General features: G+C 47.8%; 55 protein-coding genes, 1 tRNA gene, 1 rRNA gene and 1 other RNA gene (1 of these 58 running past the window's edge). 20 read left to right on the top strand and 38 right to left on the bottom strand.

Annotation, left to right across the window (positions count from 1 at the left end; all coding sequences use genetic code 11):
• The 8 genes in view from hisG to hisIE are tightly spaced (at most 8 nt apart) and all read left to right on the top strand, a layout consistent with a single transcriptional unit that may run on beyond the window.
• Window positions 1–621, top strand: partial view of an ATP phosphoribosyltransferase gene (gene hisG, locus BFR57_RS01555; protein WP_071462323.1) — the 3' portion only. It extends 273 nt beyond the left edge of the window; 621 of the gene's 894 nt are visible here — the last part of the coding sequence; its start codon lies off the left edge, out of view; it ends in the stop codon at window positions 619–621.
• Between the two features lie 8 nt (window positions 622–629).
• Window positions 630–1,952 (top strand): histidinol dehydrogenase, encoded by a 1,323-nt coding sequence (gene hisD, locus BFR57_RS01550; protein ID WP_071462762.1) that lies wholly within the window; start codon window positions 630–632, stop codon window positions 1,950–1,952.
• Complete coding sequence (gene hisC, locus BFR57_RS01545; protein WP_071462322.1) at window positions 1,949–3,016, top strand: histidinol-phosphate transaminase; 1,068 nt, start codon at window positions 1,949–1,951, stop codon at window positions 3,014–3,016. The genes hisD and hisC overlap by 4 nt, the downstream gene beginning before the upstream one ends.
• Entirely contained in the window at window positions 3,013–4,089 is a 1,077-nt protein-coding gene (hisB, locus tag BFR57_RS01540) for a bifunctional histidinol-phosphatase/imidazoleglycerol-phosphate dehydratase HisB (protein ID WP_071462321.1), read from the top strand. Before hisC ends, hisB begins: the two co-directional genes overlap by 4 nt.
• Window positions 4,086–4,676: an imidazole glycerol phosphate synthase subunit HisH gene (gene hisH / locus BFR57_RS01535; protein WP_071462320.1), complete on the top strand. Its 591-nt coding sequence runs from the start codon at window positions 4,086–4,088 to the stop codon at window positions 4,674–4,676. Before hisB ends, hisH begins: the two co-directional genes overlap by 4 nt.
• Entirely contained in the window at window positions 4,673–5,422 is a 750-nt protein-coding gene (hisA, locus tag BFR57_RS01530; protein ID WP_071462319.1) for a 1-(5-phosphoribosyl)-5-[(5-phosphoribosylamino)methylideneamino]imidazole-4-carboxamide isomerase, read from the top strand. Before hisH ends, hisA begins: the two co-directional genes overlap by 4 nt.
• Window positions 5,392–6,183, top strand: a complete 792-nt coding sequence (gene hisF, locus BFR57_RS01525; protein WP_071462318.1) for an imidazole glycerol phosphate synthase subunit HisF — start codon at window positions 5,392–5,394, stop codon at window positions 6,181–6,183. Before hisA ends, hisF begins: the two co-directional genes overlap by 31 nt.
• 1 nt (window position 6,184) lies before the next feature.
• Window positions 6,185–6,793, top strand: a complete 609-nt coding sequence (hisIE, locus tag BFR57_RS01520) for a bifunctional phosphoribosyl-AMP cyclohydrolase/phosphoribosyl-ATP diphosphatase HisIE (RefSeq protein ID WP_071462317.1) — start codon at window positions 6,185–6,187, stop codon at window positions 6,791–6,793.
• Here the strand turns inward: hisIE and BFR57_RS01515 are convergent.
• The 16 genes from BFR57_RS01515 to BFR57_RS01440 all read right to left on the bottom strand — a co-directional run bounded on the left by BFR57_RS01515 (window position 6,790) and on the right by BFR57_RS01440 (window position 21,310).
• On the bottom strand, window positions 6,790–8,169 hold the full coding sequence (locus BFR57_RS01515; RefSeq protein WP_071462316.1) for an MATE family efflux transporter: 1,380 nt from the start codon (window positions 8,167–8,169) through the stop codon (window positions 6,790–6,792). The two genes, hisIE and BFR57_RS01515, sit on opposite strands and share 4 nt — an antisense overlap.
• Before the next feature lie 13 nt (window positions 8,170–8,182).
• Window positions 8,183–8,965 carry an alpha/beta hydrolase gene (locus BFR57_RS01510; protein ID WP_171903920.1) on the bottom strand — a complete coding sequence of 261 codons (783 nt, stop codon included), beginning with the start codon at window positions 8,963–8,965 and terminating at the stop codon, window positions 8,183–8,185.
• A gap of 11 nt (window positions 8,966–8,976) precedes the next feature.
• Complete coding sequence (locus tag BFR57_RS01505) at window positions 8,977–9,375, bottom strand: MAPEG family protein (RefSeq protein ID WP_171903919.1); 399 nt, start codon at window positions 9,373–9,375, stop codon at window positions 8,977–8,979.
• An 87-nt stretch (window positions 9,376–9,462) separates the two neighbouring features.
• A complete protein-coding gene (gene adk / locus BFR57_RS01500) occupies window positions 9,463–10,107 on the bottom strand; it encodes an adenylate kinase (RefSeq protein ID WP_071462314.1) in 645 nt (214 codons plus the stop codon).
• A gap of 117 nt (window positions 10,108–10,224) precedes the next feature.
• Entirely contained in the window at window positions 10,225–12,141 is a 1,917-nt protein-coding gene (htpG, locus tag BFR57_RS01495) for a molecular chaperone HtpG (RefSeq protein WP_071462313.1), read from the bottom strand.
• A 68-nt stretch (window positions 12,142–12,209) separates the two neighbouring features.
• Complete coding sequence (gene recR, locus BFR57_RS01490; protein ID WP_071462312.1) at window positions 12,210–12,818, bottom strand: recombination mediator RecR; 609 nt, start codon at window positions 12,816–12,818, stop codon at window positions 12,210–12,212.
• Window positions 12,819–12,827: 9 nt separating this feature from the next.
• The gene (locus BFR57_RS01485; RefSeq protein ID WP_071462311.1) at window positions 12,828–13,154 is read right to left on the bottom strand and encodes a YbaB/EbfC family nucleoid-associated protein; all 327 of its coding nucleotides are present in this window, start codon (window positions 13,152–13,154) and stop codon (window positions 12,828–12,830) included.
• Between the two features lie 24 nt (window positions 13,155–13,178).
• Window positions 13,179–15,080 (bottom strand): DNA polymerase III subunit gamma/tau, encoded by a 1,902-nt coding sequence (gene dnaX / locus BFR57_RS01480; RefSeq protein WP_071462310.1) that lies wholly within the window; start codon window positions 15,078–15,080, stop codon window positions 13,179–13,181.
• 18 nt (window positions 15,081–15,098) lie between these two features.
• Complete coding sequence (locus BFR57_RS01475; protein WP_071462309.1) at window positions 15,099–15,629, bottom strand: adenine phosphoribosyltransferase; 531 nt, start codon at window positions 15,627–15,629, stop codon at window positions 15,099–15,101.
• Between the two features lie 8 nt (window positions 15,630–15,637).
• Window positions 15,638–16,015 (bottom strand): response regulator, encoded by a 378-nt coding sequence (locus BFR57_RS01470; protein WP_071462308.1) that lies wholly within the window; start codon window positions 16,013–16,015, stop codon window positions 15,638–15,640.
• A gap of 284 nt (window positions 16,016–16,299) precedes the next feature.
• Window positions 16,300–17,580, bottom strand: coding sequence for a hypothetical protein (locus BFR57_RS01465; RefSeq protein WP_171903918.1), 1,281 nt, complete (start codon window positions 17,578–17,580; stop codon window positions 16,300–16,302).
• A 15-nt stretch (window positions 17,581–17,595) separates the two neighbouring features.
• Window positions 17,596–18,210, bottom strand: coding sequence for an energy transducer TonB (locus BFR57_RS01460; protein ID WP_071462306.1), 615 nt, complete (start codon window positions 18,208–18,210; stop codon window positions 17,596–17,598).
• A gap of 1 nt (window position 18,211) precedes the next feature.
• Window positions 18,212–18,613, bottom strand: a complete 402-nt coding sequence (locus tag BFR57_RS01455) for a biopolymer transporter ExbD (protein ID WP_006956494.1) — start codon at window positions 18,611–18,613, stop codon at window positions 18,212–18,214.
• A 12-nt stretch (window positions 18,614–18,625) separates the two neighbouring features.
• On the bottom strand, window positions 18,626–19,150 hold the full coding sequence (locus BFR57_RS01450; protein ID WP_071462305.1) for a MotA/TolQ/ExbB proton channel family protein: 525 nt from the start codon (window positions 19,148–19,150) through the stop codon (window positions 18,626–18,628).
• Window positions 19,151–19,154: 4 nt separating this feature from the next.
• Window positions 19,155–20,525: a MotA/TolQ/ExbB proton channel family protein gene (locus tag BFR57_RS01445; protein WP_071462304.1), complete on the bottom strand. Its 1,371-nt coding sequence runs from the start codon at window positions 20,523–20,525 to the stop codon at window positions 19,155–19,157.
• Complete coding sequence (locus BFR57_RS01440; protein WP_071462303.1) at window positions 20,522–21,310, bottom strand: DUF3450 domain-containing protein; 789 nt, start codon at window positions 21,308–21,310, stop codon at window positions 20,522–20,524. Before BFR57_RS01440 ends, BFR57_RS01445 begins: the two co-directional genes overlap by 4 nt.
• A 472-nt stretch (window positions 21,311–21,782) precedes the next feature.
• On the opposite strand from BFR57_RS01440, the gene priC reads away from it, so the two are divergent.
• Together priC and BFR57_RS01430 are read left to right on the top strand one after the other, a co-directional pair.
• The gene (gene priC / locus BFR57_RS01435) at window positions 21,783–22,295 is read left to right on the top strand and encodes a primosomal replication protein PriC (protein WP_071462302.1); all 513 of its coding nucleotides are present in this window, start codon (window positions 21,783–21,785) and stop codon (window positions 22,293–22,295) included.
• Window positions 22,296–22,297: 2 nt separating this feature from the next.
• Window positions 22,298–23,203, top strand: coding sequence for a histone deacetylase (locus BFR57_RS01430; RefSeq protein ID WP_071462301.1), 906 nt, complete (start codon window positions 22,298–22,300; stop codon window positions 23,201–23,203).
• A 22-nt stretch (window positions 23,204–23,225) separates the two neighbouring features.
• Here BFR57_RS01430 and ffs read toward each other — a convergent pair.
• From ffs to BFR57_RS01415, 3 genes are all read right to left on the bottom strand, one after another.
• Window positions 23,226–23,322: signal recognition particle sRNA small type (ffs, locus tag BFR57_RS01425), an RNA gene on the bottom strand.
• A gap of 73 nt (window positions 23,323–23,395) precedes the next feature.
• Window positions 23,396–24,145 (bottom strand): enoyl-CoA hydratase-related protein, encoded by a 750-nt coding sequence (locus BFR57_RS01420; RefSeq protein WP_071462300.1) that lies wholly within the window; start codon window positions 24,143–24,145, stop codon window positions 23,396–23,398.
• Between the two features lie 89 nt (window positions 24,146–24,234).
• Entirely contained in the window at window positions 24,235–25,323 is a 1,089-nt protein-coding gene (locus BFR57_RS01415; protein ID WP_071462760.1) for a ketoacyl-ACP synthase III, read from the bottom strand.
• Between the two features lie 144 nt (window positions 25,324–25,467).
• Here BFR57_RS01415 and BFR57_RS01410 point away from each other — a divergent pair, with 144 nt between their 5' ends.
• From BFR57_RS01410 to BFR57_RS01395, 4 genes are read left to right on the top strand one after another with little or no spacing between them, the layout of a single operon-like run.
• Window positions 25,468–26,028, top strand: coding sequence for a YajG family lipoprotein (locus BFR57_RS01410; RefSeq protein ID WP_071462299.1), 561 nt, complete (start codon window positions 25,468–25,470; stop codon window positions 26,026–26,028).
• A 1-nt stretch (window position 26,029) separates the two neighbouring features.
• Entirely contained in the window at window positions 26,030–26,617 is a 588-nt protein-coding gene (locus BFR57_RS01405; protein ID WP_071462298.1) for a peptidylprolyl isomerase, read from the top strand.
• On the top strand, window positions 26,614–27,936 hold the full coding sequence (locus BFR57_RS01400) for an MFS transporter (protein WP_071462297.1): 1,323 nt from the start codon (window positions 26,614–26,616) through the stop codon (window positions 27,934–27,936). Before BFR57_RS01405 ends, BFR57_RS01400 begins: the two co-directional genes overlap by 4 nt.
• The gene (locus tag BFR57_RS01395) at window positions 27,929–28,819 is read left to right on the top strand and encodes a ketopantoate reductase family protein (RefSeq protein WP_071462296.1); all 891 of its coding nucleotides are present in this window, start codon (window positions 27,929–27,931) and stop codon (window positions 28,817–28,819) included. The genes BFR57_RS01400 and BFR57_RS01395 overlap by 8 nt, the downstream gene beginning before the upstream one ends.
• On the opposite strand, the gene ribBA is transcribed toward BFR57_RS01395, so the two are convergent.
• Genes ribBA through glyA form a run of 4 tightly spaced genes read right to left on the bottom strand, consistent with a single transcriptional unit; the run spans window position 28,797 to window position 32,764 of the window.
• Entirely contained in the window at window positions 28,797–29,915 is a 1,119-nt protein-coding gene (ribBA, locus tag BFR57_RS01390; RefSeq protein ID WP_071462295.1) for a bifunctional 3,4-dihydroxy-2-butanone-4-phosphate synthase/GTP cyclohydrolase II, read from the bottom strand. The two genes, BFR57_RS01395 and ribBA, sit on opposite strands and share 23 nt — an antisense overlap.
• A gap of 8 nt (window positions 29,916–29,923) precedes the next feature.
• Entirely contained in the window at window positions 29,924–31,045 is a 1,122-nt protein-coding gene (gene ribD / locus BFR57_RS01385; RefSeq protein WP_071462294.1) for a bifunctional diaminohydroxyphosphoribosylaminopyrimidine deaminase/5-amino-6-(5-phosphoribosylamino)uracil reductase RibD, read from the bottom strand.
• The gene (nrdR, locus tag BFR57_RS01380; RefSeq protein ID WP_006956480.1) at window positions 31,038–31,487 is read right to left on the bottom strand and encodes a transcriptional regulator NrdR; all 450 of its coding nucleotides are present in this window, start codon (window positions 31,485–31,487) and stop codon (window positions 31,038–31,040) included. The genes ribD and nrdR overlap by 8 nt, the downstream gene beginning before the upstream one ends.
• A 20-nt stretch (window positions 31,488–31,507) precedes the next feature.
• Window positions 31,508–32,764 carry a serine hydroxymethyltransferase gene (gene glyA, locus BFR57_RS01375; RefSeq protein ID WP_071462293.1) on the bottom strand — a complete coding sequence of 419 codons (1,257 nt, stop codon included), beginning with the start codon at window positions 32,762–32,764 and terminating at the stop codon, window positions 31,508–31,510.
• A gap of 183 nt (window positions 32,765–32,947) precedes the next feature.
• Between glyA and ettA the strand changes: the two genes are divergently transcribed.
• Window positions 32,948–34,612 carry an energy-dependent translational throttle protein EttA gene (gene ettA / locus BFR57_RS01370; protein ID WP_006956478.1) on the top strand — a complete coding sequence of 555 codons (1,665 nt, stop codon included), beginning with the start codon at window positions 32,948–32,950 and terminating at the stop codon, window positions 34,610–34,612.
• Here the strand turns inward: ettA and BFR57_RS01365 are convergent.
• From BFR57_RS01365 to radA, 4 genes are read right to left on the bottom strand one after another with little or no spacing between them, the layout of a single operon-like run.
• Entirely contained in the window at window positions 34,609–35,355 is a 747-nt protein-coding gene (locus BFR57_RS01365) for an ABC transporter ATP-binding protein (protein WP_071462292.1), read from the bottom strand. The genes ettA and BFR57_RS01365 overlap by 4 nt on opposite strands.
• Window positions 35,348–36,319 (bottom strand): iron ABC transporter permease, encoded by a 972-nt coding sequence (locus BFR57_RS01360; protein WP_071462291.1) that lies wholly within the window; start codon window positions 36,317–36,319, stop codon window positions 35,348–35,350. Before BFR57_RS01360 ends, BFR57_RS01365 begins: the two co-directional genes overlap by 8 nt.
• Entirely contained in the window at window positions 36,316–37,083 is a 768-nt protein-coding gene (locus tag BFR57_RS01355) for an ABC transporter substrate-binding protein (protein WP_071462290.1), read from the bottom strand. Before BFR57_RS01355 ends, BFR57_RS01360 begins: the two co-directional genes overlap by 4 nt.
• Complete coding sequence (gene radA / locus BFR57_RS01350) at window positions 37,073–38,437, bottom strand: DNA repair protein RadA (RefSeq protein WP_071462289.1); 1,365 nt, start codon at window positions 38,435–38,437, stop codon at window positions 37,073–37,075. Before radA ends, BFR57_RS01355 begins: the two co-directional genes overlap by 11 nt.
• Window positions 38,438–38,500: 63 nt before the next feature.
• Here radA and BFR57_RS01345 point away from each other — a divergent pair, with 63 nt between their 5' ends.
• Window positions 38,501–40,972, top strand: coding sequence for a PilZ domain-containing protein (locus tag BFR57_RS01345; RefSeq protein ID WP_071462288.1), 2,472 nt, complete (start codon window positions 38,501–38,503; stop codon window positions 40,970–40,972).
• Window positions 40,973–40,974: 2 nt separating this feature from the next.
• Here the strand turns inward: BFR57_RS01345 and serB are convergent, their stop codons facing one another.
• Window positions 40,975–41,616 carry a phosphoserine phosphatase SerB gene (gene serB / locus BFR57_RS01340; protein ID WP_071462287.1) on the bottom strand — a complete coding sequence of 214 codons (642 nt, stop codon included), beginning with the start codon at window positions 41,614–41,616 and terminating at the stop codon, window positions 40,975–40,977.
• A gap of 36 nt (window positions 41,617–41,652) precedes the next feature.
• Between serB and BFR57_RS01335 the strand changes: the two genes are divergently transcribed.
• Entirely contained in the window at window positions 41,653–42,300 is a 648-nt protein-coding gene (locus BFR57_RS01335; RefSeq protein WP_071462286.1) for a hypothetical protein, read from the top strand.
• Here BFR57_RS01335 and BFR57_RS01330 read toward each other — a convergent pair.
• Both BFR57_RS01330 and prfC read right to left on the bottom strand, forming a co-directional pair.
• A complete protein-coding gene (locus BFR57_RS01330) occupies window positions 42,293–43,066 on the bottom strand; it encodes a TatD family hydrolase (protein ID WP_071462285.1) in 774 nt (257 codons plus the stop codon). The two genes, BFR57_RS01335 and BFR57_RS01330, sit on opposite strands and share 8 nt — an antisense overlap.
• A 5-nt stretch (window positions 43,067–43,071) precedes the next feature.
• On the bottom strand, window positions 43,072–44,670 hold the full coding sequence (gene prfC / locus BFR57_RS01325; protein WP_071462284.1) for a peptide chain release factor 3: 1,599 nt from the start codon (window positions 44,668–44,670) through the stop codon (window positions 43,072–43,074).
• A gap of 184 nt (window positions 44,671–44,854) precedes the next feature.
• Here prfC and BFR57_RS01320 point away from each other — a divergent pair, with 184 nt between their 5' ends.
• Window positions 44,855–46,546, top strand: coding sequence for a methyl-accepting chemotaxis protein (locus BFR57_RS01320; protein ID WP_071462759.1), 1,692 nt, complete (start codon window positions 44,855–44,857; stop codon window positions 46,544–46,546).
• Here the strand turns inward: BFR57_RS01320 and BFR57_RS01315 are convergent.
• The 7 genes from BFR57_RS01315 to BFR57_RS01285 all read right to left on the bottom strand — a co-directional run bounded on the left by BFR57_RS01315 (window position 46,543) and on the right by BFR57_RS01285 (window position 51,664).
• A complete protein-coding gene (locus BFR57_RS01315; RefSeq protein ID WP_071462283.1) occupies window positions 46,543–47,742 on the bottom strand; it encodes a phosphopentomutase in 1,200 nt (399 codons plus the stop codon). The two genes, BFR57_RS01320 and BFR57_RS01315, sit on opposite strands and share 4 nt — an antisense overlap.
• A 5-nt stretch (window positions 47,743–47,747) precedes the next feature.
• Window positions 47,748–49,070, bottom strand: coding sequence for a thymidine phosphorylase (gene deoA / locus BFR57_RS01310; protein WP_071462282.1), 1,323 nt, complete (start codon window positions 49,068–49,070; stop codon window positions 47,748–47,750).
• 9 nt (window positions 49,071–49,079) lie between these two features.
• Window positions 49,080–49,808 (bottom strand): deoxyribose-phosphate aldolase, encoded by a 729-nt coding sequence (gene deoC, locus BFR57_RS01305; RefSeq protein ID WP_071462281.1) that lies wholly within the window; start codon window positions 49,806–49,808, stop codon window positions 49,080–49,082.
• Window positions 49,809–49,817: 9 nt separating this feature from the next.
• Window positions 49,818–50,258, bottom strand: a complete 441-nt coding sequence (gene rimI, locus BFR57_RS01300) for a ribosomal protein S18-alanine N-acetyltransferase (RefSeq protein ID WP_071462280.1) — start codon at window positions 50,256–50,258, stop codon at window positions 49,818–49,820.
• Window positions 50,246–50,575, bottom strand: coding sequence for a hypothetical protein (locus BFR57_RS01295; RefSeq protein WP_143441030.1), 330 nt, complete (start codon window positions 50,573–50,575; stop codon window positions 50,246–50,248). Before BFR57_RS01295 ends, rimI begins: the two co-directional genes overlap by 13 nt.
• A gap of 76 nt (window positions 50,576–50,651) precedes the next feature.
• Window positions 50,652–50,728: transfer RNA gene (locus BFR57_RS01290), tRNA-Trp, on the bottom strand.
• 78 nt (window positions 50,729–50,806) lie between these two features.
• A complete protein-coding gene (locus tag BFR57_RS01285) occupies window positions 50,807–51,664 on the bottom strand; it encodes an HDOD domain-containing protein (RefSeq protein ID WP_071462278.1) in 858 nt (285 codons plus the stop codon).
• Between the two features lie 69 nt (window positions 51,665–51,733).
• On the opposite strand from BFR57_RS01285, the gene BFR57_RS01280 reads away from it, so the two are divergent.
• Both BFR57_RS01280 and BFR57_RS01275 read left to right on the top strand, forming a co-directional pair.
• A complete protein-coding gene (locus tag BFR57_RS01280) occupies window positions 51,734–53,491 on the top strand; it encodes an autotransporter assembly complex family protein (protein WP_083404986.1) in 1,758 nt (585 codons plus the stop codon).
• A complete protein-coding gene (locus tag BFR57_RS01275) occupies window positions 53,488–57,042 on the top strand; it encodes a translocation/assembly module TamB domain-containing protein (RefSeq protein ID WP_071462277.1) in 3,555 nt (1,184 codons plus the stop codon). Before BFR57_RS01280 ends, BFR57_RS01275 begins: the two co-directional genes overlap by 4 nt.
• A gap of 394 nt (window positions 57,043–57,436) precedes the next feature.
• Here BFR57_RS01275 and rrf read toward each other — a convergent pair.
• Window positions 57,437–57,552: ribosomal RNA gene (rrf, locus tag BFR57_RS01270) — 5S ribosomal RNA — on the bottom strand.
• Window positions 57,553–57,671: the final 119 nt, after the last annotated feature.

Genomic DNA, 57,671 nt, shown 5'->3' with positions numbered 1-57,671 from the left:
AAGGCACTGCGTAGTCTTGATTTTGGTGGTTGCCGCCTGTCCATTGCGGTGCCACGCGAAAGCGACTACAACGCTATCGACGATCTGCAAGGTAAGCGTATCGCGAGTACTTACCCGTACCTACTGCAACGCTACCTAAAAAATAACGGCATCAAAGCAAAGAATGTCGTGCTAACCGGCTCAGTTGAAGTCGCGCCACGCGCTGGGCTTGCCGATGCCATTTGTGATTTAGTATCGACCGGCGCCACACTAGAAGCTAACGGTCTCGTTGAGAAGGAAGTCATCTTTCGTTCACAGGCGCAGTTGATTCAAAACGCCAATCCATTATCCGCTGAAAAGCAGGCCATGATGGACCAGCTACTACCGCGTATTGACGGCGTGCAAATGGCGAAAGAAAGCAAGTACATTATGCTACACGCGCCCAAAAACCGCCTGGATGAAGTGAATGCATTACTTCCTGGCGCGGAAACGCCTACCGTCTTGCCATTAAGCCACACTGATGAGCAAGTCGCTGTGCACGTCGTGAGTACAGAAAAGCTGTTCTGGGAAACAATGGAAGATTTAAAGGACCTCGGCTGCAGCTCAATACTCGTATTACCAATTGAAAAAATGATGGGATAAACGGTATGTTGACGCGACAAAACATTGCCATCACGCAATGGTCACAGCTTAGTAACGCAGAGCGACAAGCCACGCTTGCTCGCCCAGAACAAAGCCGCTCACTTGAGCTTAAAGAAACCGTGCGCTCAATCATTGAGCGCACGAAAACTGAAGGTGACGCAGCGTTACTTGACTACACCCGACAATTCGACTGTGCAGAGATTTCGCAATTGGTGTTAAGCGGTGAACAAAAGCAAGCGTTACTGGCACAGGTTTCCGAACGAGCTAAAGCCGCCATTGATAAAGCCTATGATAATATTCGTGCCTTTCACCTCGCGCAAACACCTGAAGATATTACCCTGAACACCTCACCAGGCGTGCGCTGCACACTAAAATACACGGCGCTTGAGTCGGTCGGTCTTTATATTCCTGGTGGGTCGGCGACCTTGCCTTCTACCGCACTCATGTTAGGCGTACCCGCACAGATTGCCGGCTGTAAAACACGTGTACTGGTTACGCCTCCCAACAAACAAGGTCAGATGTCACCGGAAGTCGTCTACGCCGCAGAAAAATGCGGTATCGATACCTTAGTTATGTGTGGCGGTGCGCAGGCTATCGCAGCGTTGGCGTACGGAACCGAGTCCGTACCTAAAGTTGATAAAGTGTTTGGCCCGGGCAACGCGTTTGTGACAGAAGCAAAGCAACAATTAAGTCAAAACGATAGCGGCATTAGCATTGATATGCCGGCCGGTCCTTCGGAGCTGTTAGTGCTCGCCGATGACTCCGCCAATCCGCGTTTTGTCGCCGCTGATTTATTATCTCAGGCAGAGCACGGCCCCGACTCACAGGTTATTCTAGTCACACCATCAGCTGCGCTTGCCCAAGCGGTGCAAGCTGAGCTTGTTGCGCAATGCAATGCATTACCTCGCGTCGACATCGCGCGGCAAGCGCTTGCTTCAAGTCGGTTAATTGTCACTAAAAGCTTAGCCGAGGCGGTTGCTGTTACACAAAGTTACGCACCCGAGCACCTTGCTGTACAAACCGATGCGGCAGCAGCATTGAGTGAGCAACTAACTACAGCAGGATCGATTTTTGTGGGTCACTATACCCCTGAATCGGGTGGCGACTATGCAACTGGTACAAACCACGTCTTACCGACCTATGGCTACGCTAAAAACTACAGCAGTTTAGGGCTATTAGACTTTTATCGCCGCTACACGTTGCAAGAAGTGACTCGCGATGGTTTAGCTGATCTCGCTGACAGCATTACCACGCTCGCCGAAATTGAAGGCTTAGATGCGCATAAACGTGCCGTGACCATTCGCTTAGAGGCGCAGGAGGACAACGCATGAGCTTAGCTGAACAGTTACAGCGTCCACACTTAAAAACCTTGGTGCCCTACGCGTCAGCACGACGCTCGATGAGCGGCGGTTCAGTATGGCTAAACGCCAACGAGTCACCCTACGCATACGATTACGCGCTGGATTGCTCACAGTTGAACCGGTACCCAGCGTTTCAGTCGCAGCGCCTCAATCAAGCTTACGCGGACTACGCTAATGTTCGCCTTGAACAGGTTTTAAGTTGCCGCGGATCTGACGAAGCAATCGAGCTGCTTATCAAAGCGTTTTGCGAACCTAAACAAGACCGTGTGCTTATTTGTCCACCGACCTACGGTATGTATGCAATTTCTGCGCAAACGCATGGGGCTGACGTGGTCTCGGTACCGTTAACTTCGTCTTATCAACTCGATTTAGACGCTATCAAGGCGCGTAGCGCAGACGCTCGTCTCATTTTCTTGTGTTCTCCTTCCAACCCTGTCGGTAATCGGCTTGCAGAAGAAGATATCGAGGCAGTGCTTAAGTTCGCGACGACCAGTCTCGTGGTCGTAGATGAGGCTTACATCGAGTTTTGTGCCGAGGCGAGTGTCGTTGATTGGTTAGAGAAATATCCTAATTTGGTGGTGTTGCGTACTTTATCAAAAGCGTTTGCGCTCGCGGGGGCACGCTGTGGTTTTGCGCTCGCCAACGACGACGTCATTACCGTATTGCAGAAAGTACTGGCGCCTTATCCGCTGCCGGACTTGACCATTCAAGTTGCTAGTCAGGCGTTATCGCCGGCCGGCATCGAACGCGTTCAAGCCGACGTAACACGCACCACCAAACAGCGCCAGCGCATCCGCGATGAATTAGCGGAGCTGCCAATGGCGTTAGTTGCCGAGAGTGAAACGAACTTTTTATTGTATCGTGTTGCCGATGCCGAAAGCCTCATGCAGACCATGCAGCAGAACGGTATATTAATACGTAATCAATCAGCACAAGTCGGACTCGACAACACAATACGCATCAGCGTCGGTAATGAACGAGAAAACACACTTGTTATTGATGCACTGAAACGCTTTTTTGGAGATATTCAATGAATCAGCAACGTTGGCTATTTATCGATCGTGACGGCACACTGGTGCTTGAACCACCTGTCGACAAACAGTTAGACAGCGTCAGTAAGCTCGAATTTGAGCCGAATGTGATCCCTGCCCTGCTTAAGTTACAGCAGGCGGGTTATCGCCTCGTCATGGTGTCCAACCAAGATGGGCTGGGGACAGACAGTTTTCCACAAGCCGACTTCGACGCGCCTCATGACTTAATGATGGCTGTCTTTGCAAGTCAAGGCGTGCGCTTCGACGACGTACTGATTTGCCCGCATTTTGAGGAAGACAACTGTAGTTGCCGGAAGCCAAAACTCGGCTTAGTGCAGGATTACCTACAAAAAGGCCTTATCGACTTCACCGATAGTTATGTGATTGGCGATCGCGAAACGGACATTAAACTTGCAGAGAGTATGGGTATACGCGGTATTCGATATGACCGTGCCAACCTAGATTGGAACGCTATCGTGCGCGACCTGACCCAGCGCTCGCGTTCTGCTGAGGTGATTCGAACCACCCATGAGACCGATATCCGTATTGCAGTTGACCTCGATAATGCAGCACCGCGTTCATTTTCAACGGGGATTGGCTTCTTTGACCACATGCTAGAGCAGATAGCGACACACGCTGGTATCAGTTTAACCGTAAACGTGACAGGTGATTTACACATTGACGACCACCACACCATTGAAGACACGGCGCTGGCACTAGGTCAGGCACTACGCCAAGCCTTAAGTGATAAACGCGGTATTGGCCGTTTTGGTTTTGCATTACCGATGGATGAGTGTCGTGCTGAGTGTCTTATCGATCTTTCAGGTCGACCTTACCTCAAGTGGCAGGCGGATTTCACGCGCGACAAAGTGGGCGAATTATCAACCGAAATGGTTGAGCACTTCTTCCGCTCGCTCACCGATGCAATGGCGATTAGCTTGCACTTGTCAACAACCGAGGGCAACACGCACCACCAGGTTGAAAGCTTATTTAAAGTCTTTGGTCGCGCGCTGCGTCAAGCCGTGGCGAAAACGGGCGACCAACAGTTACCTTCAAGTAAAGGAATGCTCGCGTGAAAATTGTAATTGTCGATACCGAGTGTGCGAATCTCACCTCGGTAAAGTTTGCCATTGAGCGCCTAGGCTATCAGCCTGTGATTACTGACGATGAGGCGACCATCGGCGCCGCTGATCGCGTCATTTTGCCGGGTGTGGGAACAGCAGCTGCAGCGATGCGCAATCTACAACGTAAACAGTTAATTGAGCCCATTAAAGCGCTCACCCAACCTACATTGGGTATTTGTCTTGGTATGCAACTGATGACAGCACACTCTGAGGAAGGTGACGTGGAGTGCTTAGGCTTAATCCCTGCGCAAACTAAACGTATGCAGGTCGGTGATAGACCTTTGCCGCATATGGGCTGGAATAACGTCTGTGCAACCAACACCAATCCGTTGCTCGATAATGACACCGAGCCTTATTGTTATTTTGTTCACAGTTATGCCGTTGCAAAAGATGACTACACCATCGCCACCTGCGATTACGGTGATACCTTCGCGGCCATGATCCGCAAAGATAATTTTATCGGTGCTCAATTTCATCCAGAGCGCTCAGGTGCGGTCGGTCGTGCCATGCTTAAACGTTTCTTGGAGAACGCGTTATGATGATTCCTGCATTAGACTTAATTGGAGGCCGGGTTGTGCGCCTCTATCAAGGTGACTTTAATCAACAAACCACCTTCGACATTGATGCAGTTGAGCAGGCGCAAAGCTACCAAGCTGCGGGGGCAGAATGGCTGCACTTGGTCGATTTAGATGGTGCGAAGAACCCACAAAATCGCCAACTCGAAACATTGCGTACAATTTGTACAGCGACCACTTTAAACTGTCAGGCGGGTGGCGGTATTCGCAGCACCGAAGATATCGAAGAAATTCTTGCCTGCGGTATTAAACGAGTAGTCATTGGTTCAAAGGCCGTTACCGATCCGGAACAGGTTGAGGCTTGGTTTAAACAATTTGGCGCTGAGAAAATCGTACTCGCACTTGATGTCAACATTGACGCGGATGGCATTGCGCGTGTTGCGACTCATGGTTGGCAGTCATCCAGTGAAGTGACTTTAGACGACATACTCAAACGTTTCTCCGCATTAGGTTGCGCGCATGTATTGTGCACAGACATCAGCCGTGACGGCACCATGCAAGGCAGTAATGTGGCATTGTACGAAGCGTATAAAAAGCGTTTCCCAGCCATTCAATGGCAGGCATCGGGCGGTGTTAATAGTCTCGAAGATATTCAACGCTTGAAAGCTGCCCAGTGTGACCATGTCATCTTAGGTAAGTCATTACTGACGGGTGCATTTAGTTTAGAGGAGGCGATCCAATGTTGGCAAAACGCATCATCCCCTGCTTAGATGTTCGTGACGGTCAAGTCGTTAAGGGCGTTCAATTTCGTAATCACGAACTGATCGGCGACATCTTGCCCTTAGCAAAACGCTATGCGGAAATAGGCGCTGATGAATTGGTTTTCTACGATATTACGGCATCCTCCGATGGTCGCACAGTCGACAAGAGTTGGGTTGAACGCGTCGCGCGCGAAATCGATATTCCGTTTACCGTCGCAGGTGGTATTCGTACGCTGGCTCATGGTCGTGAGCTCCTTTCCATGGGCGCTGATAAGTTGTCGATTAACTCGCCTGCACTGATGAACCCTGAACTGATCAATGAGATGGTCGATGAGTTTGGTCAGCAATGTGTCGTCATTGGTATTGATAGCTATTTTAATGCGGACAGCGGTGAATACGAGGTGCATCAGTTTACCGGTGACGAGAGCAAATCACGTCGCTCGCAGTGGCAGACCAAAGATTGGGTCAACGAGGTCATCGCGCGCGGTGCCGGTGAGATCGTTCTCAACTGTATGAATCAAGATGGTGTACGAAAAGGCTATGATGTCGAACAACTGGCATCAATACGACGTCACTGTTCAGTGCCGCTGATCGCGTCTGGTGGCGCAGGTGCCATTGACCATTTTACCAATGTATTTAAACAAGCCGATGTTGATGGCGCCTTAGCCGCTTCGGTGTTTCACAAGAATATCATCGCCATGGCGGAGCTGAAGCAACAACTGATTGACGAAGGCATCGCGATTCGTCCAATCGAACAAGGAGTTTTGTAACATGCTAATTACTGAAAGCACGGTAGACCAACTTGCTTGGGAGAAAATGAATCAGCTTGTTCCCTGTATTGTACAGCATGTCCTAACCGGCGAAGTACTTATGCAAGGTTACATGAACCGCGATGCATTGCTACAAACCTTGCAGACCAAAGCGGTGACCTTTTACAGTCGTAGCAAACAGCGACTTTGGCAAAAAGGTGAGCAGTCGGGTCATGTTTTACAGTTCACTGGCGCCTATCGCGACTGTGACAATGATTCGATTCTTGTCCAAGCGATACCGCAAGGACCGACTTGCCACTTAGGTACACGTTCATGTTTTGCCGAAGCGCCTGCACCCTTTTTAGTGCAGTTAAACAATATTATTAAGGCGCGTCGCGGCGCCTCACCTGACGAAAGCTACACCGCAAAGCTATTAAGCCAACCCATTAAGCGTATCGCTCAGAAGGTGGGTGAGGAAGGTGTTGAGGTTGCGCTTGCCGCCACCGTGCAGGATAAAGATGAATTACTTAATGAAAGTGCCGATTTACTTTATCACCTGCTGGTGACTTTAGAGGCGAGTGATTTGAGCCTCGAACAAGTGCTTGAGGTGTTACAACAACGCCACCGTTAAGTGGCGTTGTTCACTGTTTGCTCGAACTGCTTGCGCTCGTAGTGCTTAGATACGTAGCGCAGGCGGATGGTAAGCATGACCGCGGCAACTGTTAAGCCACTGATAAAGCCAATCCAAAAGCCCGCGGCCCCCATGCGAGGCACCCACCAGTCGGTGCGTCCAAGAATGTAACCGACTGTTAAACCAAACGGCCAATACGAGATAAATGCCATAATCATCGGCCATTTGGTGTCTTTATATCCCCGTAAGGTTCCCATAGCAACGGCTTGAAACGTGTCTGACATCGTAAAAATTGCCGCCAGCCCCATCAAGGTTGCGGCAAGATTAATGATCGCCGTATCAGGTGTGTACAAGCTTGCCAGCCAAGCACCACCTAAATACATGATCACACCGTTAACCGCGGCGAAGACCATGCCGAATACCATCGCAATTTTAAAACTCAACATGGCATTTTTAGGTTCGCCAGCACCTAAAGCAAAACCCACCCGCAGTGTCACAGCCATCGAGATACTCAATGGCACCATGTATACCAACGAACTGATGTTCAATGCAATTTGGTGAGCAGATACCACCGTTGGACCTAGCGGAGCGATCAATAACGCCACCGCGGCAAATAAGCTCACCTCGAAAAATAGCGACATCGCTATTGGAAAGCCTATTTTTATAATATACGCCACGTCATCGAACTTAGGTGGATACCAGCGTCTGAGTAGGTGAAGCTTCTTATAACGACGACTGGTGAATACATAGATCGCCATCGAAATAGCCATCCCCCAAAACACCAAAGCCGATGCTAAACCACATCCTGCACCACCGAGTTCGGGCGCGCCAAAGTGACCGTAAATGAAGATATAGTTTGCCGGAATATTAATGAGTAACCCAATAAAGCCAATCACTAAGGATGGCATGGTATTGGATAACCCCTCACAGAAGTTTCTTAAAATCACATAAATGACAAAACCGGGCACACCCCACGCAATGTAATTAACGTAATCTAGCGTCACTTGCCGAAAGCGATCCTCGACCTCCATCCAATCAAGAATGTAGGGCGAAAACTGCAAGACCACCAAAGCTAACACGCCAAAAATAGCGCACGCATACAACCCTTGCTGCAGCATGTTCGCCATGCGACGATACTTTTTTGAGCCATCAAAGTGCGAAACGATAGGCGCCAATGCGAGTGCAATACCAAACATCAACAAGGTGACCGGTACAAAAATACTGCCACCCACCGAAACGGCTGCCAAATCCACCGCATCTTTACGCCCTGCCATCACTGTATCGACTACGCTCATGAGCATCTGCGTCAGTTGCGCGACTAATATCGGGCCGGTCAGTTTAGCGAGCTTTCTAATTTCGTGCGTGTGTTTGGCCATGACTTACAACTTCCTAAATAAAGTCAAGAATAAGTGGGTTAACCTCAGCCGGATGCGTAAGAGGTCCCATGTGTCCAGCTTGGACGGGTTTTACAGTCACTGATGTCAGCGCCGTGGATAATGCTTTCACCACCGCTCGCGCACTGCGACGTGTGTATTCACCTTGTAAAATCAGTACAGGCGCTTCAACCTGCTGATAATCTTTAAGCGTTAATTCATCATTGAGTAGCGCGTCGAAATCCAGCGCAACTTTTGCCGCTTGCGCAACCATGCTTTGTTGAACACGCTCTGGCAGAGCATCGAAATAACCGGGCTGATTCCAGTAGTCAATAAAGGTACGCGTACATTCTACCTGATCTTTCCCGTGCATCGCATCACTCACCTGCCGAATCTCTTGCATCCCTGGAGAGTCTTCTTCCAATACATGAAAACTGACGGGCTCATACACAACCACACGCTTAATATTAAAATGTTTTTGCTGCGCCATTTTTAGCGCGACCGCACCACCGTAAGAATGACCAATCAAAATTAGAGATTGCTCACCGAGGGTCGGAGTGAGTGCTTCTTCGATGCGCGTAATTTCCTGTTGCAAACGAAAATGAGGTGCGGACTCCACTTCAGGTGCACGTCCGTAGCCTAATAGATCAATGCCCACAACGTTATAATCGCTGCTCAACGTCTGTTGCAGCATTTTCCATTGCGCATTAGAGCTTTGCGAACTGTGAAGTAGTACACAGGTGCCTTTGACGTCGCCCTGTGAGGGCAGGTAAGAAATCCCAGGTGCTAACTCCTGCACGTCAATGCCTCCTATAGCTGACCAACAAAGATGCCAATTAAAATGCCTGCTTGCAGCAACAACACACTGAATGTGCCTAGCACACCTACTGAACGAGGCCAAGACACGCCTGCATTTGAAGATAAACCTACAGCATGAGCCATTCGGGCAATAGTTAACGCCCCCCCTAAGCCATAGACCCAAGCACTGCCAACCCCATTGAACTCGATAAGCGCTAGCATTAGCAACATCAGCGGAACGTATTCAATAAAGTTACCGTGTGCACGAACAGCGCGCTGTAATTCTTCAACTTTATTGGTTCCGATACCTACACGGTGGCGCCAACGCAGTTGAATAATGCGAACTGAGAGTACAACGTAGATCAATGCCAGAATGCCAGCAAATAGACTCGTTATGGTGAGGGTGGCCATGATGTTCTCCGATAAAGTAGTAGCGTATAAAATTAAAAAGGCTCACCAGTGGGGTGAGCCTCTATCAAAGCCTTTCAGTGCAACTGATTACTTAAGTAGCGCACCGAGCTCCTTGCTAACAGCTTCGACTGGCTGAGTTCCATCAATACGATGATACTCGGTGTCGGTTTCTTTTGCGAGTGATTGATAATATTCAACCAACGGTTCAGTCTGCTCATGGTAAACTGCCAGACGCTTACGTACCGTCTGCTCCTGGTCATCAGGACGAATCACTAGGTCTTCACCGGTTTCGTCGTCTTTACCCTCTTCTTTAGGCGGGTTGTGCTTAATATGATAAACACGACCTGAGCCAGGGTGTACACGACGACCACTCATCCGTTCGACAATAACATCATCTGGCACTGCGAATTCTAATACGTGATCAACTTCGATACCGTTTTCACGCATAGCGTCAGCTTGTGGAATCGTGCGAGGGAAACCATCAAGCAAAAAACCGTTTTGGCAATCAGGTTCAGCAATCCGCTCTTTTACCAATTCGATAATAATTTCATCCGAGACTAGTTGCCCCGCATCCATTACTTGTTTTGCTTTCTTTCCAAGCTCTGAACCGGATTTGATTGCTGCTCTGAGCATATCACCCGTTGAAATCTGTGGGATACCAAAGGTATTCATCAAAAATTGAGCTTGAGTGCCCTTTCCCGCACCCGGAGCGCCGAGCAAAATAATGCGCATAAACAGCCTCGTTTATATTTGTATTCAAGTGTCTGAGGGGAACTTTACCCCGATGAGGGCGTTTTTACAAGAACAGAGGCGCACAGCAAGCGGTTGTTGCTGTGCGCTATAGCGTGATTATGCGTTAAGCATCAATTTATTAAGACGAGCTACAAAAGATGCTGGATCCTTAAGGTTTCCGCGCTCTGCGAGCGTGGCTTGATCAAGCAGTACTTGAGCCCACTCGGCAAATTCTGCATCGCTTTTGCTTTGCATTTTTACGACTAAAGGATGATCCGGGTTAACCTCGAAAATATATTTTGTTTCAGGTACTTTCTGACCCGCCGCTTCCATCAGCTTAGCCATCTGCGTGCTCATATCATTATCATCGGTAATGATACACGCAGGCGAATTAGTCAAACGGTGCGTTACACGTACTTTTTTGACGCGTTCACCGAGTGCTTTCTCAAAGCGTTCTAACTGTTCTTTAAACGCTTCTTCTGACTTTTCTTGCTCGGCCTTGTCATTTTCATCATCTAAGTCGCCTAAGTCTAAATCGCCGCGCGTTACCGACTGCAACGACTTCTCTTTAAACTCGGTGAGGTGACTCATCAACCACTCATCGATACGCTCAGACAGTAACAACACCTCAATACCTTTCTTGCGGAAGATCTCAAGTGCTGGGTTGTTCTTAGCGGCCTCAAAGCTATCGGCGACGATATAGAAAATCTTGTCTTGGCCTTCTTTCATGCGTTCAACGTAATCGTCTAAACTGACGTTTTGAGTTTGCTCATCAGTATGTGTCGAAGCAAAACGCAATAGCTCAGCGATACGTTCTCGATTACCACTGTCTTCCGCAGGACCTTCTTTTAGTACATTCCCGAAGGTGTCCCAAAAGCCTTGATACTGTTCAGCATCGTCTTTCGCCAATTTCTTGAGCATTTGCAGTACTTTCTTAGTACTACCATTACGCATCGAACGGGTAATCTTGTTATCTTGTAAGATCTCACGAGAGACGTTCAATGGGAGGTCATTAGTATCAATAAGACCCTTAACAAAGCGTAAGTAGGTCGGCATTAATTGCTCAGCGTCATCCATAATAAAGACGCGCTTCACATAGAGTTTAACACCCTGCTGTTGCTCACGATTCCAAAGGTCCCAAGGAGCACGTTTCGGAATATAAAGAAGGCTAGTGTACTCGTGTGTACCCTCGACCTTGTTATGGCTCCATAACAGCGGATCGTCGAAGTCATGCGCTACTGTCTTATAAAACTCTTTATATTCTTCGTCGCTGATGTCCGCTTTATCGCGCGTCCATAAGGCTTGACCCGAGTTCACAGTTTCCCATTGAGCCTCTTGGGCAGGCGTAATAATTTCGCCGTCATCATTTTTTTGCTCTTCAACAGCTTCTTTCCACATTTGGACGGGGATACTCAAATGTTCTGAGTATTTATTGATCACCCCACGAATACGGAAGTCATCCAAGAATTCATCCGCATCTTCCTTCAAATGCAAAATAATATCTGTTCCGCGCTGCGACTTCTTGGTGTCTGCGACTTCAAATTCACCTTCGCCCTTAGAGTGCCATTCGACACCATTTTCGGGTGACTCATAGGCAGAGCGCGTGCGCACAGTGACTTCATCAGCGACGATAAATGCTGAGTAAAAACCAACGCCGAACTGACCGATTAACTTACTATCTTTAGCCTCATCACCCGATAGCTGACCAAAGAACTCGGCCGTACCCGATTTAGCAATGGTGCCTAAGTTAGTCATCACTTCGTCACGCGTCATGCCGATACCGTTGTCGCTTATTGTTAGCGTACGGTTGTCTTTATCGATCGCGATACGCACACGAAGCTCGCCATCATCGCCGTACAGCGAGTTGTCGCTAAGTGCTTTGAAACGCAACTTATCGGCCGCGTCAGACGCATTCGATACCAGCTCACGTAAGAAGATTTCTTTATTTGAATATAGAGAATGGATCATTAGGTTAAGCAGTTGCTTAACTTCTGTCTGAAATCCATGTTTTTCGGTTTGAGCGGCTTCCGCCATAATTGTGTTCTCCTACTTCAACCACCTTTTCATGTCAGAAATGGGGACGATGTAGGCGATTTCAAGCGCTAACCAAACTTTTTACGCCCAGTAAATGCATGTCCGAGGGTGGCCTGATCAACATAGCCTAATTCACCGCCAACGGGCACACCATGGGCTATTCGAGAAGTGTTTACATTCAATGATTCGGCAATATCAGCGATATAGTGAGCCGTTGCATCGCCTTCTACGGTGGGGTTAGTCGCTAAGATGATTTCTTCGATCGCAGCACTTTTAAGCTGTGCTTCAAGTTCATCTAAACCAATGTCCTCTGGACCTATGCCATCAAGGGGTGACAGGTGTCCCATTAAAACAAAGTAACGACCTTTAAATTGCGATGTTTGTTCAATAGCCAATACGTCAGCCGGTGTTTCTACTACACATAACGTACCTTGCTCACTGCGCGCGGGGTTCGCGCAAATACGACATAAAGGTTCTTCGGTTAGTGTGCGGCATTGTTGGCAGTGACCTACACGCTCCACTGCATTATGTAAGGAATCAGCCAAACGTTGCGCACCGTCTCGATCACGTTCCAATAAATGGAATGCCATACGCTGAGCCGTTTTTTTACCCACACCTGGAAGACGTTTCAAGTCGTCGACCAAGCGATCAATGGCAGGACTGATTCCTTCACTCATAAAGTAAGCCTAGAACGGCATTTTAAAACCGGGCGGCAATCCCATACCACCGGTAATTTCTGACATGCGTTCTTTGCTCGTCTCTTCCACGCGACGGACTGCATCATTAGTCGCCGCCGCAATCAGATCCTCGAGCATCTCTTTATCGTCATCCATCAAACTCTCATCGATTTCAACGCGTTTGATGTTATGGTTACCCAACATGGTCACTTTCACTAATCCCGCGCCTGACTCGCCGGTCACTTCCATATCAGCGATTTCTTGCTGGGCTTGCTGCATGCGCTCTTGCATTTGCTGCGCCTGCTTCATCATATTTCCCATACCACCTTTAAACATGGTCAAATCCTCTGTTGCTAAATTTTATCGTGCGCTGATCGACGTTTCGTCAGCCACCGCCTCAAATGTATCTAATAATTGATTAAAGCCCACATCGCCTTGCAACCACTGCTTGGCTTGCTCTAATCGATATTGATCGATCGCTTGCTGTATCAACAACGGCGTTGTCATCTGTTGCGATCCAATCTTAAAGTGGTATTCCCCTTGCGCCGATAAAACATCACTTAATGCTTCACGCGCAAGTGTCATAGTCTTTTCATTCAGTAAGCTCTGTTGTTCTTCGGTTACCCAGATGCACCATTGCTGGTGACCCACCTTCTCTAATACTGAATTTAACAGAAGCTGCCGGGTTAAGCCCTGAACATCCGTTGCATCAACTAACGCAGCCCAGTTATCTACATCGGCTGCACATCGTGTTGATGAATTAAACTGCTGCTGTATCTGAGCTAAGTTCACAGGGGCTGAATGGGTCAACTCAGCCGCATCACTCGTTACCTGCTTAGTTGTTAAATGAGGCTGGTCTACCGATGTTTCAACGTCTATTTCAGAATTTTTTTTTTCCGACGCTTGGCTAGCTGACAAGTCTTGACGCATGTTTAATAGAGACGTCAAACCTTCGTCCGATGTCGCTGGCGCTCGCTGTTGTTCAGCTTGCGCTTCTATATCTTGTTGCTGCGCAATCAGCTCTGACGCGTCACCGACGTGTTCATCGGCTTCTTCATAAGTGTGCGATTCAAGTTCTGGAGAATTATCGTCAGTATCTGCATCGAACACTTCTTCTGACGCCATGGCCCCAAGGTTTGATTCAGGCGGCTGTTCGATGGTCTGATCTTCAGTACCTGGGCCAGCAAAAGTAAAAGATAACAGCCTAAGTAACGTCATCTCAACCGCACTCTGGGGATCAACTGCGTAAGGTGCTTCCTTCTTGCCTTCAACAATAATTCGGTAGTACAACTGCAATACTTCAGCCGGTAACTTACGCAACAGCCCTTTCGTTATCTGAGTTTGCTCTTCTGACGCCATCATAGCAGGGATCTGCTGTATTAATGCTAAGCGATGAATAACGCGCTGTAGCTCATTTAGAATCATTAATGGGTCAGGCACGAGTGCTTTGAGTTCATCAAACTTTTGAAAAACAGAGCCGTTATCTGCGTTAGCTAATGCATCAAGTAGTGGGTGCACATGAGCATCAGCAAGATGCCCGAGCATACGTTGTACCGACTCAGTCTTAACTTCGCCCTGCCCCTGCGCAATAGCTTGATCAGTTAAGCTTAATGCATCCCGCATACTGCCCTTGGCGGACTGCGCTAATAATGCCAGCGCCTGCGTATCATGGGCCACGCGTTCTTGTTCTAACACGTAGTCGAGCTGTCCAACGATTTGTTCACGATCAAGCGCTCTTAAATTAAACTGTAGGCAGCGAGACACGACAGTGATAGGGAGCTTTTGCGGATCCGTTGTCGCGAGTAGGAATTTAACGTGCTCTGGCGGCTCTTCTAGCGTCTTAAGTAACGCGTTAAAGCTGTGGCGAGACAGCATATGCACTTCGTCTATTAAATACACTTTATAGCGACCACGGGTTGGCCGATATTGTACATTATCAAGCAATTCACGTGTGTCTTCGACCTTAGTTCGCGATGCGGCATCGACTTCAATCAGATCGACAAACCGGCCTTGCTCAATTTCCTGACAGCTTTGGCATTCGCCACAAGGACGAGCGCCCACACCCTGCTCGCAATTCAGTGCTTTAGCAAGAATGCGAGCGATGGTGGTTTTACCTACACCACGCGTACCCGTAAATAAATAAGCATGATGCAAGCGCTGTTGTTCAAGCGCATGAAATAACGGCTCCAAAACATGCTGTTGACCGACGACTTGGTCAAACTGCATGGGTCGCCATTTTCGGGCAAGCACTTGATAAGCCATTAACAGCCTCTTAATTAATTAAAAACGACACAAGGTATAGCACGTTATGCCAAGTTCTCGCAATTTTTGTTCGCCTGGAAGATCGTCTAAAGTGATTACAAAAGCCGCTTCTATCAATTCGGCTTTCGTTCTCGACAAAAGCTTCGCCGCGGCTGCAACGGTTCCACCTGTGGCGAGCAAATCATCCATCAATACAACACGTTGAGGTTCTTTAAATGCGCATTCTTGCAACTCAAGCGCATCCTCACCGTACTCTAATGCGTAGCTCTCTTTGACCACTGGACCGGGCAACTTTCCCGGCTTACGCAGCAACGTTAACCCGCACCCTAATCGTTGAGCGAGCGCTGCACCAAAAATAAATCCTCGCGCTTCGACTGCTGCAACTTGATCAATGCCCAGAGCTTCATAGCGCTGGGCGAAGGCTTCGATAGTCGCTTGAAAAGCCCTAGCTGATTGTAATAACGGAGATATATCGCGGAAAATAATTCCAGGCTTAGGATAATCTGGAATAGCCCGAATGCTGTTTCGGATAGTGGTTATCAAATCCATAGGTGTCCCTAGGCAACTGAGCGCTTTGTATAATAGCTAACGACATCACCCAAGAATTTAGCATCCAAAGGTTTACTCAAACAGCGCGTAGCGCCGTGCTTAAGTGCGATAGGCTCCACATCCGTAACGTCTTGTGTAGTGACAAACAGTATCGGCGTGTGGTGATAATGTTCAAGCTGGCGTAGGTTCTTGAGTAACGTCAGACCATCCATGAGTGGCATTTTGTGATCAATGATCATTAGGTCAAAGCTGCTCTCTTTGGCTTGTTTGAGACCATCTAACCCATCATTCGCAAACACCAGTGCGATATCCAAGTGAGACAGACTACTTGCAATATCAGCTCGTGTGTTGGCGTTGTCGTCGACCACGAGCGTTGAAATTGTCATAACATTAAAATCCTTGTGCAGAGCGCACGTTTCGGTTACGCACCGATCAATTGAACAAAGCGTAAAACAAGTGGCAGACATCCCGCGAACACGAAGAGTAAAACAGCAATAAGTAGAAATTTACCGCTAGAAGGATCTTTGTAATTGTTACTACCCATGAAAATTCCTCCGTAAAAAGTCGGAGCAGATCATACTCGAAATCCACCCGTTATAAAAGTATGGGGCGGTGTAAATTATAGGCAAAAAAAAGCCCCGCTTGTGCGGGGCTTTTGCGAACTGCAACTTTACAGATCGACGCCTTTGCGTTTCGCAGTAGACTGAATATAACCTTTCCAGCTACGTGCGCTGCGGCGCTGATTGTCAAATTTTGCCGCTTCGTTCACATACGTCAGTGCTTGACGGTAATCACCACCGTAGAAGAACGCTTCTGCAAGTGACATATAGATACGACCTTTGTCATCGCCGCGCGCCAAATCAAGCGCACCTTTAAGCGGTGTAGTCGCAGCTACATACTGCTCGTTCTGAACCAGCAAGTTACCTTGCTTACGCAAGTACTCGCCTTTATCTTCACGATCGTCCGTAAGCTCTGCCGCTTTACCGTACCATTTTGCTGCCTCAGCAAACTCTTTAGCACGGTGGAAGCTATTTGCTGCCGTAGAGTAGTTCTTAGACGTTCCTTCTACATCGCCCGACTGGATGTGTTTTAACATCGTCGTCGCAGCTTTGTAAGGAATGCCCTCATTATCATAGAGTTGAACCAACAACTTAAATTGGTTTTCCTCTTTCAAATAACCCGCTAAGTAAGCAATTTCCATTGTCTGCAATGCCTTAGGAAGGTTTTCCTTGAGCATGTACATTTGGGCTAATTGCGGCCACCAAGGGATTGTTTCTGGCAATACGTCTAAGCCTTCTTCAATCGTAGCGATGGCTTGATCGTACATCTTACGCTCGAAGTAAGAGGCCATAAGTAGCGTGTAATAATCCTTCTTAGGCTCATCCGCATACTTAAGTGCCGCTTCCGCATAAGGTACAATTTTAGCGAATTCTTTCTGCTGATAATAAGCGTTAGCTACATAGAACAACGCTTGCGGATCCATCTCACCAGTGAATTCGAACCATTTCTGTAGGTACGTGACTGATTGAGCATACTTCTCTTCTTGAAGGCTCAATTGTCCCACCAGTTTGAGGACAGCCGCTTGGTCGCTCCAACCGAGCACATCTTGATCTGCCGCGTTTTTCAACATTGGCAGTGCTTCGTCGGTACGTTCTGCTTGCGCATACAACGTACCTAAGAAACGGCTCAAGTAAGCTCGATCGTAGCCTTCAGCGTCTGGCAGTTCTTCCTCAAGAAGAACGATTGCCTCTTGCAACTGCTCTTGCTCGTACAACTCGAACGCATCCATAATCGCTCGACCAACACGCTGTGACGCGACTTGGTTTTTTCGAGCTTTCTTTTGCGCTTCAACGGTTTCTTTACTTGGCAGATCAAGACCGAGGTCTTGTGCAGCTACCGGAGCGGTAGCTACAACCAAGCCGAAAGCAAGGGCAGTAACAAATGTCTTCATTACAGTTTTCATTTCTTATTGCCCATCCATGTTGAAGTCGAGCTGAACAGTCATACCTTCTTGACGAACAGGCTTACCGTCTACGACCTTCGGCTTATACTTCCAACGCAATAATGCGCGGCGTGCTTCACGGTCGAACACTCGACGAGGTTCTGAGTCAATTACTTCAACGTCGGTCACACCACCTTGCTCGTCGATAGTGAATCTCAACTGTACCCAACCCTCGGTGCCGTTACGAGCGGCTGAAGGCGGATAGCGAGGCTCAATTCGAACGATTGGCGTAGCGTCACCATCTTGATTCAACAAGTTACCGGGGCCTGACAAACCAGTGTCAGCACCACCTACATCGACGTCGAAGCCCATGTTCATGTTCACACCGCCCGCATCTGACGTATCAGGTTCAGATTGCGGCGTCTCAGGTGGAGCCTGAGGCGGCGGTGGCGGCGGCGGAGGTGTTCTCCGGCGCTCTTGAACGTCGGACTCTGGCGGCGACGTTACGATGTCAATGACCGGAGTGGGAGGCGGAGCTTCGTTACTCTTAGCCCCCCCACCGATTAAGTAAGCCATAAAAGCAAACAGAGCAAACGTAACGGCCGCACCTAGTATTAAAGATACTAAAAAGCGCACCATATTAGTTAGTCTCCGCTGCTATGGATATCTTATCGATACCCGCTTCCTTAACCTGGTCCATGACTTCTACAACACGACCATGCTCAGCTTTCTTGTCTGCCTGAATAACCACTAAGTCAGTAGGTTGCTCAGCAAGCATACGCTCAAGGTTTGCTGCCACGCGTTCTACGTCAACTTGACGCTTATCCATCCAGACTTCACCCGTATCGCGAATCGCGATGAAGATGTTAGCTGAAGGCTCCTTGTTGGCCTGGTTTGCTTCAGGTTTATTAACCTGAATACCAGCCTCTTTAACGAAAGAGGTTGTTACGATGAAGAAGATCAACATGATGAATACGATGTCCAGCATCGGCGTCATGTCAATCGCTGCATCTTCCTCTTCACGAATACGATTTCTTGCCATAGTAATACTCTCTTAGTGATGTGGCAGACTGTCGACCAAGTTCTGCTTAGCGCGACGAACACGACTCTCGAGTCGGGTCGCAAAGAACATACCGGATAACGCTGCAACCATACCCGCCATTGTCGGGATTGTTGCCATCGAGATACCCGACGCCATAAGACGAGGGTTACCGGTACCTTGCACTGCCATGATCTCGAATACGGTAATCATACCGGTTACTGTACCGAGTAGTCCCACTAGAGGACAAAGTGCAACGCAAGTCTTAATCAACAGAATACGTGTATTCAATTTATCGTTCGCTTCGGAAATCCATGCTTCGCGGATTCTATGTGCGTACCATGAGGTGGTATCTTTACGAGCATCCCAACGTGCGATGATTTCTTTACGCAGTTTAGGGAAAGAACTCGTTAAGTACCAATAACGCTCAATCATCAGTACCCACATTAGAAAGAGTACCCCCATGACGACGTACAATACGTCGCCACCGGTCGCAATAAAATCCCTGATAGATTCCCATAGTTCCATCAGGTAAAGCATGAACTTACTCCTTCTCCGAGTGAGCCGCTACAATGCCTGCAGCCTGCTCATCCAACAAGTGAACAATTGATTTACTACGTGCAGCCACAATACTGTGAGCCAAAATCAATGGAATTGCCGCGATTAGACCCATAGCCGTTGTTACCAACGCCATTGAGATGTCGCCTGCCATGATTTTCGGGTCACCTGTACCGAACAATGTGATTGATTGGAACGTACCAATCATACCCACAACGGTACCCAAGAGACCAAGTAATGGTGCAATTGCTGCGAAGATTTTCACTACGTTGATGCCGCTTTCGATCTTCGGCGTCTCACGCATGATTGCTTCGTCAAGTTTCAACTCAAGGTTTTCAGCGTCAGCATCTTTGTTCTCATGGTAAACCTTCAATACGCGACCCAATGGGTTTTTGTCTGAAGGGTTATCTACGTTCTTAAGCTGAGAACGCATTTTGCCACCGATAACCGTCAAGGTTACAAGTTTGAACAATGAGATGATTAAACCAATGATGAGTACGACAGTAATGACATAACCTACTGTTCCACCTTGGTGATAACGCTCCATCAAGGTTGCTTTCTGAGTCAATAGACCCAAGATTTGACCTTTCGATGGATCCAAGTAAACGCCTGCATAGCCACTTTCAGTGCTAGTGAAGGTATCAGCTTGGCTTGTTACATAACCGTCTGGTTGACGACCTAGCGGCTGAATCTGTTCAGTCGAGTCGTTGTAAGTCAGGTACTGGTCATCCGAAATTAGGTTAAATACACCGATACGAGTAACAGTACGCTGCTCAGAACCACCTGCTAAGCTGAATACTTCCGCGTCAAATTGAACAACTTTACCTGATTGAACCATTTCGGTTAACAATGCAGTCCAAAGGTCTTCTAATTCAGACAAAGTAGGAAGCTCTTTAGCTTCTGACAGGCTCTGAAGAACATCTTCACGGCCTGGGTATTGCGCACTTACGATTGAAGTCGCGATACGACCGATTGTTTCGGTAGCAGCACCACGTACAACACCAAACATCTCACCCAACGTACCTTTAGCATTCTCAAGCTCTTGCTCTTTGTTTGCCAAAGTAATTTCGTTTTCTGAGAATTGGTTTTGTAAACGCTTACCGCGTGCTTGCTCGTCTTTAAGCTGTTGCTTAGCCTTGTTCAACAAAGCTTGCTTGTCAGCTCGCGCAGACATGAACTCTTGCTCACGCTCTTCGCTGATTTGACGAGAAGAAATACGATTTTTCTCAACCAATTGAAGCAATTCGTCTAAGCTCTTTGCTTCTGGCTGGTTGTCTTGTGCTTGAGCAGCGAGAGTCGTACCTGCAGAAAGGGTGACTGCTGCTGCAATCATTAAAGAACTGACTAATTTTTTCATTCTGCACTCTCCGCTGCGAATACTGGAAGTTTCACCAGATCGTAAGCAGTTTGCTTACGTGACATACGAATCGCTGTGGTCAGAGGATTCACGAACTCGTCTTCCAACTTAGTCCACTCATTAGTGTCTTTGTTGTATAACCACGCATTTTTCAAGTCCAAAGACTGTGCTGCGAAGACAACGCGACCCATGTGGAAAAAGTCTACGGCAACTTCTTCACCGTCGACGTTCAGGTTACCCTGATAAGCGTTAAGCATTTGTCCGTAGTCCATCTCTGCTTGATAAGCTTCGATGATTTGACGGAACTGCTCAGACGTAGAAACGTTCGCGTTACCCATGATATCGCGAAGACGCTCAACACGTTCTAAACGCTTTTCTTTGTGAATTGGAATATCGAGCTGAACGAACTCTTCCAGCGCGTCGATCATTTCGTACATCAAAGGAACCACGCCTTGCTTGGTTTCTTCAATGGTGTCGATCTGACGCTGAAGTGAATCGATGTTCGACTGCTGGTCAGCAACCAAACGAGCCACGTGGTCGTTGTAGACCTTGAGGTTCTCGTATTCAGCAACAACAGAGCGATACTCAATCAACAAATCTTGGCTTTGCTCATACAGAGAATTGATTTTCTTCTGTGATTGCTCTTGCGCATTCAAGATTTGCTGCTCTTCTTTCTGTAGCTTAGCTACATCAACTTGCTGTGCAGCAGCAACGCTGGTGCCAGCAACCGCCATTGCGCCCATCAGGGCTGCGGCGAGTTTGGTTCTCTTGATTACTTTGGTCATAGTTCCCAACCAATTTGAATTAACTTCCGCTCCAACGTTTTACAACGTGAAACACCAGTTTTATTGAGTGACGAAAAGATTAAATTCTATCCGCGTACGCACCCACAAAAAGCACGTACATTCACAGGAATACTCCCACGATGACCATACGCTGTCAACCTGCTGAAACAGCGTTAACTGCGTTATGATAGCCGTGCGACGTTAATCCATGTTACCAACGGAAATCATTTCCAGCCGCTACGAGCGGTAACTTCCTGTCAATCAAGTGTCCAGTACGGTTCTCCAGATTTACGGAGTTTTACGTAGCTGAACCCTATCTCGCATAGTATCACTTTTTGATCGACGAACAACACTCCGTTACAAATTTCAACGTTATTTAAACAACTTAAAGTGTGAGGTCTGTCGATTGTTAAAAAGCAACCTCTACTTAATTTAGGTAGAATACTGAAAAACCGCAACTTTACGGCAAACCATGAACACTACATATTTGCAACAATTTCAACGTGCACTAACACTGTTACGTCAGCGTGCACGTGAATTCGATCAGCAAAAGCAGACTAAAAGCTTTGCAGAGCAATGGTTTGCAGACAACCTTTTCGCTACCCGCTCGCACTTTGCCGAAGCCTATATTGATGAGACTGAACAGCTGGTTAATAAGTTACTAACAATTACCGATAACGAGAGAAAGTATTATTTAGCGCAAAAAGTGAGTGAACAGGTACTGTCACTCAGCGCTCTACTACAAAACAGCCATCCGCCGGATGCTCAATTCGACCAACGCGCTCATCTAGAAGCGCAACATGGTCAATTACATAGAACCCTCGCGAAGTATCGAGAGTATGAGGTGCGTTTAAAGAACAAGGTAGAAGTCTTCCAAAATGCAGGGGATTTATCTCAAGCGCAAGCTTACCAAAAACGGCTCAGCCGCTGTCAGACAGCCATTAGCCAAGTTGAAAAGCAAATTCAAATCATGGACGAGGGCTAACAATGGTTCCTTTTATTTATGATCCCATTTATAGCGACCTCGATTTACCTGAGCGTCATCGCTATCCCATTCATAAATACAAAATGCTTCATCAGTGGGCATTGAGCCACGGTGCAAGTTCGGAACAGTTTGTGCGTCCTAATCCACTCACATGGTCTCAGGTGAAGACGGTTCACAGTGCTGATTATGTCCGCAAGTTAAAAAGCAACGCGTTTGATAAAAAGGAATGGCGCAAGGTGGGCTTTCCCTGGTCAACGCAACTACTGACCCGCACCCTGACATCAGCTGGAGGTACGTTCGAGACGGTCAAGACAGCACTGGATAAACGCATTGCCATTCATTTCTCGGGTGGCTATCACCACGCACACCATGATTGGGGCAGCGGCTTCTGTTTGATCAATGACCTCGCGATTAGTGCGATTTTGGCCACACAAGCACAACCCAATTTAAAGATTCTGATATTCGACACCGACGTTCACCAGGGTGACGGTACAGCGACGCTTTTAAGAAACCACGAGCGTATTTTCACGTGCTCTATTCATGGTGAACGAAACTTCCCTTTTACTAAAGTGGACTCTGACCTCGATGTCGCCTTACCCAAGGGGACCACCGATGGCGCGTACCTCGATGCCGTGAAACATACATTGCACAAGGTAGCCAAAGACTTTAAACCCGACTTAATTTTATATGACGCAGGGGTGGATATATATCGTCGCGACGATCTCGGACATCTTGATGTATCTATCGAGGGCATTTTTTCGCGTGACTATTTTGTGCTGGACTACGCGAAGCAAAATAACATTAATTTAGCTGCGGTAATCGGGGGTGGTTATCAACGCAACCTATCACGCTTAATTCTTGCTCACGCTCAACTGCTGCGTGCAAGTCATCAAGTATGGAGTGATTAGAATAGAAATAGACGGGTGGCGACCCTACCAGCCACACCTCGGCGCCCACATCCCCGACTACGGCTGCTCCCTTCCGGGCCTGACCGGGTTTGCCAGTTAGTGTCGCGAGGGGACCCGCAGGGTCACCATAACTCGTGAAAGCGCATTATCGCGCACTCAGCTAAGGTAAACAAGCCCCAGTGCGCTGACTGCCTAGTTTTTCTTCAGTTTGGCTGCTATTGCTTGCTTAGCAGTATCAGAGCTGAGCGCTTTAGCAAAGTATCCAGCCTCTAGACTAATACGTTCAGATACAGTATCCGACTCTGTTTTGATCAATGTTTTCGAGGTTCTTAAAGCACCGCGGGACTGTTTAACCAGATGTTCGACTACCTCATCAACACGGGTATTAAGTTTGTCCGCCTCCACCACGTCATTTACCAATCCATACTGCTGTGCCTTGTTCGCAGAGAACGAATCACCTAGTAGCAATAATTCGGATGCACGTTGGTGTCCCATGATGCGCGGTAACAATAAACTTGAGCCCGCCTCTGGAAGTAACCCTAACTGCACAAAGGGTAAAGCGAATACTGCATTATCAGCCGCATAGACAAGATCGCAATGCAACAACAAGGTTGTACCAATGCCGATAGCTAATCCATTGACCTTCGCGACCAACGTCACTTTCACTTTATTGAGTAAATGAAGAAACTTAAAAGGAGGAGCCGTTTCATCCAGTGACTCGATGGATAGGAAGTCGTTGAGATCATTACCCGCAGAAAAACTATCACCGCTCCCTTCGAAAACGACCACTTTAACCGTTTCGTCCTCGTCAGCGGCTTTTAGCGCGGCAGTTGCTTCCGAATACATTTGTTGCGTAAAAGCATTCTTCTTAGCAGGCCGATTAAGTCGGATAGTGACTACACTGGCGTTCTTATCAATAATAATGTGCTGTTGTTCTGTCATAAAAAATCTCGTGAAACTGGTTGTACCACTCTCACGAGATTATCAGTTTTTCAGCACAATATCAGTGCTATTTGTACTTTAAAGACGAATTATTTATCTCGCTTTGCCCAAGCCGCGGCCGTCTTCTCGTGCATCGGCACAATCATATCTAAAGCGGTTAAGTCGGTGGGTTCCAATTCATAGATCGGAGGGTTAACCGGTGTAACGCGCTGACCCCAACGGATCAAGCCGGCGCCGCAGGTTAGTCCGCCGCCAAACACTGCCGAGACAATGGTATCACCTGGCTTAACAGTGCCGTTTTCTACCGCTTCACAAAAAGCGATCGGTAAGGTCGCAGAAGATGTATTACCGTAATTCTGAATATTTATCACGGTTTTCTCAGAAGGCACCTTACATAACTTCGCGAGATAATCGATTAAACGTTTATTCGCTTGATGCGGAATAAGCGCATCGACATCTTCGGTACTTAAGCCGGTTTGCTGAAATACTTTCTCAACCGCTGCGTTCATGCCTTTGACCGCACGCTTAAAAATTTCTTGTCCAACAAAATCGAACTGCATAATGCCATCAAAGCCAAAGCGGTCGAAGCTCAAACCAAAATCAAGACTCAGCACGTCACGCGCATCGGCATCACAGCTAATATGACTAGCAAGAAGACCTACTTCCTCATCGCTTGCTTCTAACACCATCGCGCCCGCGCCATCGCCAAAAAGCACGGCGCTCTCACGTTTGGTCCAATCGAGAATGCGTGTCAGACGCTCGGCACCAATCAACAATACTTTTTTATGAGCGCCCGTTTGAATGGCTTGAGTTGCAACGTGCATGGCATAAAGAAAGCTGCTACACGCGGCATTAAGGTCAAACGCTGCTGCATTCGGTGCACCAATGTTCTGTTGCACCGCTGAAGCGACATTAGGAATGATCTCGTCGGCAGTGCAGGTGCCGACAATAATCAGGTCGATATCGTCTGGGTTCAATCCAGCGGCCGCGAGCGCATTCTGTGCAGCCACCGTAGCGAGCTTAGATGTCCCAACGTGACTGACGCGTCGCTCTGAAATTCCAGTTCGCGTGACAATCCACTCATCCGAGGTATCTAAAAACGTTGCCAGGTCATCATTGGTCATGACTGCTGGCGGTAAGCACTTTCCCCATCCTGTAATTTCTGCGTATTTTTTCACGACAAAACCTTTAACTTCATTAACAACGCGTTGCCTTGTCACCGTATCGCTTTGCTAGATATCAGTAAAGCATTTTTGCAAGGCACAATTTTACCGTATGATAGCATGAAACTGTGTTACGTGAATGACTAAAACGAGGAAGCCATGCGTCACCTAATAAAGCTCACAGCACTCTCCGCCGTCGCGCTCTTATCAATAAACAGCTGCTCGACGATTGATTCTGATCTGATTGTCGAGCCACCGACTGTCACGTCACAACTGTCGGGAAGTATCTCGCGCCTTAGTGTGCAAGATAAACGACCTCACAGCTATCTCTATCGCCACATCGACAGTGACACCCAAAAAGCTAATCAATTTTCAGCACCATCACAGCCGCTTACAGAGATCGTCAAGCAAGCGTTTCAACAGTCCGGAGTTGTCAGCGGTCAGGGTGACCTCAATTGGTATGTGTCTATCAATAAAGCAGTGGTCGAGCACACCGAGACAACGTTAAAATATCAACTCGACTATCAATTAAACATTCGCGTCGAAGCGCAAAGAATGAATCGTTCTTATGCACGGACATTCACGGGAACCAGTAAGTCGGAGGGAGTTTCTAACCCCGATGAAGCAACTATCGAACGTGAGTTTAAACGTCTTTTACAACAGGTGCTCAACGATATTGCTAACGATCCCCAGTTACGTTTGACGGAAACGCGAGGTTAAGATGAAAACTATTATCACACTATTAACATCGTTTATTGTCTTCTTCAGCCCTTTTTCGCAAGCTCAAGTGCAGCCCGACAACCCTTTTCCAACGGTTACTTTTGTCACTTCTGAAGGGAACCTGACCGTTGAGCTTAACCGCGAAGCGGCGCCTATTACTGTCGCTAACTTTCTCCGCTACGTTGCTAAAGCGCAATATAACAACACTATCTTCCATCGTTTAGTACCTGGCTTTGTAATCCAAGGCGGCGGCTACGATGCTGAGTTTTCTGACAAACCGAGCTATGAAACGATCGTAAACGAATCGGGCAATGGCCTATTAAACACCTACGGCACCATCGCCATGGCTAGGGAACGTAAGCCTCACACAGCGACTCGTCAGTTCTATTTTAATTTAAACGACAATACCTCCCTCAACCCCGACGACGGTGACTGGGGCTACGCCGTATTTGGACGCGTTACTGAAGGTTTGGACGTACTCGAAAAGTTAGCGGCACTTGAATCCATGCCATTTGACGAAAAAACCGGTTGGCGAGATGTTCCCGCTAATCCGCCCGTGCTTAAACGTATTGAAATTGTGCCGCAATGACAGAGCAGCATACGCTAAGAACCGATCTTAAAGTTTACCGTCAGCCCCGCGTAATAGCGCTATTTTTCTTAGCGCTTTCAAGCGGCTTTCCTTGGGTGATGATTGGCTCAGCGTTGTCGGCTTGGTTACAAGAAGAAGGATTGAGCCGATCAGTTATCGGTTATTTCGGTGCCGTGTTCGCAGTCTACTCAATCAATTTTCTTTGGTCTCCTGTTGTCGACAGCGTTAAACTTCCGCTGTTAAACCGCTGGCTGGGACAGCGTCGTAGTTGGATCTTACTTTGCCAGCTCCTCATAGCCGCGCTCTGTCTGTTCGTATCGACATTAACCATCGCTGATAACTTACATCTAGTCGGTATCGCCGCCCTACTCATTGCCATTAGCTCCGCGACTCAAGATATTGCCATTGATGCCTACCGTATCGAGACATTTTCTGAGTTGGAAGGACGCATGCAAAGTGCCGGAGCAGCCATGGCCACATCAGGTTGGTGGAGCGGTTACGCCGGCCTCGGCGCGGTACCGTTTCTGCTAGTCGATGGCACCCATTGGCATTGGCAGGACGCCTACATCGTGCTCGCAGCGCTTATGCTGTCGTTGGCTCTGGTGACTCTAGTGTTAAAGCCAGCGCGTTACACACAGGTCAAAGCAAATACGATAGCGACCTTGTCCTTATTAAAACGGATCAGCACTGTCGTAATTGAGCCCATTAGTTCTTTCTTCTCACGCAACGGTGCGAAACTGGCAATACAAATTTTGCTGTTTGTGTTTCTTTTTAAAATAGGCGAAGCCTTTTTAGGTCGAATGTCGATTGTATTTTATAAAGAAATAGGCTTCTCGAATGAACAAATTGGTACTTACTCGAAATTAGTCACTTGGTGGATAACCATTATATTCTCGCTGCTGGGTGGACTCGTTACACTCCGCATTGGTCAGTTCAAAGGGTTATTGATTGCCGGCATCGCTATGGCGGGCTCAAATCTTATGTTTGCTTGGATTGCTAACGTCGGGCCGAGTGAAAACCTGTTTCTTGCTGCTGTGCTAGTCGATGGTTTTACTAGCGCCTGGTCGACTGTGGCTTTCGTCGGGTTTATCAGCTTTTTATGTGACCGAACGTTTACCGCGACTCAGTACGCTTTACTCGCATCACTGAGCACCTTTGGTCGAACCACTTTATCCGCTTACAGCGGTGTACTGGTTGATAAGCTCGATGGCAATTGGAGCCTGTTCTTTGTGCTTACCAGTTTAGCTATCCTGCCAAGCTTGTTATTACTCGGCTATCTAAAACGAAGTTATCAGGCGCGTTGGGGTGCAAATGAGTGAACATCCTAAACAGTTACTACTCGTCGGCGCGGGTGCGATAGGTCAGCTTATTGCCCATCAATGGCAACGTGCCAAGTTGCCGCTCGTTACATTGCCTCGCACACCTCGTCCAGGCTCAGATTTTTTTGATTATCATTTTAGGGATTATCAGTCAGCACGCACTGAGCTTTGCCGAATTCCTATCATCAACGATAGCGACTTCAGCTCAATAAAAGCGGTTTTTATAGCCGTTAAGGCCTATGATCTTGAAGATGTATTTCGACGCCTAGATAAATTAGGTCTGCCTAACGACCGCCCTGTTATCTGCGCGCACAACGGTCTTGTTGACTTAACCACATCACGCCCCTGTTATACATGGATTACCACACAGGGCGTGACGCGTAGTAACCGGGTGACCGAACACAAAGGATTGGGTTCAGACTGGATCGATGCGCGCATTCAACATCATCAACAACTGACCGAACAGTTGCATAGTGCCTTTCCAAACCTTCACTTTGATTCAGACATCAAAGCACGACAATGGCAAAAATTTTGCCTTAATTGTGTAATTAATCCATTAACAGCGGTGAATCAGTGCCTCAATGGTGAATTGCTCAAAGAGCAATACCATGAGCAGCAACGTATGCTGGTCTCTGAATTGGTCAGTCTAAGTCAAGCGCTTGGCTATAACTTAAGTACTGCGGATTTGCTCATATTAGTCGAGCAGGTATGCGAGGCGACCGCCGAAAACCAGTCTTCAATGCTGTCGGATATAAAAGCTAACCGAAAAACAGAAGTTGATGCACTGACCGGCTACGCGTTAAAAAAGGCCGCAGAGTTAGGCGTTAATCTACCTACTCATGCGGCTCTATATCATCAATTCAATCAGCTTTATCTTCGATGAAGTCAACAACTTCAAGCCCGAATCCCGACAATGCCGAATAACGCTTCGGTGAACTGAGCAGATGCATTTGGTGAATGCCTAAATCAGCAAGGATTTGCGAACCAACCCCCACATTTCGTGAAGCATTTGACGCCGACGCAGTCGGTTTGTGTTGGCCTTGATCCTGTGCCTCAAATTCTTTCACTTGCGCGATGATATCCTCTGGCGTTTGCTGGCGACCAATAAGTACTAAAACACCATCGTTTTCTGCAATATATTGCATCGCCTTGGCAATCGGCCAGCTGCGTTTCGCTGCGCGCTCAGTTGATAACGTATCATGCAAACTGTCTTGCAAATGCACGCGCACATTAGTTACCTTCTCGGCATCAATCTCACCATGCACCAACGCATGATGAACTTGTTGATCGATTGAGTCTTGATAAGTGATCATATTAAATTTGCCAAAACTGGTCGGCAACTGACACTGGGCTACACGGCGAATGGTTTTCTCGCGCACTGAGCGATACTCGATCAAATCAGCAATAGTACCCACTTTAATGTCGTGTGCTTCGGCAAACTTCTCGAGGTCTGCGCGGCGCGCCATCGTACCATCTTCGTTGAGCACTTCGACAATTACGGCAGCAGGTTCATAGCCTGCAAGGCGCGCGAGGTCACAGCCTGCCTCAGTATGCCCAGCACGATTAAGTACGCCGCCCTGCTTTGCTTTCAACGGAAATATATGGCCCGGCATCACCAAGTCTTCCGGCTGAGCATTACGTGCGACCGCAGCCTTCACGGTTTGCGCGCGGTCGGCCGCGGAAATCCCCGTTGTCACACCTTCTGCTGCCTCGATGGAAACCGTAAATGCTGTCGAGTATGGCGCATTGTTACGATCAACCATCAGCGGTAGGTTAAGTTGCTTACAGCGCTCTTCGCTAAGTGTCAGGCAGATCAGTCCCCGACCATAACGCGCCATGAAATTTATCGCTTCAGGGGTCACGCAGTCTGCTGCAAGAATCAGGTCACCCTCATTCTCGCGGTCCTCGTCATCCATCAGAATGACCATCTTACCTTGCTTGATATCTTCAATAATCTCTTCTGTCGAATGCAATGACATAATAGTTCCTACTTCATTGGCTGGGCGATCACGCGAATATCCTCGCCGACCATTCGGCGCTCAAGCACGTTAAATGAGAGCGCATCATCGAGTTGAGTCAGTTCAGGCAACGCAATCATACTGCGTGCATCACTGCCTAATACTTTGTTAGCTTGATAATAGACCAGTTCATTCACTAACTGAGCGTTGAAAAGAGCGCCCGCTAACTGACCTCCACACTCGGTCCATACCAAGTTGATCTCACGCAATGCAAGTTCCTTTAATGCATCATGTAAGTCTACGCGCCCCTGACTATCTGCTTTAGCAATAATCTCATGGCAATGGCGATGTCGAGAGGCAGGCCCCTCCATGGTGCGAACGACAAATACAGGCGTTTCAACCTCAAATAGTCGCAAATCATCATGAATGCGGTTTTTCCCGTCAATAATCACACGCACAGGCTGCTTAAAAAATAGTGGTTTTTCGACCCCGTCAGGCCACTGTTCAGGGCGTACATTCAGTCTCGGATTATCCACCAGTACAGTATCCGCGCCAGTTAATATTGCATCGGCTTGTGCACGCCATACCTGAACGTCAGCACGCGCCGCAGCACCGGTAATCCATTGACTCACTCCATTACTCAACGCTGTACGCCCATCAAGTGAGCTCGCCAGCTTGACGCGCACATAAGGTAATTGAGTCTGCATACGATGAATAAAACCAGGATTAAGCGCTCGCGCTGCAGTTTCAAATAAACCAACACGAACTTCGATATCAGCATCGTGTAATTTATGAATGCCACGACCTGATACAACGGGATTGGGATCTTGCATCGCGATAACGACACGAGCCACTTCAGCATTAATCAATGCATCAACACAGGGCGGTGTGCGACCTTGGTGACTGCATGGCTCAAGCGTAACATAGGCGGTTGCATGTTTGGCTTGCGCGCTCGCCTGCCGCAACGCAAAGACTTCAGCGTGGGGTTCGCCCGCCTTCTGATGCCATCCTTCGCCAATGATACGGTCGTCCTTAACGATGACACAACCGACAGCAGGATTAGGTCCAGTTGTAAAACGCCCTTTTCGTGCTAATTCTAAGGCGCGATGCATGTAAAGATGGTCGCGTTTATCTTGTGCCAAACTAATCATTGAGCCGAGCGATCTCCTCGCCGAACTCTTTGATATCCTCAAAAGAGCGATAGACCGAAGCAAAGCGAACGTAGGCGACTTTATCGATTTGCTTGAGGTTATCCATCACCAGGTTGCCAATAAAGTTAGAGGTAATCTCTCGCTCGCCGGTTGCACGGATACTGGATTTGATTTTATTGACCGCTTGTTCCATTTTTTCGAGACTGACCGGGCGTTTTTCAAGCGCACGTAACAGCCCACTGCGAAGCTTATCTTCATTAAAAGGTTCACGCCCACCGTCTGTTTTAATTACACGGGGCATTACCAGTTCAGCAGTCTCAAATGTTGTAAAGCGCTCGCGACAATGGCTACATTCTCGGCGCCTGCGCACCGATGCACCGTCCCCTACTAACCGCGAATCGATGACCTTGGTATCTTGTGTTCCGCAGAATGGACAGTGCATAGCGCGCTCCTTTTCAAACGTTATTTATAAACTGGAAACTCGGCACATAACGTTTTGACATCGTTACGAACGCGATCAATCGTCTTTTCGTTATTAATGTCATCTAATACATCGCAAATCCAGTTAGCTACTTGCTCAGCTTCTGCTTCCTTAAAGCCGCGGCGCGTAATTGCAGGCGTACCTAGACGAAGGCCAGAAGTAACGAACGGCGAACGCGGGTCGTTCGGTACCGCATTTTTGTTGACCGTGATGTATGCTCGACCCAATGCGGCATCGGCATCTTTACCCGTGATGTCTTTGTCGATTAAATCAACGAGGAACAAATGGTTCTGCGTGCCATTCGATACGATTTTATAGCCACGTGCTTGCAGAGCCTTAACCATCGCATTAGCATTCTTTAGCACTTGTTCTTGATACGCTTTAAATTCAGGCTCAAGGGCTTCTTTAAACGCCACCGCTTTCGCTGCGATAACGTGCATCAATGGACCACCTTGATTACCTGGGAATACCGCACTGTTTAATTTCTTATGCAGTTTCTCATCATCTTTGCCAGACAAAATCAGACCACTACGCGGACCTGCAAGGGTTTTGTGAGTTGTCGTTGTCACTACGTCGGCGTATGGAATTGGACTTGGGTAAACGCCTGCAGCAACCAAACCGGCTACGTGCGCCATATCAACTAACAAATAAGCGCCCACTTCGTCAGCAATTTGTCTAAAACGCTGCCAGTCAACAATACCCGAGTATGCCGAGAAACCAGCAACGATAACCTTCGGCTGATGCTCTTTAGCTAACTCTTCAACTTGGTTGTAGTCGATTTCACCGGTTTCTTCTGAGATACCATATTGTACGGCATTATAGAGCTTGCCCGAAAAGTTAACTCCCGCACCGTGCGTCAAATGACCACCGTGTGCCAAGCTCATTCCCAGGAAGGTATCGCCGGCTTCCATAAGTGCCATGAATGCAGCGGTATTGGCTTGTGAACCTGAATGCGGTTGTACGTTGGCATATTTAGCACCAAACAATTCTTTAGCGCGAGCAATCGCGAGGTCCTCGACCACATCCACATATTCACAACCACCATAGTAACGCTTATGAGGGTAACCCTCGGCGTATTTATTGGTTAACTGTGAGCCTTGTGCCTCTAGCACACGTGGGCTGGTATAGTTTTCTGAAGCAATCAGCTCAATGTGTTGTTCTTGACGCTCAACTTCCTGACTCATTGCTTGCCATAACTCCGCGTCAAACGCGGCAATTGTCTGATCTTTTTTCTGCATCTCGGACATCCATCAATTTCATTAGCCAAATTATGACGTGCAGTTTACCGCAAAATACCCCAAACTGCCTAGCAAACCGTCACACGCCGTTAAGAAAAAATTCGGCAACAAATTTGGGCATTTACTGCATTTACCAGTAAACTAGGTCCTATTTTCAATCCAACAGTAGGAATGTTCGTCGCTATGGCGCAATATATCTATTCAATGTCGCGGGTGAGCAAAGTTGTTCCACCCAAAAAAACTATCTTAAAAGATATCTCATTGTCGTTTTTCCCAGGCGCTAAGATCGGTGTTTTAGGTCTTAACGGTGCCGGTAAATCGACCTTGCTTCGCATTATGGCAGGTGTTGATACTGAATATGAGGGAGAAGCGCGTCCCTTAGCAGGAATTAACATTGGCTACCTCCCGCAGGAGCCACAGCTCGATGAAGAAAAGACCGTTAAAGAAACTGTGGAAGAAGCCGTCGCTGACGTTAAAGAGGCTTTTACTCGCTTAGATGAAGTCTATGCGGCCTACGCCGATGAGAATGCTGATTTTGATGCGTTGGCAAAAGAACAAGCTCAACTCGAGGCGCTGATTCAGGCGAAAGATGGTCACAACATCGAAAATATCCTTGACCGCGCCGCTGATGCACTGCGTTTGCCACAGTGGGACGCTAAAATCGGTAACCTATCAGGCGGTGAACGTCGCCGTGTTGCTATTTGTCGTCTGTTACTTTCCAAGCCCGACATGTTGCTGCTCGATGAGCCTACCAACCACTTGGATGCAGAGTCAGTCGCATGGCTAGAGCGCTTCTTACATGATTACACAGGCACCGTCGTTGCTATTACCCACGACCGTTATTTCTTAGACAACGTAGCAGGCTGGATCCTTGAGCTTGACCGTGGTTATGGTATTCCATGGGAAGGCAACTACTCTTCTTGGTTGGAGCAAAAAGAGAAGCGTCTTGCACAAGAAGAACGTCAAGAGAAAGCTCGTCAACGCACCATCAAACAAGAACTTGAGTGGGTACGTACTAATCCGAAAGGTCGTCAGGCGAAAAGCAAAGCGCGTATGGCTCGCTTTGAAGAATTACAAAGTAGCGACTATCAAAAACGTAATGAAACCAATGAACTATTTATTCCACCAGGTCCGCGCTTGGGTGATAAGGTCATTGAGGTTAACGGGATTAGCAAAGCCTACGAAGGGCGCCAGCTTATTGATAACTTGAGCTTTAGTGTCCCTAAAGGTGCTATCGTCGGTATCATTGGTCCGAACGGCGCGGGTAAATCCACCTTATTCCGTATGATCAGTGGCCAAGAACAGCCCGACAGTGGTTCAATTGAACTCGGTGACACCGTTGAATTGGCGAGCGTTGATCAGTTCCGCGACAGTATGGATGATAGCAAAACCGTATTCCAAGAAATTACCGATGGTAACGATATCCTGCGTATTGGTAACTTTGAAGTTCAAGGGCGTGCATACGTCGGCCGCTTTAACTTCAAAGGCACCGACCAACAAAAACGTATCGGTGAGCTGTCGGGCGGTGAACGCAACCGGGTACACCTTGCGAAACTACTTAAGGCTGGGGGCAACGTCTTATTGTTAGACGAACCGACCAACGACCTCGACGTTGAAACCTTACGGGCACTTGAAGAAGCCATCCTCGAGTTCCCAGGTTCAGCTTTGGTTATCTCGCACGACCGTTGGTTCTTAGACCGTATCGCCACCCATATTCTTGATTATCGTGATGAAGCTGAAGTGGTCTTCTACGAAGGTAACTACAGCGATTACGAAGCTTATATGAAAGAGAAGTTTGGCGAACAGGCAATGGAGCCACACCGCATTAAATATAAACCGATCGGTTAATCTTTTATTGCTTGCAACGGCGTTGGTATCCAGCCAACGCCGTTATCTCTACAAAACCACTCGGCTTGTACACCAAAACAGTGAGCCAAGTTTTTTTCAGTCAACACCTCAAACGGCTCCCCGCTTTGCACTAGTTCCCCGTTATGCATTAACAGTAACCTGTCACAAAATCGTGCGGCCAACGCCAGATCGTGAATAGCTGCCAACACAAGACCGTGGGTTCGTGCGTGATTACGTAACTGCTGCATAATGGTTAATTGATGCGCCACATCGAGACCACTGACAGGTTCGTCACAAATAAGCAATTGTGGCTCTGATAATGTTGCCCGAGCCAATAACGCTCGCTGTCGTTCACCTCCCGACACTTGTGAAACTCGACGTTCCTTGAGTTCGAGCAATTCATAGGTTTTTAAGTGCTCATTGAGCCGCGGCCGAGCGTATTGAGCTGCTAGATTTACCAGCTCATCGATACGAACATCCCACTCAGGCGTTTCAGTCTGCGGCAGATATCCCAAATATTGTTGTCGCTGACGATGCGACAAGCCCAACCAGTCCTGATGTTTGAATTTAATCTGACCTGTAAGGTGTGGCTCAACAGCAGCGATTCCGCGTAGCAGTGAACTTTTACCCGCGCCATTCGCGCCTATCACTCCGACTAACTGATTGCTGGCTAGCGCTAAGTTTATATGGCGTATGCGTGGGCGAGAAATCCCTGCTAAATATAAGTCGTTAAGCTCAAGCATCACGGGTGCGCTCTCGAACCAACAGTACAATGAGCAATGGCGCACCGACTAAAGCCGCAATCACCCCCACGGGTAACTCGCGCGCGGTGCTCATTAACTGTGCTATGGTGTCAAAACTGAGCAGTAAAAGAATTGCGGTAATGGGAGACAGCCACAACACATATTTCGGATGGTTAAAGCCTATCAATCGAACGGCATGAGGCGCTAACAGTCCAACAAATCCAATAACGCCAGCCGCCACGACAGAGGCGGTCGTTAGTAATGCCACAGCTAACAACATCAAATTGCGATACCGCGCCACATTGAACCCCATTGTCGCAACCGTTTCTTCGGATAAAGTTAGAGCGTATAAGAAGCGTCGACCTAGCCATACCAACGGAAGCGCTAACGCAACTCCCGGTAGCGCCAGCATCACTGAGTGCCAACTTTTATTTGCCAAGCTTCCCATATGCCAAAAAGCCCACTCTTGAAATGCAAACGGATTTGGAGCGAGGTATAGCAACAATCCCATTGCGGCACTACTCATTGTGGCTATCGCAACCCCCGCTAGAATCAATCGCGTAGGCGAAGCTCGCTGCCCGGCAAGCAACATCAGTAATGAGACCCCGAACAAACCACCAACTAACGCCAGTGCAGGTAACCCAAAGGAAAAGGCCGGCAACCAACCAAAGTAAAGACTTGCAATAGTCACTAAAGCAGCACACCCCGATACACCAGTGATGCCTGGTTCAGCCAGTGGATTTCGAAGTAATAGCTGCATTACTGCGCCAGCCAGCCCGAGTGCGATAGCAACCGACCAAGTTAGTACGGTCCTCGGAACTCGGATATCCCAGATGATATCGCTCTCAAGAGCGTTCGGCGCCCACCAATTGAGTGAGCTGCCTCCTACAGTAAGTTGTAAACCACTAAGTAAAATAGCGATACCGAGAAGGATGAGATAACACTGCCGCTGACTCAGGTTCATAACACTCCTTGAATGGCTTTTAAATAATTTTCAGCAAATACTACTGGGCATGACGAAAGCCGTGACGGAATTTGCTGAGTCGGTGTTGTCTTTAGCTCTTGTTGTAATAGCGGATGATAAAGCCATTCATTTGCCAATGCATAATTGGCATTGCTAAAACCTTCCAGCAAATAGCGATCAGGTTCCAGCCTTATCACATTCTCAAGCGTCAAAGAGACGAGATTGTTGCCAAAAGGAGCGGCTAAATTATTCCAGTGCATCGCAGTAATTAATTCGTCAGCCCAGCTCGCCGTTCCCCAACTAAATTGGTTAGGCATCAGTATAATGACATCCTGTGGAGTCTGATGCGCGCGCCTCATTGCTTGCTCTAACTGCTGTTTGTGAGCGCGCGCATGAGGCGCTAACTGAGCATATTGACTCAGTTGATCGACCCATTCATGATATCGCGCCAAACTGCTGGGCTGCGGTAATACCTCGACTTCAGTATACTGACGTAACAGCCGAATCAATTTTGGATTATTGTACTCTGTTGCAAACACGCGATCAGGCTGTAAACGTAAGATGCTCTCTAAACGTCCAAAGTGGGCACGATGTTTCGGAGTAATTAATGCCTCATCCAGCCCCGTAATCCCAACCACCTGCTCGGGTGCCCAGTCAGTTAGCAAATAATCGAGACATTGATTTAAACTGACCCAACGAGAAGAAGCCTCGGCCGAGACCGAGAATATGACAAAAAGGCATACGGCAAGCCCTTTAAATCGCATCGAGCGCTTCCTGCAGGTTCTTAACGGGTGTGACTTGCATTCCCGCGATTGCCTGCTTAGGTGCATTACCATGCGGTACAATCGCGCGCTTGAAGCCATGTTTGGCTGCTTCATTGAGGCGTTCCTGGCCATTCGGCACTGGTCGTATTTCACCAGCTAAACCAACTTCACCCAGGATAATTAACTCGCGAGCTAAAGGCTCACCTTTAAAGCTCGATACGATGGCGAGCATAAGCGCCAAGTCGGCCGACGTCTCAGACACTTTTACCCCACCCACCACGTTAACAAACACATCTTGGTCAGAGACATGCAGTCCGCCGTGACGATGTAATACGGCCAACAGCAAGGCCAGCCGGGTGGCTTCCAAACCAACTGCAACGCGGCGCGGGTTTGCTAGTGCGGAGTAATCTACGAGTGCTTGAATCTCTACTAACAGAGGTCGAGTCCCTTCCCAAATGACCGTCACCACCGAGCCATTACCCTGCTCCTCGCCCCGCTGTAGGAAAATGGCTGACGGATTAGAAACTTCTTTTAACCCACTGCCTGTCATGGCAAAGACCCCTAGCTCATTCACCGCGCCGAAGCGGTTTTTAGTTCCTCGTAACGTACGGTAACGACTATCCGACGACCCGTCTAAAATTACCGAGCAGTCAATACAGTGCTCTAAAACCTTAGGCCCCGCTAGCGAACCATCCTTGGTGACATGCCCGACCATAATGATGGCAACGCCTTTTTGTTTCGCATAGCGCGTGAGAAAAGCGGCGGACTCTCGCACCTGCGATACACTCCCGGGTGCTGAAGCAATGTCATCTAAATGCATCACCTGTATCGAATCGATAACCATCAACTGCGGTTTTTCCTGATCGGCGAGCTGACAAATGGTTTCGACCGAGGTTTCGGCGAGCATACGCAACTTATCCATGGGCAAACCGAGCCGCTTTGCGCGCATCGCAACTTGCTGCAACGACTCTTCGCCTGTCACATATAGCGCTTTCATACTCCCAGCAAGGCGACACAGCGTTTGCAATAATAGGGTACTCTTACCAGCGCCTGGGGAGCCCCCGATTAATATAGCAGAGCCGGGTACCACACCACCGCCAAGTACTCGATCGAATTCTTTAAAGGTTGAGCTAAAACGTGGCACCTCCTCGAGAGAAACTTCGTTTAATGTGGTGACCTTGGCTTGCGTAATCCCCGCGAATCCGCTGCGCGCGGCCGGAGTACTTGCTTTACTCGCTCCTAAACGCACCTCAGATACCGTATTCCACGCCTTACATTCGCTGCATTGCCCTACCCATCGTGGAAAGTCGGCACCGCAATCCGTGCATACATACGCTGTTTTTGTCTTTGCCATGTCACTGCTCTCGTTCTATGATGCTGTCAGTTAAGCTCATCATTATAAATATAATCGAGAAGAATGCCGAACTTACAATTAACACCGCTGATCGACCAACTCAAACTTGTTGCTCTTGATGACGATTTTGAAAAACACTTTAGCTCGCTAACTGCCACTCTTGACGGTCCGAGCAAGTTTAAAGTGCGTTCAGAGGTGCGGCGTTTAACAAGCCCTTGTGCTCGCACACTCGATTTAAGAAAACGTGTCGACGGAGAATGCGTGAGGTTTGAGCACCGTGGGCGGGTTCACTACCTGGACGATGTTGCGCGCGATATCTTTGAGCGTGGACTTAAGGAGTACAACGGTGTTTTTACCCAAGATACTTACGAACGTATCATGCAGGCGGAAAATAACTACCGTGTGATGTATGAGCAACAAAAAGCTGAGCAAATAGGAACAGCCTCATCCTCGGCGAGCAGCGATACAGAGACAGAGTTTGAACAATTTAAACTCGGCTTTTACCCCTACCGCGACGAAGAGCGGATGAATTACACCGTTGAAGTCCAAGTCGAACCTTTTGGTGAGCAACCCTGTCGAGCCGTGACCAATAACATTTCGCAAGGGGGGCTCAGAGTTCGCGTGGATCGCACGCAGATGCCTATATCTAATGGACAGCGCGTAAAAGTTTACTTTACCGGCTTTGCAAAAGAGTTCACGCTCGACCCCAGTGTGCCGATTCACTACATTATCACCGAAGTGCTAAGCGCCAATAAGCGCACTTACATTTCACTCAAGCGCGCAGAGGATGATAAAAATACAGAGTTTGATGCCTTCATTTCGCGCTTTATCAGTGGTTACAAACGGCGCTATAAGGTCAACACCGATAACACTGAAATCGCTTTAGTTAATAAAGCGCACGAACAGTTTTATCTACCTCGTATGAGTCGCCTGACATTGTTCCTTAAAGCCCATACGCGCGAGCTAATTTGTAAGTATGTGCTTACTACTGAAAATAACGAAGATGCGCTCGCGCACTGGTACACAGAAACCAATGAACTGGCTATTGGTGCACTTCTGAACAAACGCCGTAGCCAGTTTATGATAAATAAATTACAACGAAACGAGTCCTGCGAACTGACGATCCTGACGTTTAATATTACGGCAAAGGGAAAGGTTTACTTCTATTCCGCCTTGGTGGAGGAGTTAGAAAAGAACGACTTATGGGATACGTTTACCGCTTTCGCAGCTCAAAAATCTTCCTTTCAGGCGTTTCGGATTAGCCTCTCATCGGTAAAACCTGAAAGTGCCTGGCGCCCACAGGCAGTTCCCCAGCACATCAATTTACCCGCGCGCGAGCAGCCTTTTTCCGCCGACATTCAACAAGCGTTAGCTGCTGTTGATTATGTAGCAACACTCGATAACGTCACTGATATGGTTCGACCGCTATGTGGGCAAGATTACGATAAAGATGAATTAAGTAAGCTACGCGCATTTGTTCACCCTCCCTCTCTGCCCCAACGGTCGCAGGCAATTAAGTTGGAATTCGTCGATTTACGAAACGAACAACGATACCATTTGCGCAGTCGCTGTCGCGTAAGAAGTGGCTCTATTATCCGCGATGGCATGGTACTCGACATTTCTAATCAAGGTTTACGTGTGCAAGTGGACGAGCCGATTCCGGGTGAAAATCGGTCAGAAATGCGTGTCAGCTTTACTCAGTTAAAGCAGCATTACAAAAACGAGCCGCTCACTGACATTCAATATCAGATCGTTAATGCGGATGACTCGCATACAACCTTTAACCTTAAATTAGACGAAGACGGTTCTTCACAAGCTACGGCTCACTTCCTAACTCGTTTTATTCAGGAAAAACGGGCTCAGTTACCTAGAATATATGAAAATACCTCTTTGAAGGGGTTCGAACTAGGGCTTCGTAATTTGTACTGTGATGCAGCGAGCGCTGTGCCATTATTTTTCTATCAATCGAAGCGCCAGCAGCACTATCTCGGACGCGTAGGGATTCCGCCCCACGTAACAGATTGGAGCCGACTACTACAATTGTCATCTAAAGTACTGCCGAAAGGACAGTTAACCGAGTTACTTAACCATAGCGACATATTCGAACAATGGATGTCGTGGTTAACGCGCGTCGATCGCAGTGAGTCACCGCACAAAAATCTACTCATTTTTCAACTCGGTTGGGATGAAGCACACCGACGCACGATTGAAATGACCCACTTTGATTTGGAAAAGTTGTCATTAGACGATGTTGAGCATTGCGTTACCCAAGCATTACTAAATGACACCATCATCGCTGTCAATGTCGAGCTTAGTCGTACGGGGCGGCCCGATAGGCAATTCGTTGAGGCAGAAATGCAATACTTAGCCGCTTATGCCCAGTACAAAGTTGATCGAGTTGAACAGCAGTTAGATAGTGTCTTCGGCGTCGCTGATAGTTACAGCGTAACATCGTTGATAATGCAGAGCTTACAACTATCTGAGTCGTTGCGGGAGACAGCCGTTAAACGCCTACAAGAGTGGCTACCGGCATAAGTTCAACAGCGATCTTCCAGTTCGTTAATAATCAGTGCCAAATCGGGTTGCGAGACACTGATATCTGCCACTTGTTGCAGCACGGGTTTGGCACAGAAAGCAATACCGATATCCGCAGCTTGTAACATCCATTGGTCATTAGCACCGTCACCCACGGCGACAACCGGCGCATTAACGGGTAGTTGCCGCCTCAAATCCTGGAGTACTTGTGCTTTCTTGTGTCCATCGACAATTGTCCCCGATACCTTCCCCGTCAACTTACCATTGTGCATTTCAAGCTCGTTAGCCACGTGCATATCTAAGCCAAGCTGTTCTGCAACGCGCCCAGTAAACCAGCTAAAACCACCCGATACTACTACGCAATACCAGTGCCTCGACTTACAATAATCAATCAGAGCCTGAGCTCCCTGAGTCAGCGGAATGGGAGTAAACAACTTATTAAACAGCGAAACATCGATACCCTCTAACAGCGCTACACGCTGTGTAAGACTGGCGGCGAAATCAATTTCGCCACGCATGGCCTGCTCAGTTATCGCAGCCACCGCATCACGCTGCCCTAGCAAGTTCGCAATTTCATCGATACACTCAATTGAAATCAAGGTTGAGTCCATATCAAAGACAATCAACCCAGAATGGTTTAGCATAGAGTTTCCTTAAATGGCTGGAATAGGTATCCACGAGTGAAGCATAACGCACTGCCAAAACACACGCTAAGTGAGCTAATGGGCCGTTTTCCTGCGGCTAAGTTGCAACGCTTAACTCGGCTCGCGTTTAAAAGACTGCTGCGCTTTCTCGCTGCTGCCGCGCTATTAGTATTGATGTACAGTATTTGGAATATTGCCACGAACCAAGCGCAACAACAACTTGAACGGAATACGCGACAACAGTTGAACTTTGTTCTTGAGCAGACGGCATCTGCGGCTCAAGTATTTATTGCCAACGGCAATCAAGAGGGTTTGCGTCAACTTGCAACATCGCTTGAAAATCGCCCCTCCGTATTAAGTGTGGTGCTAAAAAGCCCTACGGGCGTAAACGAACTCGCCATCGGTGACTCTTATTCAGTCATTGATTACCCAGCCCGCCAACCCGAACCTTGGATCTTTATTCAACCCATCGGTGATACCTCCCTCAACCAAGGCTATTTACAAGTCATGTTCGACAAGCAGCAGGTACTCAAATCAAGTCAGCAAGCGTTGGTTAACTTGACCGCTCAGGGAAAAACTTTACTCTTACTGGCGCTAATGACGGGAGGAATGATAGTACTTGGATTTAATCGCATCCGCGATAGGCGCTGGGTTAAGAAGCAACGCAAAAAGTATTTTAGTTGAACAATGCTAGACTATTTTGCCAGAGCACCGAAGACAGTTCATTCGGTGACTCTTGCAATAACTCAGCTAGACTATCGAGTATCAGTTTGACTCGCTGAGGCTCATTACGTTGACCTTGGTAACCGCAGACTGGCATATCAGGCGCGTCCGTTTCTAATACTAAATGCTCAACGCCTATGCGAGTGATGGCATCACGCGTTTTCTTTGCTCTTAAGTAAGTGATAGTACCGCCTACACCGAGCTTGAAACCTTGCTCTACCCACGCATTTGCTTGCTCGTAACTGCCCGAAAATGCATGCACTACACCACGTTCAATGCCCGCGTTCCGCACGGCTTTTAAAAGCTCATCTAAGGTCTTGCGATGATGTAAAATAACCGGCAATTGATAATCGGTCGCTAAACCGAGTTGCTTATTAAGCAGCGAGAGTTGAAGCTCGGGCTTCGCACAGGTGGCATCTAAACCAATCTCACCTATCGCTTTGCACTGTGATTGTGCGATTCCCGACAGCGACTCGAAGCAGTCCGCCAAAGTTTTAATATGCTCGACTTCATGTTGTTCGATGAAGTAAGGATGTAAGCCCAGCGAAAACCGAAACTCAGCAGAAAACTGCTGGCACACATCGATGAGTTTTGGCCATTGTTGCGCAGCCACACCGAGCAACATAAAGCGCTCGACACCCTTCGCTTGAGCAGCCGCAACGACCTCTTCACGGTCATTATCAAAAGCAGCGAAATCCAAGTGACAATGGGTGTCGTAAAGAGGCATAACGGTTAGTGTTCACGCGTGTGGCTAAAGGTGATATCAGGGTGGCGCTCTTCCGCTAAACTCAAGTTCACCATGGTCGGTGCGATGTAAGTTAGATTATCGCCGCCATCAAGCGCCAAGTTAGCTTCGGCTTTACGGCGAAACTCATCTACTTTGCGTTCATCACCAGACACCCAGCGAGCGGTGGCAACATTGATGTTTTCATACATTGCATCCACTTTATATTCGGTTTTGAGTCTGTGTACCACGACGTCAAACTGCAGTACGCCCACAGCCCCTACAATCAAATCGTTACTGATCAATGGACGAAATACCTGCACGGCACCTTCTTCTGATAACTGTACAAGCCCCTTTAATAACTGCTTCTGCTTGAGTGGATCTTTTAATCGGATACGGCGGAATAGCTCTGGAGCAAAGTTAGGAATACCACTAAACTTAAAGTCAGAACCACTGGTGAACGTATCGCCAATCTGGATCGTGCCATGGTTATGCAAGCCAATGATATCGCCGGGGTAAGCCTCCTCAACATGTGCACGGTCCCCCGCTAAAAACGTCAAAGCATCACTAATACGCACGTCTTTTCCCGTCCGTACTTGCTTCATTTTCATGCCTTTTTCGTATTTACCGGACACAATTCTCAAAAACGCCACCCGATCTCGGTGACGCGGATCCATGTTAGCTTGTATCTTAAAGACAAAACCAGAAAAGCCAGCATTTTCTGCAGCAACGGCTTCGCCTTCATCGGTCTCGCGTGGTTGAGGTTTTGGCGCCCATTCGACCAAGCCATCTAGCATGTGGTCGACGCCAAAGTTACCCAATGCAGTACCAAAAAATACCGGAGTCAACTCGCCCGCTAGGAACATTTCTTTATCAAACGGGTTCGACGCACCATTCACTAACTCAATTTGCTCGCGTAACTCTTCTGCCCATACACCTATGCGCTTGTCGAGCTCTGGATTATCAAGGCCTTTAATAATATCGACATCTTGAATCATATGGCCTTGGCCGGTTTTATAAAGGATCGTCTCGTCACGTAACAAATGATAAACACCTTTGAAGTTTTTACCGGAACCGATCGGCCACGTGATAGGCGCACACATAATTTTTAAAACATCTTCGACCTCATCCAATAACTCCAAAGGATCTCGTATGTCACGGTCGAGTTTGTTCATGAACGTAATGATTGGTGTATCGCGTAACCGCGTCACTTCCATTAATTTGATCGTACGATCCTCAACACCCTTAGCGCCATCGATCACCATAAGACACGAATCTACGGCTGTAAGTGTACGATAGGTATCTTCAGAGAAGTCTTCGTGCCCAGGTGTATCTAACAAGTTGACCAGCGAAGAGTGATACGGGAACTGCATAACCGAGGTGGTAACAGAGATACCTCGCTCCTGTTCCATTTCCATCCAGTCAGATTTGGCGTGCTGACCCGATTTTTTACCTTTAACAGTGCCCGCTTTTTGAATCTGTTGACCATGCAAAAGCACTTTTTCGGTGATGGTGGTTTTACCAGCATCCGGGTGGGAAATTATGGCAAAGGTACGACGCTTATCTACCTCTTGCTTAATTTGTTTCGCGACACTCACATCTGACATTTAACTTTCTCGCATATCGGCCGATTTAAAGGGAGTATTTTCGCTGATTTACGCGCTAGAAACAATGCCGACAGGCGACTCAGAGTTTACAGTTTTTTCACTAGGCCAAGACAAATGTCTTAGTGAGGCTCTCAATCGCCTATTATATAATTTGAAAAGTCATTCCAATAAAAGTGAAACGCCCATGAGATTCAATATTCGAGCTAAAGTATTTATTTTGGCACTCGTACCGCCGGCATTAATAGCCATCTTTCTTACTTGGTTTAACTTTCAGCAATCGAATAACATCGGTGACGCCGCTGTTGAGCAGTTTACCGAGCAGATGCAGAAAGATGCGCGCAACTCTCTAGCGAATTACCTAGCCTTAGCACGTTCATCGATCCAACACTTAGTTGACGACCCATCGCTGGGTTCTCTAGCTGAACGGCAAGCGCGTGCGAAACAAATCATCGAACAACTGCGCTTTGATGACTCTGGTGACCTGGGCTACCTTTTTGTTTATGACTCAGATGGTATTAATGTGGCACATGGCGTTAATCAAGGCCTCAATGGGCGTGACCTTTATGACTTTCAAGATCCCAATGGCGTCTATCTGATCAGAGATTTAATCAAAGCGGCAAAGAACGGCGGTGGTTACGTCGCTTATGATTGGCAAAATAACAACAAACGTGTCGCACCCAAGCTTGGCTATGCGGAATACATAGAAGCTTGGGACTGGGTGATCGGAACAGGATTTTGGGTTGAAGGTTTACAGCAACGCGCAGCAGCACTCGAAAGCAATGTACAAAACTCTATAGCAGAGGCGCTTTGGCAAACCTTATTAGCTAGCATTATTGCGCTATTAATTACTGCTTTTATCGCCCTGACCGTAGTGCGTAGCATCACTCGCCCACTTGCAAAAGCATTGGCGGCGATGGATGAAATAGCCACTGGTGATGGTGACTTAACTCGCCGCTTGGCGACTGATAGCCATGATGAACTCGCTGATTTAGGGGCTGCTTTTAATCGTTTCGGTGATCAAGTATCTGATTTAATAATACGCGTACGCGAGTCGGCATCCATGGTAAATGAGTCGACGCAACAATTATCAGGTGTGCTTCAGCAAGCTCAAGACGGTGTTGGCGAACAACAGTTAGAGAGCGAACAGGTGGCGACCGCTATTAATGAGCTCGCGGCGGCCTCTCAGCAAGTTGCGGCAAGCGCATCTGAAGCGTCCGGGGCCGCTGAAAACGCCGAAAAGCTCGTTTACGATGCCTCAGGCCTGTTAAAGCAGGCTGTTAGCGTGATTCATGGATTAGCGGATAAAGTCGAGCGCGGTAGTCATTCGGTGGATAACCTCGCAAATCAATCGGCTCAGATTGGAGGCGTGCTTGATGTCATTCGCTCCATTGCTGATCAAACCAATTTATTGGCGCTCAACGCCGCTATCGAATCTGCTCGCGCAGGCGAAGCGGGAAGAGGCTTTGCAGTTGTCGCGGATGAAGTCAGAACACTGGCTAAACGCACTCAAGACAGCACGCATGAAATTGAGCAGATGATTGAACAGCTGCAATTAAGTAGTAATCAAGTGTCTGACGTTATGGGAGCGATAAGAGAAGGAAGCAGTCAAAGCGTTGAACGTGCGGGCGAAGTAGAACAGTCGCTAAAACAAGTGCTAGAAGCAGTGAACACTATTAACTCGCAGAACGCTCAAATTGCAACGGCGGCGGAAGAACAAACGTCAGTGTCACAAACGATCGATCAAAATATGTCCACTATCGTTGAAATCGCTGAGCGAACCGCGCAAGGTACGCGCGAGGCGGGCGATACCATGGGTGAACTGACTGATACCGCGCAACGTCTCGAACAGTTAGTCAAACGTTACAAAGTCGATTAATCAAACATGTTGATGCCACTCTCGGTGGCATCAACCGCTAACCAATGTGCTAAGGTTTGACCTAAATCAGCAAAGCTTTGCCGCTGGCCTAAACTGCCGCTCTTCAAGCGAGGACTGTAACAGAGTAAAGGTACAAACTCGCGAGTATGATCACTGCCAGGCCACGTTGGGTCGCAACCGTGATCCGCTGTCAGTACCAGTAAATCATCAGGTTGCATCGCCTGTATAAGCTCAGCTAACCGCTTATCAAAAGCTTCGAGCTCCTGAGCATACCCCTCAACGTTCCTACGATGGCCGTACAGCGTGTCAAAAGCGACTAGATTAGTAAAAATAAGGCATTTGTCCTGCTGTTTGGTTTGCATCAGTTCCAATGTTTTATCCACTAAATCTGATGTATCGCTGGCTTTATAACTTGCGCTGATCCCCCGACCGGCAAAAATATCACTGATTTTTCCGACTGCATGAACTTCACCTCCTCCGGCGATGACATGATCAAGCAGTGTCTTGCCATGCGGCGGTGTAGCGTAATCTCGACGATGACTGGTGCGCACGTAGCCCGCAGTACTATCGCCTACAAACGGGCGCGCAATAACTCGTCCAATGTTATATTCGTCGACTAAGTCGCGAGCAATTTCGCATACCTGATATAGGCGCTCTAACCCAAACGATTCTTCATGGGCCGCAATTTGAAATACTGAATCCGCCGATGTGTATACGATCGGCTGGTGAGAGCGCTGATGTTGCTCACCCCATTGCTCAATAATTTGTGTGCCTGAGGCATGGCAATTACCCAGCACACCACTCAGTTGAGCTCGCTCACATAATTGCTGCAACAACTTATCGGGGAAGCTGTTTTGTTTATCTAAAAAATAACCCCAATCGTAATGCACAGGGAGTCCCATCAATTCCCAATGCCCTGAAGGCGTGTCTTTACCCGAAGAACACTCCGCAGCCCAGCCATAAAGTCCTTTAACGGTAATATCGTCGAGATCCACAAGCTGTTTAGCGGTAGCTCCCTTGTGCGCATGCCAAAGTCCTAATTGAGCCATGTGCGGCACGTTGAGCGGCTGATTGTTGCGAGCTTGATGCTCAGCGATATGGCCCAAGGTGTCGGCACCCGCATCCCCAAAATCTGAGGCATCGGGGGCTTCTCCTAAACCAAAAGAGTCAAGTACCACAACAATAGCGCGTTTCATCCTAATTAACCTCGTTGGCTCGCATAGATAACCTCGTTAACTTGAGGTTTTTGTGTATCGATGTGAATAGCTTCATGCAGTTGCATTGCGGCATGCTGCCAGTCGCTCTCACTCGCAGCATGTATTACTGCCATCGGCTGCCCCGAATCAACGCTCATGCCTAATTCCAAAATGTCGGATATACCGACGCTGTAGTTCAACGTATCACTTGACGTTAAACGTCCTCCTCCGAGGCTAACCACAATATTACCTAGTTCCCGGGCATGTATCTGAGAAATATAGCCTTGCTTTTTAGCCAAAACGGGTTTAATCACCTCGGCTCGGGGTAGGTAATTATCCATTTTTTCGGCCAGATCCTGAGGACCTCCAAGCGCATATACCATACGTTGGAACAGCTCGAGCGCCGCACCTGAGTCTAGAGCCTCATCAATTTTTGCTCTGGCGGTATATTCATCAGGTGCAAGCCCACCCGCGAGCAGCGCTTCGACAGCCAGCGCAACGGTCACCTGATGCAGACGATTAGGTTGATATGCTCCGGACAAATAATTAATAGCGCTACGAACTTCTATCGCGTTGCCAGCACACGGCGCGAGTGGTTGGTTCATATCAGTAATAATAGCGCGTGTCGGTACACCTAATTGGGAGCCTACACGGACTAGAGTGTCGGCCATTGCTCTGGCTTTCTGCTCATTGTCCATGAAGGCGCCGTTACCTGCTTTTACATCAAGCACTAAACCATCCAACCCTTCGGCTAGCTTTTTCGATAAAATCGATGCCGTGATCAAAGGTAATGATTCAACAGTTGATGTAACGTCGCGGGTTGCATAGAAACGTTTATCGGCAGGCGCTAAGGAGCCTGTTTGACCGATAATGGCCACCCCAACATCACGAACCGTGTTTCTGAATACGTCATTAGAGGGATGTGTTTGGTAACCGGGGATAGAATCAAATTTATCGAGTGTGCCACCGGTGTGACCCAAGCCTCGTCCCGAAATCATAGGTACATAGCCGCCGCACGCAGCAATGATTGGACCGAGCATTAAACTGACGTTATCGCCCACACCACCGGTTGAGTGTTTGTCTAATACAGGACCATCCAACTGTAGCGATTGCCAATCAAGTACATCGCCCGAGTCACGCATGTAACGAGTAAGTAACATCGTCTCGGTGTCCGACATTCCGTTAAGATAAATAGCCATGGCCATGGCCGCAATTTGTGACTCACTCACCGTCTCATCGGTAATGCCTTTTATAAAAGCAGCGAGAGATGTTTCATCTAACTCGCCACCATCACGTTTGATGCGGATGATTTCTCGTGTAAGCGACATATATCTCTCCTAACGGCTCTCAATTAAGTCCTTTAATAAGCTACTCGCACCTAAGCGGAAATAACTGGGGGTAACGTAATCAGCACCTAAAATACGCTCAGCTAAATCGAAGTAGTCACACGCATCAGTTAACGTTCTAATGCCGCCCGCCGCTTTAAATCCGCAACGGGGATTGTTCTCTGCAATGACCGTCAACATCTGCTCGGCAGCTTCCAAGGTCGCATTGATCGGCACTTTACCTGTAGAGGTTTTAATGAAGTCCGCACCTTGCGCAATACTGAGCAGGCTTGCCAAGCGTATTTGTGCAGCCGTTTGCAACTCACCACTCTCTATAATGACCTTCAACAAAATATCAGTTCCGCAAGCGTCTTTAACCTGACTTACCAGTTGTTCGCATATTTTCTTATCCCCCGCCAACAACGCATGGTAAGGCAACACTACGTCAATTTCATCTGCTCCGGCTGCAATCGCACGCTGCGTTTCCTCAACAGCACGCATAACGTCCGTTCCGCCTTGTGGAAAGTTGGTGACCGTGGCAACCGGCACCGTCGACAAGCCTTGCGCTTGAAGCGCCCGTTTAGCTGTTGTTACGTGTTCTGGAAAGACACATATAGCAGCAACATGATGAGACTGATAGCTCGCTTTAGCACACAATGCCTCAATCATGTCAGGTGTGTCGTGGTTACCTAACGATGTTAAATCCATACACCTAAATGCTAACGCTGCCTGCTTGTTCATAGTAACCTCTTAAATTGATTCTCTTCGCATAACCAAAGCGCTCTCGCGCCCGGTGTCCGACGCGTAATAATTTGGTCGGCGCCCTACTGGTTTAAAACCTGCCTGTTGATAGACATGTATTGCCGGTGCATTCGACTCTCTTACTTCTAAAAACATCAGTGCATTGTGCTTATCAGCATAATCCAAAATATGGCGTAATAAACACTGACCCAGTCCCCGCCCCTGAAAGTCAGGATCGATTGCGATGTTATGTAAAGTCAGTTCATCGGCGATTAACTGGGTATTGGCAAACCCTACGATATGGTCATCAACCTTCAAAGCCCACCAAAGCGTGCCGATACTCGGAGGTTGAAAAAAAACCACTTCCGACCAGGGGTACGCATGAGCTCGGCGCTCAATATCAAATAAAACCGGACATGGCTTAGTCTGAAAAACGTCTATTTTTGACATTGCTGAATTGTAAGCCAAAGTGCTTTTTTTGCTGAAGGCGTATTAATCTGGGGATTCACTTCATCGACAGAAATAACCGAATCCGCTTGAATCGGGGGTTTTATCGCGGTCGGGCGCGTATCAAACAGTAAAACCAGATCTTGCAACCATTGCGGCAGTTGCACAGGTAGGGGCTTTGACGACTTTAAATACAGCGGACCCACTCGATACCAATATGCCGCTTCTTCACTCGATACTTGAGCTTGCTGTGATTTGAGGGTCCAGCGCGGGATGCCCATTTCATCAAGCACACGTGATTGTAATTTTGATAATTTCATCAGCATTTGATCCGCATAATTTAGTATGCAGTTTAAAGCAGAGCGCTAAGATATGCCAGAATAAGAAAGGAAGCAGTGGCAGGGGCGGAGGGATTCGAACCCCCAACCGTCGGTTTTGGAGACCGCTGTTCTACCAATTGGAACTACGCCCCTACTGCTGTCGAGAATTATACTGACCTAATTGAATGTAGCAAGCACAAACTGCCTTTGTCCTGCTTGATCGCTGTTTATTTAACCAGCTGAAGAACCAAAGACCTGCTCAATGCTACTGTCGACCAGCCTTGTCACATTTGCTTCTGTTAATTGAAAAGCCGCCATTGCGGACGACTTGAATCGTTGCCAGTCTTGATCGCCGGCAATGCTTCGGGTCTGCTGGTCAATGCTATAACGTGCCAGTCTGTGGATAGCAATGATTTCAGCTATGGCCGATGATGAGCCGCCCACCCGTTCGGCCGCATCAACTTGATAGTAGAAGTAAAACATTTTCACCATGGTCGCGGGTAACCGCCAGTATTGCGCAAGTGCCGCGCTCGCTGTCGCGTGAGAAATCGCGAGAGAAGCTTCTTCTTGAGTCGCAATTTCACTCCATCCAATACGATTAGACTGTTTTATAAATTGTTCGTAGCCCTCGAAATTAAGGTAAAGCAGCGGCACGCCAGCGCCTTGAAAGAGACCGAATTGATACGCGTAATGCGCTAGGCGTTCGCGATTAAGCAATCGAGCAACAACTAAGCAAGCTTGCGCTGTCCATTCGTTATAGCGCCAATAGTCAGCAAGAAACCCATGACTAATTAGCGACGACTTTAACGAGGCCGCTCGGATCAACGGCATGAGTTGTTCAATACCTAGCATCATTACCGCTTGCTTTATTGAGTCTACTTTTTGAACGGGGCTAAATGCCGATGAATTCACGACGCTTAGAATCTGGCCAGAGAGGCCGATATCCTTGGTGATTAGTTCTGCCATAGTCTCAATATGAGGCTCATCGACTGTCATCTCTCTCTTCAACGCGGCTAACGTCTCAGAACGAGGTGGCAGTGTCATTTGCGTGAGTAATTTTTTTTGCTCAGATGTCAAAGCAACTGACATTAATAAATCTCCTCAACAAGAGTTTACTTTGCAGAGATCAACGTGCGATTATTTTTCGTAGTTAACCGCATGAAAAAGAACATTATGTCCACCCGCATTAAGAAACGTATAAAATATCTTCTCGCACTGTGTGCCATCTCGATTTGCGCTAGTCTGCAGGCAAAAGTTAACGTGGCTTTCGATGGTGTCGACGGCAAGTTGCTAGACAATATCAAAAGTTATGTGCAAATTGCCAACTTAAATCAAGACAAGGATTATCGACCATTTCAAATCCGTTTCTTTTTTAAACGCGCTGAAAATGAGATTCGCACAGCACTCGAACCATTTGGCTATTATAACGTAAAAATTAGCAGCCAACTCGACTCAACTGAAGAGGGCTGGCAGGCGCGCTACACTATAACACTCAACCAACCGGTGCGCTTAACTGATGTCCAATGGTTACTTAAAGGCGACGCTAAGCACGACAACGTTTTTCGCTCTGTGATAGAGAACTCGACACTCAAGCAAGGTCATGTGTTTGAGCATGCCCCTTATGAACAACTTAAAACACAGCTACTCAGCCTAGCGGCTCAACGTGGCTACCGCGATGCGGAATGGGAAAAGGCCAATGTACGAGTCGATACTGAGGCAAACACGGCCTCGATTAATGCTACTTTCAATAGTGGTGCGCGTTATCAATTCGGCGCTATAGACTTTAATGCTGAGTATATTAGTGAGGACTTACTTCAACGCTACCCACGCTTTGAAAAGTCAGATCCCTTTAACACGGGTAATTTAAGTGATTTACAGGTCAATCTCTCTGAAAGTGGCTACTTCGAAACCGTTCAGGTGAACGCGCTGTGGGATCAAGCCGAGCAAAACCAAGTTCCTATTCAAGTTGATACAACCCCCAACCAGCGCACTCATTATCGTTTTGGATTGGGTTATGGGACTGATACAGGAGCGCGCATTACCGCGGGCTATGACCGTCGTTGGATAAATTCCGAGGGTCATCAGTTTAAAAGTCAGTTGCAACTTTCACAATTTGAGAGTCGGTTAACAGCCTTATATCAAATCCCGGGGCCCCGCCCGCAAACTGACTCCTATCAATTTCGTACGCAACTTGCAGACAAAACGACAGACAGCCAAGAAAGTCAGCTAATAAAAATAGGAGCGGCGGAAATTCGCGCTTTTAAACATTGGCAATACGATGTCGGTGCCTATTGGCTCAACGAGGACTTTGAAATAGGTCAACAAAGTGGTAATGCTCAGCTTTTTGTTCCAACCATTGAGTGGCGGTACTTGTCAGCCGATGAGCGCGTTAATATCAGCCGCGGTTGGCGGGCCAACTTTAGTTTACAAACAGCTTCGAAAGACGTGTTCTCGGAGGCGAACTTAATTCGGGGTCGTTTCGAACTCAAGTCGGTTGTTCCGTTACTCGATAATTGGCGCCTACTTGCCCGTGCTGAAATAGGCGCCATGTACACCAATAGTTTCGAAGATATTCCTCCCTCATTGCGTTTCTTTGCAGGTGGTGATCAAAGCGTTCGTGGCTATGCATACGAACAGTTGGGTCCAGAGGATGGCTCTGGCGACGTGATCGGTGGTCGTTACCTCGCGGTCGCAAGCGCCGAAATTGATTACCGGTTCGCCGAAAACTGGCGAGTCGCAGCGTTTACCGATATCGGTAATGCCATGCTAGAACCTAACCAACCACTCAAGCAAAGTGTTGGTATTGGATTGCGTTGGATATCACCTATTGGTTCAGTTCGTATCGACTTAGCCCAAGCTATCGATGAACCTAATAACCCTTGGCGCATTCACTTAACCATTGGACCCGATCTATGACGCTTTATAAACGACTCGCAAAAGCCTTTTTGTACGGCTTTGTCGGCCTATGTCTAGCTCTGATTTTACCTCTTTATGCCGTATTGGGTACAGATGCGGGTAGTCAATGGCTGGTAACAAAAGTAAGTGAATACTTACCCCAACAAATCTCTTTTAGTCGTTATCAAGGTGCTTTACTGAATGATTTTCAATTTGACGACCTAAAGATCGATACGGATAGCTTTAGCCTGCATAGTCAAAACCTGTCAGTTCATTGGTCTCCGTTGGAACTCTTCGGTGGTACGGCACACATTGATGCAATAACCGTTACGGCCGCCGAAGCGTGGCTAAGAGCCAACGATGAACAAAGCAACAAAACTGCGGGTCCAACGCCATGGCCTGAAGTAAGGCTTCCGTTAGACTTAGTTTTAGCTCAGCTGAGCATAGATGATGTACTACTTCATTTACCTGGGCAGCCAGCGCAGTCATTTAGTGTGACGGGTGGCGTGGCACTCGAGAGGAATGGTCAGCTTGCTATTAATCAACTCGATATTACTCACAACTATGCGACGATGCAGCTAGATGCTCGCGTGGGACTAAACAGCAACAAATCCATTAGTGTTGAATCGAATATCTTTATACGAGTGCCTGATTATCCTAAAACACAGATCCTGCTCTCTGCCGGTGGCGATGCCCATCAGTTGCAAGGAACACTAACCACTCAAAAAGCCATTGAAAGCAAGACAAGATTTACCCTTGATGCGTTGCTGCAAGATCTAAGTTTTAAGTCAACCACGCAAATTGCGCAGTCGGAATTGCAACCATGGGTAAGCGCATTCTCCTTGTCAGGTATTGAAACCGGTAGTCTCAAAGGTGAGATTAAAGCCGAGGGAAATTTGACCAATATACAGGTAAATCCTGAGCTTGACTTGTTTGTCAATGAGCAGTTCACTCGTTTGAGTGGTGAGATAAAGTATATCGATAATCGAATCGAATTCGCTCCTCTGCAAGCGTCAATCGAGGGCTTAGTGAAAAGTAATGTTGAGATTGCTGGAACGGTAACGCTGTCAGCGGCGCCACAGTTCGACCTCAATGTAACAAGCTCAGAAGTTAACGCACAATCAATCAAAGCAGCCACGCTTTCAAATTTGAACATGCAGATTGTAGGGGCGCTAAATAATCTTAAGATAACGCCTAACTTTGTTATTGAACCCGTAAACCAAAATGCTATCGATATATCGGCTGAAATTGCACTCGCTGATAACCTACTCGATATTTCACGGCTCACAATGACACAAAATAGCAATCAGGTGCATGGTAAAGCCCGCGCGAATTTAGATAATCTCAGTCTGACAACTGATTTGCAGGGTCAATGGAAAAGTGAACCGATCAAGCTAGCTGCTGATGTTCGCTTTAAATCGCCTTACCTTTTCGTTGAACAGCTAGACTTAAATTGGCGCAATAATACCTTATCTGCCAGCGGTGACCTGCGTCCAGGCTCAGCGATCAACTTAACGCTCAATGCACCGGACCTGTCCGATCTCCCTGTCCCCAATATAAGTTTAGCCGGCAGTTTAAGCGGCGAAGGCGAGCTTTCAGGGTCAATCGATGCGCCAAGTCTAGCGATGAAAATTGAGTCAAAAAGTATTCAAATCGATGAAAGTGTTTTAGAAGATTTACTCTTGGACTTTTCCGGTGATTTATCAGAGCAGACAACTCAAATAAAATTAAGCTACCGCGATATCGACCTATCTATCAAAACAGCTACAGCCCTTACAGACAAACAGCTAACAGCACAGATTAAGCAACTTTCTATGGGGCAAGCCGACGTCGGACGTTTCCAACTTCGTGATCCCAGTGACCTTGTCTATAACGTGAGAGACCAGCGTCTTAATCTTGAAAAGTTATGTCTAACTCAACGGCAAGAGCTTATTTGTGTCGAAGCTACCACTAACGATCAGCAATTACAGGCTTCAGTCTCTATTACTGCCCTCCCACTCGCCTTGATCGAGCCTTTTATTCCATTAAGTGACTTGGTTATTGGCGGTACGCTATCGGGCGAGGTTGATACCAACGTTAACTTAGACAATGCAATTGAAATTGCATCTTTAACGGGTCAGTTTGGAGTTGATGAACTTCGTATTGAGCAAAACGAAGAGCATGTGGACTTTGATACAGCAAAGTTAACGTTAAATAAAGGCACTAACGATAAGTTGATTGCTGTAACACTCAACTTAAATAGTATCGATACAGGTGCGGACATAAATGCCGATTTAGGGGTCGCCGCGAATCTTAGCCAACCTTCCATTGAGGGTAAGATAACAGCCGATTTAGATGACTTGAGTATTATTCAAACCTTTACCAATCAAGTCGCACAAATTGATGGCTCATTAAATGCACAAGCAACGCTTAGTACGCGCAACCAACAACTACTGGTAACGCCTAATGCCACCGTTAAAATTGCCAACGCGCTAATTAGTCGTACTGGTACGTCTATCTCAGATACAGTGATTTCAGTCTCGGGGCGTCCTAGCTCTTCTGAGTTGAAGATCAAGGGTCAGGGCAACGTTGGCGACGGTCCGTTTGATCTTAATGGTGATTTCGACCTTAAAGACTTTACTGGCCAGCTTGGCCTAGCAGGCGACAGCTTGGTCGTAATGGACTCCCCCCGCATACGTTTAATAGCCTCACCCGACCTTAACTTAAATATCGGTGAAGACGTTATCCAGTTAACCGGCAAGGTAAATATACCTCATGCCAATATTACACCGCCCGATCTCTCGTCAACGGTCACACCTTCACCAGATGTCATCGTCGTCCAGCGTCAACAAGGTAATACACAAGCCCGCACAGTTAAAACGGATTTGAAGATAACCCTAGGTGACGATGTACGTGTAGATGCATATGGTTTCAAAGGACGTTTAGAAGGCGCTTTAAACGTCGTTCAAACAGGACAGTCTGTGCCTATTGGTAATGGCACGATTTCGGTGGCCAGTGGTGACTATGAAATTTATGGTCAGAAATTAACGATCGATCGTGGGCAGTTCATTTTTAACGGTGGACCTTTATCAAACCCAGCGTTGAACTTGCGAGTAACGCGTTCACTATCTGAAGTGACTGATGGTCCGAATTCTGTGGGTGCGCGCGTGCTCGGCACACTTAATCGACCCGAACTCGACCTTTTCTCGGACCCCACCATGCCTGATGCCAGTGTGCTTTCCTATCTATTATTCGGACGTGGTCCATCATCTAATAGTGAAAGCCAAAATTTGGAGTTACAAGCCGCACTATTAGTGGGTGGTAAAACAACGGGTGCTTTAACCCAGTCCTTAAAAGAAACATTCAGTTTAGATGAGGTCGCCATCGACTCTGAAACGTCAGATGTAAATGACACATCGTTATATATCGGTAAATACATTTCCCCAAATTTGTACATTAAATATGGTATCGGACTCATAGAGTCGACCTCGAGCTTTTATCTTCGCTATCGTTTTACCGATAACCTGTGGTTCGAATCCACATCATCAACCGAAAGCCAAGGCGCCGACATCATATACAGCATCGAAAAGTAGCGTGCGCCTTGGGCGCACGAGGCGGTGTGGATTGTCGCGCACAATGCGCGACGTACGTGGCGCGGCCATACCATCATGCGGTCGTAGCGTGCGCATTCTGCGCACGGGGCGGTGTGGATTGTCGCGCACAATGCGCGACGTACGTGGCGCGGCCATACCATCGCGACCGTAGCGTGCGCCTTGGGCGCACGAGGCGGTGTGGGTTGTCGCGCAGGATGCGCGACGTACGCGGTGCGGTCATACCATCGCGGCCGTAGCGTGCGCCTTGGGCGCACGGGGCGATATGGATTGTCGCGCACAATGCGCGACGTACGTATTGCGGGCGCGACGTGCATCTGGCGAGCAGGCATAAAAAAATCCCCCGTGCTTGCGCACGAGGGATTGTTTATTTGAAGTCTGGCGGTGTCCTACTCTCACATGGGGAGACCCCACACTACCATCGGCGCTGGTATGTTTCACTTCTGGGTTCGGAATGGAGCCAGGTGGTGCCATACCGCTATGGCCGCCAGACATAAACTGTCACAACATGGATTCGGCTGATTGTACTGCCACTCTCTTATTCAAYTCGATAAAGCGTCTTACGTGCTCAACAAGCAAACACCTTGGGTGTTGTATGGTTAAGTCTCACG

The sequence above is a fragment of the Idiomarina sp. MD25a genome (assembly GCF_001870515.1).
Lineage (GTDB): Bacteria > Pseudomonadota > Gammaproteobacteria > Enterobacterales > Alteromonadaceae > Idiomarina.
This window is presented reverse-complemented; position numbering and strand designations above follow the sequence as displayed.

Bases quoted from the DNA above. Each gene is read 5' to 3' on its own strand.
- hisC (WP_071462322.1), top strand. From the start codon at position 1,949: ATGAGCTTAGCTGAACAGTTACAGCGTCCACACTTAAAAACCTTGGTG.
- hisB (WP_071462321.1), top strand. From the start codon at position 3,013: ATGAATCAGCAACGTTGGCTATTTATCGATCGTGACGGCACACTGGTG.
- BFR57_RS01455 (WP_006956494.1), bottom strand. From the start codon at position 18,613: ATGGCAAGAAATCGTATTCGTGAAGAGGAAGATGCAGCGATTGACATG.
- BFR57_RS01445 (WP_071462304.1), bottom strand. From the start codon at position 20,525: ATGAAAAAATTAGTCAGTTCTTTAATGATTGCAGCAGCAGTCACCCTT.
- BFR57_RS01395 (WP_071462296.1), top strand. From the start codon at position 27,929: ATGAGTGAACATCCTAAACAGTTACTACTCGTCGGCGCGGGTGCGATA.
- recR (WP_071462312.1), bottom strand. From the start codon at position 12,818: ATGAGTGAAGGAATCAGTCCTGCCATTGATCGCTTGGTCGACGACTTG.
- deoA (WP_071462282.1), bottom strand. From the start codon at position 49,070: ATGTCGCTTACACGAGAAATCATCCGCATCAAACGTGATGGTGGCGAG.
- BFR57_RS01485 (WP_071462311.1), bottom strand. From the start codon at position 13,154: ATGTTTAAAGGTGGTATGGGAAATATGATGAAGCAGGCGCAGCAAATG.
- BFR57_RS01275 (WP_071462277.1), top strand. From the start codon at position 53,488: ATGACGCTTTATAAACGACTCGCAAAAGCCTTTTTGTACGGCTTTGTC.
- deoC (WP_071462281.1), bottom strand. From the start codon at position 49,808: ATGAACAAGCAGGCAGCGTTAGCATTTAGGTGTATGGATTTAACATCG.
- BFR57_RS01280 (WP_083404986.1), top strand. From the start codon at position 51,734: ATGAAAAAGAACATTATGTCCACCCGCATTAAGAAACGTATAAAATAT.
- BFR57_RS01320 (WP_071462759.1), top strand. From the start codon at position 44,855: ATGAGATTCAATATTCGAGCTAAAGTATTTATTTTGGCACTCGTACCG.
- BFR57_RS01515 (WP_071462316.1), bottom strand. From the start codon at position 8,169: ATGGCCAAACACACGCACGAAATTAGAAAGCTCGCTAAACTGACCGGC.
- nrdR (WP_006956480.1), bottom strand. From the start codon at position 31,487: ATGCACTGTCCATTCTGCGGAACACAAGATACCAAGGTCATCGATTCG.
- hisIE (WP_071462317.1), top strand. From the start codon at position 6,185: ATGCTAATTACTGAAAGCACGGTAGACCAACTTGCTTGGGAGAAAATG.
- radA (WP_071462289.1), bottom strand. From the start codon at position 38,437: ATGGCAAAGACAAAAACAGCGTATGTATGCACGGATTGCGGTGCCGAC.
- BFR57_RS01365 (WP_071462292.1), bottom strand. From the start codon at position 35,355: ATGCTTGAGCTTAACGACTTATATTTAGCAGGGATTTCTCGCCCACGC.
- ribBA (WP_071462295.1), bottom strand. From the start codon at position 29,915: ATGTCATTGCATTCGACAGAAGAGATTATTGAAGATATCAAGCAAGGT.
- glyA (WP_071462293.1), bottom strand. From the start codon at position 32,764: ATGCAGAAAAAAGATCAGACAATTGCCGCGTTTGACGCGGAGTTATGG.
- BFR57_RS01330 (WP_071462285.1), bottom strand. From the start codon at position 43,066: ATGCCTCTTTACGACACCCATTGTCACTTGGATTTCGCTGCTTTTGAT.
- BFR57_RS01475 (WP_071462309.1), bottom strand. From the start codon at position 15,629: ATGGATTTGATAACCACTATCCGAAACAGCATTCGGGCTATTCCAGAT.
- BFR57_RS01355 (WP_071462290.1), bottom strand. From the start codon at position 37,083: ATGCGATTTAAAGGGCTTGCCGTATGCCTTTTTGTCATATTCTCGGTC.
- BFR57_RS01430 (WP_071462301.1), top strand. From the start codon at position 22,298: ATGGTTCCTTTTATTTATGATCCCATTTATAGCGACCTCGATTTACCT.
- BFR57_RS01295 (WP_143441030.1), bottom strand. From the start codon at position 50,575: ATGAAATTATCAAAATTACAATCACGTGTGCTTGATGAAATGGGCATC.
- BFR57_RS01410 (WP_071462299.1), top strand. From the start codon at position 25,468: ATGCGTCACCTAATAAAGCTCACAGCACTCTCCGCCGTCGCGCTCTTA.
- serB (WP_071462287.1), bottom strand. From the start codon at position 41,616: ATGCTAAACCATTCTGGGTTGATTGTCTTTGATATGGACTCAACCTTG.
- BFR57_RS01315 (WP_071462283.1), bottom strand. From the start codon at position 47,742: ATGAAACGCGCTATTGTTGTGGTACTTGACTCTTTTGGTTTAGGAGAA.
- prfC (WP_071462284.1), bottom strand. From the start codon at position 44,670: ATGTCAGATGTGAGTGTCGCGAAACAAATTAAGCAAGAGGTAGATAAG.
- ettA (WP_006956478.1), top strand. From the start codon at position 32,948: ATGGCGCAATATATCTATTCAATGTCGCGGGTGAGCAAAGTTGTTCCA.
- htpG (WP_071462313.1), bottom strand. From the start codon at position 12,141: ATGGCGGAAGCCGCTCAAACCGAAAAACATGGATTTCAGACAGAAGTT.
- BFR57_RS01465 (WP_171903918.1), bottom strand. From the start codon at position 17,580: ATGAAGACATTTGTTACTGCCCTTGCTTTCGGCTTGGTTGTAGCTACC.
- BFR57_RS01470 (WP_071462308.1), bottom strand. From the start codon at position 16,015: ATGACAATTTCAACGCTCGTGGTCGACGACAACGCCAACACACGAGCT.
- BFR57_RS01360 (WP_071462291.1), bottom strand. From the start codon at position 36,319: ATGAACCTGAGTCAGCGGCAGTGTTATCTCATCCTTCTCGGTATCGCT.
- dnaX (WP_071462310.1), bottom strand. From the start codon at position 15,080: ATGGCTTATCAAGTGCTTGCCCGAAAATGGCGACCCATGCAGTTTGAC.
- BFR57_RS01440 (WP_071462303.1), bottom strand. From the start codon at position 21,310: ATGACCAAAGTAATCAAGAGAACCAAACTCGCCGCAGCCCTGATGGGC.
- BFR57_RS01405 (WP_071462298.1), top strand. From the start codon at position 26,030: ATGAAAACTATTATCACACTATTAACATCGTTTATTGTCTTCTTCAGC.
- BFR57_RS01450 (WP_071462305.1), bottom strand. From the start codon at position 19,150: ATGCTTTACCTGATGGAACTATGGGAATCTATCAGGGATTTTATTGCG.
- BFR57_RS01420 (WP_071462300.1), bottom strand. From the start codon at position 24,145: ATGACAGAACAACAGCACATTATTATTGATAAGAACGCCAGTGTAGTC.
- ribD (WP_071462294.1), bottom strand. From the start codon at position 31,045: ATGATTAGTTTGGCACAAGATAAACGCGACCATCTTTACATGCATCGC.
- BFR57_RS01460 (WP_071462306.1), bottom strand. From the start codon at position 18,210: ATGGTGCGCTTTTTAGTATCTTTAATACTAGGTGCGGCCGTTACGTTT.
- hisA (WP_071462319.1), top strand. From the start codon at position 4,673: ATGATGATTCCTGCATTAGACTTAATTGGAGGCCGGGTTGTGCGCCTC.
- BFR57_RS01505 (WP_171903919.1), bottom strand. From the start codon at position 9,375: ATGGCCACCCTCACCATAACGAGTCTATTTGCTGGCATTCTGGCATTG.
- priC (WP_071462302.1), top strand. From the start codon at position 21,783: ATGAACACTACATATTTGCAACAATTTCAACGTGCACTAACACTGTTA.
- BFR57_RS01345 (WP_071462288.1), top strand. From the start codon at position 38,501: ATGCCGAACTTACAATTAACACCGCTGATCGACCAACTCAAACTTGTT.
- BFR57_RS01400 (WP_071462297.1), top strand. From the start codon at position 26,614: ATGACAGAGCAGCATACGCTAAGAACCGATCTTAAAGTTTACCGTCAG.
- hisF (WP_071462318.1), top strand. From the start codon at position 5,392: ATGTTGGCAAAACGCATCATCCCCTGCTTAGATGTTCGTGACGGTCAA.
- adk (WP_071462314.1), bottom strand. From the start codon at position 10,107: ATGCGCATTATTTTGCTCGGCGCTCCGGGTGCGGGAAAGGGCACTCAA.
- BFR57_RS01285 (WP_071462278.1), bottom strand. From the start codon at position 51,664: ATGTCAGTTGCTTTGACATCTGAGCAAAAAAAATTACTCACGCAAATG.
- rimI (WP_071462280.1), bottom strand. From the start codon at position 50,258: ATGTCAAAAATAGACGTTTTTCAGACTAAGCCATGTCCGGTTTTATTT.